56 protein-coding genes and 1 tRNA gene (2 of these 57 cut by a window edge) are annotated in these 56,256 nt (G+C 55.6%); 24 read left to right on the forward strand and 33 right to left on the reverse strand.

Going from position 1 to position 56,256, the window contains the following annotated elements:
* Positions 1 to 768, forward strand: partial view of an NADP(H)-dependent aldo-keto reductase gene (locus DBR02_RS05460; protein ID WP_063451938.1) — the 3' portion only. Its footprint begins 273 nt before the window's first position; only the last 768 of its 1,041 coding nucleotides appear in the window; the start codon falls outside the window, past its left edge; it ends in the stop codon at positions 766 to 768.
* Between the two features lie 105 nt (positions 769 to 873).
* Here the strand turns inward: DBR02_RS05460 and lplT are convergent, their stop codons facing one another.
* Complete coding sequence (lplT, locus tag DBR02_RS05465) at positions 874 to 2,067, reverse strand: lysophospholipid transporter LplT (protein ID WP_107533655.1); 1,194 nt, start codon at positions 2,065 to 2,067, stop codon at positions 874 to 876.
* Positions 2,060 to 4,219: a bifunctional acyl-ACP--phospholipid O-acyltransferase/long-chain-fatty-acid--ACP ligase gene (gene aas / locus DBR02_RS05470; protein WP_107533656.1), complete on the reverse strand. Its 2,160-nt coding sequence runs from the start codon at positions 4,217 to 4,219 to the stop codon at positions 2,060 to 2,062. Before aas ends, lplT begins: the two co-directional genes overlap by 8 nt.
* Positions 4,220 to 4,836: 617 nt before the next feature.
* On the opposite strand from aas, the gene galR reads away from it, so the two are divergent.
* A complete protein-coding gene (gene galR / locus DBR02_RS05475) occupies positions 4,837 to 5,859 on the forward strand; it encodes an HTH-type transcriptional regulator GalR (protein WP_063869266.1) in 1,023 nt (340 codons plus the stop codon).
* Here galR and DBR02_RS05480 read toward each other — a convergent pair.
* The 4 genes from DBR02_RS05480 to DBR02_RS05495 all read right to left on the reverse strand — a co-directional run bounded on the left by DBR02_RS05480 (position 5,814) and on the right by DBR02_RS05495 (position 9,899).
* Entirely contained in the window at positions 5,814 to 6,290 is a 477-nt protein-coding gene (locus DBR02_RS05480; RefSeq protein ID WP_107533657.1) for a GNAT family N-acetyltransferase, read from the reverse strand. The two genes, galR and DBR02_RS05480, sit on opposite strands and share 46 nt — an antisense overlap.
* Positions 6,287 to 7,060, reverse strand: coding sequence for a GntR family transcriptional regulator (locus DBR02_RS05485; protein ID WP_063451943.1), 774 nt, complete (start codon positions 7,058 to 7,060; stop codon positions 6,287 to 6,289). Before DBR02_RS05485 ends, DBR02_RS05480 begins: the two co-directional genes overlap by 4 nt.
* Before the next feature lie 78 nt (positions 7,061 to 7,138).
* A complete protein-coding gene (locus DBR02_RS05490; protein ID WP_107533658.1) occupies positions 7,139 to 8,566 on the reverse strand; it encodes a glycoside hydrolase family 1 protein in 1,428 nt (475 codons plus the stop codon).
* A gap of 7 nt (positions 8,567 to 8,573) precedes the next feature.
* Positions 8,574 to 9,899, reverse strand: coding sequence for a PTS sugar transporter subunit IIC (locus DBR02_RS05495; RefSeq protein ID WP_107533659.1), 1,326 nt, complete (start codon positions 9,897 to 9,899; stop codon positions 8,574 to 8,576).
* A gap of 299 nt (positions 9,900 to 10,198) precedes the next feature.
* On the opposite strand from DBR02_RS05495, the gene DBR02_RS05500 reads away from it, so the two are divergent.
* Positions 10,199 to 11,236 carry a LacI family DNA-binding transcriptional regulator gene (locus DBR02_RS05500; RefSeq protein WP_107533660.1) on the forward strand — a complete coding sequence of 346 codons (1,038 nt, stop codon included), beginning with the start codon at positions 10,199 to 10,201 and terminating at the stop codon, positions 11,234 to 11,236.
* Here the strand turns inward: DBR02_RS05500 and lysA are convergent.
* Positions 11,206 to 12,468 carry a diaminopimelate decarboxylase gene (gene lysA, locus DBR02_RS05505; protein ID WP_063451946.1) on the reverse strand — a complete coding sequence of 421 codons (1,263 nt, stop codon included), beginning with the start codon at positions 12,466 to 12,468 and terminating at the stop codon, positions 11,206 to 11,208. The genes DBR02_RS05500 and lysA overlap by 31 nt on opposite strands.
* Before the next feature lie 120 nt (positions 12,469 to 12,588).
* Between lysA and DBR02_RS05510 the strand changes: the two genes are divergently transcribed.
* Entirely contained in the window at positions 12,589 to 13,515 is a 927-nt protein-coding gene (locus DBR02_RS05510) for a LysR family transcriptional regulator (RefSeq protein ID WP_107533661.1), read from the forward strand.
* On the opposite strand, the gene DBR02_RS05515 is transcribed toward DBR02_RS05510, so the two are convergent.
* On the reverse strand, positions 13,510 to 14,202 hold the full coding sequence (locus tag DBR02_RS05515) for an aspartate/glutamate racemase (RefSeq protein WP_107533662.1): 693 nt from the start codon (positions 14,200 to 14,202) through the stop codon (positions 13,510 to 13,512). The genes DBR02_RS05510 and DBR02_RS05515 overlap by 6 nt on opposite strands.
* A 135-nt stretch (positions 14,203 to 14,337) precedes the next feature.
* Between DBR02_RS05515 and DBR02_RS05520 the strand changes: the two genes are divergently transcribed.
* Entirely contained in the window at positions 14,338 to 14,661 is a 324-nt protein-coding gene (locus DBR02_RS05520; RefSeq protein WP_063451949.1) for a cupin domain-containing protein, read from the forward strand.
* A 33-nt stretch (positions 14,662 to 14,694) separates the two neighbouring features.
* On the opposite strand, the gene wzz(fepE) is transcribed toward DBR02_RS05520, so the two are convergent.
* The gene (wzz(fepE), locus tag DBR02_RS05525; RefSeq protein ID WP_063869247.1) at positions 14,695 to 15,831 is read right to left on the reverse strand and encodes an LPS O-antigen length regulator Wzz(fepE); all 1,137 of its coding nucleotides are present in this window, start codon (positions 15,829 to 15,831) and stop codon (positions 14,695 to 14,697) included.
* Positions 15,832 to 16,375: 544 nt separating this feature from the next.
* Here wzz(fepE) and DBR02_RS05535 point away from each other — a divergent pair.
* Genes DBR02_RS05535 through DBR02_RS05550 form a run of 4 tightly spaced genes read left to right on the forward strand, consistent with a single transcriptional unit; the run spans position 16,376 to position 20,601 of the window.
* Entirely contained in the window at positions 16,376 to 17,266 is an 891-nt protein-coding gene (locus DBR02_RS05535) for a carbohydrate ABC transporter permease (protein ID WP_063451951.1), read from the forward strand.
* Positions 17,259 to 18,161: a carbohydrate ABC transporter permease gene (locus DBR02_RS05540; RefSeq protein ID WP_063869246.1), complete on the forward strand. Its 903-nt coding sequence runs from the start codon at positions 17,259 to 17,261 to the stop codon at positions 18,159 to 18,161. The genes DBR02_RS05535 and DBR02_RS05540 overlap by 8 nt, the downstream gene beginning before the upstream one ends.
* Positions 18,162 to 18,173: 12 nt before the next feature.
* Complete coding sequence (locus DBR02_RS05545; RefSeq protein WP_107533664.1) at positions 18,174 to 19,301, forward strand: ABC transporter ATP-binding protein; 1,128 nt, start codon at positions 18,174 to 18,176, stop codon at positions 19,299 to 19,301.
* A 13-nt stretch (positions 19,302 to 19,314) separates the two neighbouring features.
* On the forward strand, positions 19,315 to 20,601 hold the full coding sequence (locus DBR02_RS05550) for an ABC transporter substrate-binding protein (protein WP_063869240.1): 1,287 nt from the start codon (positions 19,315 to 19,317) through the stop codon (positions 20,599 to 20,601).
* Positions 20,602 to 20,684: 83 nt separating this feature from the next.
* Here the strand turns inward: DBR02_RS05550 and araE are convergent, their stop codons facing one another.
* From araE to kduI, 3 genes are all read right to left on the reverse strand, one after another.
* Positions 20,685 to 22,100 carry an arabinose-proton symporter AraE gene (gene araE, locus DBR02_RS05555; protein ID WP_063869238.1) on the reverse strand — a complete coding sequence of 472 codons (1,416 nt, stop codon included), beginning with the start codon at positions 22,098 to 22,100 and terminating at the stop codon, positions 20,685 to 20,687.
* Positions 22,101 to 22,412: 312 nt separating this feature from the next.
* On the reverse strand, positions 22,413 to 23,174 hold the full coding sequence (gene kduD, locus DBR02_RS05560; RefSeq protein ID WP_063451956.1) for a 2-dehydro-3-deoxy-D-gluconate 5-dehydrogenase KduD: 762 nt from the start codon (positions 23,172 to 23,174) through the stop codon (positions 22,413 to 22,415).
* 63 nt (positions 23,175 to 23,237) lie between these two features.
* Complete coding sequence (gene kduI, locus DBR02_RS05565; protein ID WP_063451957.1) at positions 23,238 to 24,074, reverse strand: 5-dehydro-4-deoxy-D-glucuronate isomerase; 837 nt, start codon at positions 24,072 to 24,074, stop codon at positions 23,238 to 23,240.
* A 300-nt stretch (positions 24,075 to 24,374) separates the two neighbouring features.
* On the opposite strand from kduI, the gene DBR02_RS05570 reads away from it, so the two are divergent.
* Entirely contained in the window at positions 24,375 to 25,550 is a 1,176-nt protein-coding gene (locus DBR02_RS05570; RefSeq protein ID WP_107533665.1) for an oligogalacturonate lyase family protein, read from the forward strand.
* A gap of 137 nt (positions 25,551 to 25,687) precedes the next feature.
* Here the strand turns inward: DBR02_RS05570 and DBR02_RS05575 are convergent, their stop codons facing one another.
* The 3 genes from DBR02_RS05575 to DBR02_RS05585 all read right to left on the reverse strand — a co-directional run bounded on the left by DBR02_RS05575 (position 25,688) and on the right by DBR02_RS05585 (position 28,826).
* A complete protein-coding gene (locus DBR02_RS05575) occupies positions 25,688 to 26,371 on the reverse strand; it encodes an oligogalacturonate-specific porin KdgM family protein (protein WP_107533666.1) in 684 nt (227 codons plus the stop codon).
* Between the two features lie 317 nt (positions 26,372 to 26,688).
* Positions 26,689 to 27,867 (reverse strand): acetyl-CoA C-acetyltransferase, encoded by a 1,179-nt coding sequence (locus DBR02_RS05580; protein WP_063869230.1) that lies wholly within the window; start codon positions 27,865 to 27,867, stop codon positions 26,689 to 26,691.
* Positions 27,868 to 27,959: 92 nt separating this feature from the next.
* Complete coding sequence (locus tag DBR02_RS05585) at positions 27,960 to 28,826, reverse strand: LysR family transcriptional regulator (protein WP_063869227.1); 867 nt, start codon at positions 28,824 to 28,826, stop codon at positions 27,960 to 27,962.
* A gap of 101 nt (positions 28,827 to 28,927) precedes the next feature.
* Here DBR02_RS05585 and DBR02_RS05590 point away from each other — a divergent pair, with 101 nt between their 5' ends.
* The gene (locus DBR02_RS05590; protein WP_107533667.1) at positions 28,928 to 29,392 is read left to right on the forward strand and encodes a multidrug/biocide efflux PACE transporter; all 465 of its coding nucleotides are present in this window, start codon (positions 28,928 to 28,930) and stop codon (positions 29,390 to 29,392) included.
* 116 nt (positions 29,393 to 29,508) lie between these two features.
* Positions 29,509 to 30,738 (forward strand): amino acid permease, encoded by a 1,230-nt coding sequence (locus DBR02_RS05595; protein WP_107533668.1) that lies wholly within the window; start codon positions 29,509 to 29,511, stop codon positions 30,736 to 30,738.
* A 33-nt stretch (positions 30,739 to 30,771) separates the two neighbouring features.
* On the opposite strand, the gene DBR02_RS05600 is transcribed toward DBR02_RS05595, so the two are convergent.
* Both DBR02_RS05600 and yjdI read right to left on the reverse strand, forming a co-directional pair.
* Positions 30,772 to 31,044 carry a GNAT family N-acetyltransferase gene (locus DBR02_RS05600; RefSeq protein ID WP_063451963.1) on the reverse strand — a complete coding sequence of 91 codons (273 nt, stop codon included), beginning with the start codon at positions 31,042 to 31,044 and terminating at the stop codon, positions 30,772 to 30,774.
* Between the two features lie 10 nt (positions 31,045 to 31,054).
* Positions 31,055 to 31,285, reverse strand: coding sequence for a 4Fe-4S mono-cluster protein YjdI (yjdI, locus tag DBR02_RS05605; RefSeq protein ID WP_003862849.1), 231 nt, complete (start codon positions 31,283 to 31,285; stop codon positions 31,055 to 31,057).
* A gap of 453 nt (positions 31,286 to 31,738) precedes the next feature.
* Between yjdI and DBR02_RS05610 the strand changes: the two genes are divergently transcribed.
* The 7 genes from DBR02_RS05610 to DBR02_RS05640 all read left to right on the forward strand — a co-directional run bounded on the left by DBR02_RS05610 (position 31,739) and on the right by DBR02_RS05640 (position 38,093).
* Complete coding sequence (locus DBR02_RS05610; RefSeq protein ID WP_022651794.1) at positions 31,739 to 31,927, forward strand: general stress protein; 189 nt, start codon at positions 31,739 to 31,741, stop codon at positions 31,925 to 31,927.
* Between the two features lie 90 nt (positions 31,928 to 32,017).
* Positions 32,018 to 32,515, forward strand: a complete 498-nt coding sequence (locus DBR02_RS05615; protein ID WP_063451964.1) for a YciE/YciF ferroxidase family protein — start codon at positions 32,018 to 32,020, stop codon at positions 32,513 to 32,515.
* A 63-nt stretch (positions 32,516 to 32,578) separates the two neighbouring features.
* Positions 32,579 to 33,085 (forward strand): ferritin-like domain-containing protein, encoded by a 507-nt coding sequence (locus tag DBR02_RS05620; RefSeq protein WP_107533669.1) that lies wholly within the window; start codon positions 32,579 to 32,581, stop codon positions 33,083 to 33,085.
* A gap of 17 nt (positions 33,086 to 33,102) precedes the next feature.
* A complete protein-coding gene (locus tag DBR02_RS05625) occupies positions 33,103 to 33,975 on the forward strand; it encodes a manganese catalase family protein (protein ID WP_063869221.1) in 873 nt (290 codons plus the stop codon).
* Between the two features lie 70 nt (positions 33,976 to 34,045).
* The gene (locus tag DBR02_RS05630; RefSeq protein WP_003862857.1) at positions 34,046 to 35,449 is read left to right on the forward strand and encodes a cytochrome ubiquinol oxidase subunit I; all 1,404 of its coding nucleotides are present in this window, start codon (positions 34,046 to 34,048) and stop codon (positions 35,447 to 35,449) included.
* Positions 35,449 to 36,459, forward strand: coding sequence for a cytochrome d ubiquinol oxidase subunit II (gene cydB, locus DBR02_RS05635; RefSeq protein ID WP_063451967.1), 1,011 nt, complete (start codon positions 35,449 to 35,451; stop codon positions 36,457 to 36,459). Before DBR02_RS05630 ends, cydB begins: the two co-directional genes overlap by 1 nt.
* Positions 36,460 to 36,467: 8 nt before the next feature.
* Positions 36,468 to 38,093, forward strand: coding sequence for an alpha-amylase family protein (locus DBR02_RS05640; protein ID WP_107533670.1), 1,626 nt, complete (start codon positions 36,468 to 36,470; stop codon positions 38,091 to 38,093).
* On the opposite strand, the gene DBR02_RS05645 is transcribed toward DBR02_RS05640, so the two are convergent.
* The 4 genes from DBR02_RS05645 to DBR02_RS05660 are packed head-to-tail and all read right to left on the reverse strand — an operon-like array spanning position 38,094 to position 40,590.
* A complete protein-coding gene (locus tag DBR02_RS05645; RefSeq protein ID WP_107533671.1) occupies positions 38,094 to 39,080 on the reverse strand; it encodes an SDR family oxidoreductase in 987 nt (328 codons plus the stop codon). It lies immediately after the preceding gene.
* Positions 39,081 to 39,096: 16 nt separating this feature from the next.
* Positions 39,097 to 39,615: a 2-oxo-tetronate isomerase gene (locus DBR02_RS05650; RefSeq protein WP_107533672.1), complete on the reverse strand. Its 519-nt coding sequence runs from the start codon at positions 39,613 to 39,615 to the stop codon at positions 39,097 to 39,099.
* 15 nt (positions 39,616 to 39,630) lie between these two features.
* Positions 39,631 to 40,077 carry a DUF421 domain-containing protein gene (locus DBR02_RS05655; RefSeq protein ID WP_107533673.1) on the reverse strand — a complete coding sequence of 149 codons (447 nt, stop codon included), beginning with the start codon at positions 40,075 to 40,077 and terminating at the stop codon, positions 39,631 to 39,633.
* 9 nt (positions 40,078 to 40,086) lie between these two features.
* On the reverse strand, positions 40,087 to 40,590 hold the full coding sequence (locus DBR02_RS05660) for a hypothetical protein (RefSeq protein WP_063869214.1): 504 nt from the start codon (positions 40,588 to 40,590) through the stop codon (positions 40,087 to 40,089).
* 139 nt (positions 40,591 to 40,729) lie between these two features.
* On the opposite strand from DBR02_RS05660, the gene DBR02_RS05665 reads away from it, so the two are divergent.
* Together DBR02_RS05665 and DBR02_RS05670 are read left to right on the forward strand one after the other, a co-directional pair.
* Positions 40,730 to 41,119, forward strand: coding sequence for a YdeI family stress tolerance OB fold protein (locus DBR02_RS05665; protein WP_063869470.1), 390 nt, complete (start codon positions 40,730 to 40,732; stop codon positions 41,117 to 41,119).
* Between the two features lie 61 nt (positions 41,120 to 41,180).
* Positions 41,181 to 42,065 (forward strand): SDR family oxidoreductase, encoded by an 885-nt coding sequence (locus DBR02_RS05670; RefSeq protein WP_107533674.1) that lies wholly within the window; start codon positions 41,181 to 41,183, stop codon positions 42,063 to 42,065.
* Between the two features lie 78 nt (positions 42,066 to 42,143).
* On the opposite strand, the gene DBR02_RS05675 is transcribed toward DBR02_RS05670, so the two are convergent.
* Positions 42,144 to 44,126: an alkyl/aryl-sulfatase gene (locus DBR02_RS05675; protein ID WP_107533675.1), complete on the reverse strand. Its 1,983-nt coding sequence runs from the start codon at positions 44,124 to 44,126 to the stop codon at positions 42,144 to 42,146.
* Between the two features lie 170 nt (positions 44,127 to 44,296).
* On the opposite strand from DBR02_RS05675, the gene DBR02_RS05680 reads away from it, so the two are divergent.
* Positions 44,297 to 44,695, forward strand: coding sequence for a hypothetical protein (locus DBR02_RS05680; RefSeq protein WP_063867929.1), 399 nt, complete (start codon positions 44,297 to 44,299; stop codon positions 44,693 to 44,695).
* A 58-nt stretch (positions 44,696 to 44,753) separates the two neighbouring features.
* Here DBR02_RS05680 and DBR02_RS05685 read toward each other — a convergent pair whose 3' ends face one another.
* From DBR02_RS05685 to actS, 5 genes are all read right to left on the reverse strand, one after another.
* Complete coding sequence (locus DBR02_RS05685) at positions 44,754 to 45,365, reverse strand: outer membrane beta-barrel protein (protein WP_107533676.1); 612 nt, start codon at positions 45,363 to 45,365, stop codon at positions 44,754 to 44,756.
* 99 nt (positions 45,366 to 45,464) lie between these two features.
* Entirely contained in the window at positions 45,465 to 46,094 is a 630-nt protein-coding gene (locus tag DBR02_RS05690; protein WP_107533677.1) for a winged helix-turn-helix transcriptional regulator, read from the reverse strand.
* 63 nt (positions 46,095 to 46,157) lie between these two features.
* On the reverse strand, positions 46,158 to 47,333 hold the full coding sequence (locus DBR02_RS05695; RefSeq protein ID WP_107533678.1) for an OmpP1/FadL family transporter: 1,176 nt from the start codon (positions 47,331 to 47,333) through the stop codon (positions 46,158 to 46,160).
* Between the two features lie 551 nt (positions 47,334 to 47,884).
* Positions 47,885 to 47,958: transfer RNA gene (locus DBR02_RS05700), tRNA-Gly, on the reverse strand.
* Between the two features lie 80 nt (positions 47,959 to 48,038).
* Positions 48,039 to 48,779: an amidase activator ActS gene (gene actS / locus DBR02_RS05705; RefSeq protein WP_038416673.1), complete on the reverse strand. Its 741-nt coding sequence runs from the start codon at positions 48,777 to 48,779 to the stop codon at positions 48,039 to 48,041.
* 163 nt (positions 48,780 to 48,942) lie between these two features.
* Between actS and idi the strand changes: the two genes are divergently transcribed.
* The gene (gene idi / locus DBR02_RS05715; protein WP_107533680.1) at positions 48,943 to 49,485 is read left to right on the forward strand and encodes an isopentenyl-diphosphate Delta-isomerase; all 543 of its coding nucleotides are present in this window, start codon (positions 48,943 to 48,945) and stop codon (positions 49,483 to 49,485) included.
* Positions 49,486 to 49,533: 48 nt separating this feature from the next.
* Here the strand turns inward: idi and lysS are convergent, their stop codons facing one another.
* The 5 genes from lysS to xerD all read right to left on the reverse strand — a co-directional run bounded on the left by lysS (position 49,534) and on the right by xerD (position 55,627).
* A complete protein-coding gene (gene lysS, locus DBR02_RS05720; protein WP_006811868.1) occupies positions 49,534 to 51,051 on the reverse strand; it encodes a lysine--tRNA ligase in 1,518 nt (505 codons plus the stop codon).
* Positions 51,052 to 51,060: 9 nt separating this feature from the next.
* Positions 51,061 to 52,159 (reverse strand): peptide chain release factor 2 gene (gene prfB, locus DBR02_RS05725; RefSeq protein ID WP_102750013.1). Its coding sequence is split into 2 segments (ribosomal slippage): positions 51,061 to 52,083 and positions 52,085 to 52,159, totalling 1,098 coding nucleotides; the frame shifts between segments, so codons are not numbered across the junction.
* A gap of 90 nt (positions 52,160 to 52,249) precedes the next feature.
* A complete protein-coding gene (gene recJ / locus DBR02_RS05730; protein WP_063867895.1) occupies positions 52,250 to 53,983 on the reverse strand; it encodes a single-stranded-DNA-specific exonuclease RecJ in 1,734 nt (577 codons plus the stop codon).
* A gap of 5 nt (positions 53,984 to 53,988) precedes the next feature.
* The gene (dsbC, locus tag DBR02_RS05735) at positions 53,989 to 54,702 is read right to left on the reverse strand and encodes a bifunctional protein-disulfide isomerase/oxidoreductase DsbC (RefSeq protein WP_063451984.1); all 714 of its coding nucleotides are present in this window, start codon (positions 54,700 to 54,702) and stop codon (positions 53,989 to 53,991) included.
* Positions 54,703 to 54,730: 28 nt separating this feature from the next.
* Positions 54,731 to 55,627 (reverse strand): site-specific tyrosine recombinase XerD, encoded by an 897-nt coding sequence (gene xerD, locus DBR02_RS05740; RefSeq protein ID WP_063451985.1) that lies wholly within the window; start codon positions 55,625 to 55,627, stop codon positions 54,731 to 54,733.
* A 101-nt stretch (positions 55,628 to 55,728) separates the two neighbouring features.
* Here xerD and fldB point away from each other — a divergent pair, with 101 nt between their 5' ends.
* Entirely contained in the window at positions 55,729 to 56,250 is a 522-nt protein-coding gene (gene fldB / locus DBR02_RS05745; protein ID WP_107533681.1) for a flavodoxin FldB, read from the forward strand.
* A 1-nt stretch (position 56,251) separates the two neighbouring features.
* On the opposite strand, the gene DBR02_RS05750 is transcribed toward fldB, so the two are convergent.
* Positions 56,252 to 56,256: the 3' end of a protein YgfX gene (locus DBR02_RS05750; RefSeq protein WP_063451987.1), read on the reverse strand. The gene runs 406 nt beyond the window's last position; the window shows 5 of its 411 coding nt (coding positions 407–411); the start codon falls outside the window, past its right edge — the gene reads right to left on this strand; the stop codon is at positions 56,252 to 56,254.

The raw sequence follows: 56,256 nt of genomic DNA on the forward strand, positions 1-56,256 counted from the left end.
TCCCGTAATAACGATGCCGGGATCCGCCCTAACCAGATCCTCGATCGCAAGAATATCCGTGCCGCGCTGGATGCCAGCCTCAAGCGCCTGCAAACCGACTATCTCGATCTTTATCAGGTGCACTGGCCGCAGCGTCCGACAAACTGCTTCGGCAAGCTCGGCTACACCTGGAACGAGAGTGCTCCGGCCGTTACCCTGCTGGAAACGCTGGAAGCGCTTACGGAATGTCAGCGCGCGGGTAAGATCCGCTACATCGGCGTTTCCAACGAGACGGCGTTTGGCGTGATGCGCTATCTGCATCTGGCCGATAAACACGATCTGCCGCGCATCGTGACCATTCAGAACCCGTACAGCCTGCTGAATCGCAGTTATGAAGTGGGTCTGGCGGAAGTGACGCAGTACGAAGAGGTGGAGCTGCTCGCCTACTCTTGCCTGGGCTTCGGTACCCTGACGGGCAAATACCTGAACGGCGCGAAACCGGCTGGCGCGCGTAACACGCTTTTCAGCCGCTTCACCCGCTATAGCGGTGAGCAGACGCAAAAAGCCGTTGCGGCGTATGTGGATATCGCGAAGCGTCACGGGCTCGATCCGGCGCAGATGGCGCTGGCCTTCGTGCGTCGACAGCCGTTCGTCGCCAGTACCCTGCTGGGCGCGACGACAATGGCGCAGCTGAAAACCAATATTGAGAGTTTCCACCTGACCCTCAGCGAAGAGGTGTTAGCGGAGATTGAAGCGGTGCATCAGGTTTATACTTACCCGGCACCTTAAGTTGACGTTTTGCCCGGTGGCGGCGTTGCCTTACCGGGCCTACAAAATCCGCCAACATCACGAAACGTAGGCCGGGTCAGGCGGAGCCGCCACCCGGCAAAGATATCACCGCCGACGCTGCCAGACCCACAGCCCGGTAATCGCCAGCGCAAACAGTGCACCAAACCCCACTCCGATTGCCACGACCGGCGCGCCCACTTTTACCGCCAGCGAGTAGATCCCCAGCATCAGCAACATCGCCATGTTTTCGCCAAGGTTTTGCACCGCAATGGCGTTGCCAGCCCCGACGGTCTGCTTGCCGCGCTCCTGCAAAAGCGCGTTGAGCGGCACCACAAAGAAACCGCCTAACACGCCAATCAGTAACAGCAGGGCATAGGCAGGCAATATGGCATGTTGCAGGGAGAAGAACAGAACGCCGACGCCGATCAGGATCCCCGCAGGCATGCAGCGCGCAACGGTTTCAAGCGTTACCAGTTTGGCCGCCGCCCCGGCCCCGACAACAATCCCGACGGCAACCATGGCATTCAGGTAGGTCGGCGTGGCGTTATCTGTTATCCCCAGCGCCACCGGTACCCACAGCACCAGCAGGAAACGCAGCGTGACGCCGGCACCCCAGAACAGGCTGGTCCCCATCAGCGAGAAGCGCGTTTCACCGTTGCGCCACAGCACGCGGCAGGCATTAAAGAAGCTGCCGGTCATTGGCCCAAAGCGCCAGGATTGTCCCGGACGCGCCACTGCCAGTTTGGGGATAAACAGGTTGGCGATCACCGCGCCGCCGTACATCAGGGCACAGATGCCAAGCGCGGCGAGCACGTGCCAGTCTGCCAGTACGCCGCCCGCCACCGAACCCAGCAGAATCGCCGCAATGGTGGAGGACTCCATCAGGCCGTTGGCCTTCACCAGCTTATCACCGGTGGTAAGTTCACCGAGTATGCCGTACTTCGCCGGAGAGTAAGCGGCCGCGCCAATGCCCACCAGCGTGTAGCCGACAAACGGGTTGATACCAAAGCAGATGCTTGCCGCGCCCAGAAGCTTAAGGCTGTTGGCAAACATCATGACCCGACCTTTCGGGAAGCTGTCCGCCACCTGTCCGACAAACGGCGCAAATACAATGTAAGCACCCACAAACACCATCTGTAGGATCGGCTGGCTCCAGTCGGGATAAAACTCAGCTTTCAGCAATGCCAGCGTGGCAAACAGCAACGCGTTATCGCCGAACGCGGAAAGAAACTGAGCGGCGATAACCGCCATCATGCCTTTCGACCAGATTGAAGTGTTAGTGTGTACTGACTTACGCATTTTGCTGTTCCGCCTCTTCAACCATGCCCTTCAGGGTCACGAAATCGGGTTTACCGCTGCCCAGCACCGGTAACTGTTTGAGATAACGAATATCGCGGGGCACTGCCAGCTCGGGAATACCGTGTTCGCGCGCATACCTGAGCAGCGCGTCACGCTTCAGTTCAGCGTCAGTGGTAAAGAGCACCAGCGCCTCGCCTTTACTGGCATCACTTTTCACCACGGTCGCATGCATTTTCTCCGCAGAGACCGCGGTCGCCAGCGTCTCCACCATTTCAAGAGAGACCATTTCACCGGCGATTTTGGCGAAGCGTTTTGCCCGTCCCTGGATCTGCACGAAGCCCTGATCGTCGAAGCGCACGATGTCGCCCGTGTCGTACCAGCCCGTTTCAACCTCGCCATTGACGTTTTCGGCCGTCGGCGCTTCGAGCACGCCCGGATTTTCCACGCGCAGATAGCCGTTCATGACGTTCGGCCCTTTAAGCTGAAGGCGTCCGCCGTCTTCAATGCCCGGCACCGCCAGCAGCCGCGCATCCAGCCCCGGCAGAATACGGCCAACCGTTCCCGGTTTTGCCGCCATCGGTACGTTGATGGATACCACCGGCGCGCACTCCGTCACGCCATAGCCTTCCAGAATGCGCAGGCCAAATTTGTCCTGCCAGATCTGGCGCGTGCTGTCCTGGAGTTTTTCCGCCCCCGCCACCACGTAGCGCACGCGGAAGAAATCATACGGGTTGGCGAAACGCGCGTAGTTACCGAGGAAAGTGGACGTGCCGAACAGCACGGTGCAGTTACGGTCATAAACCAGTTCCGGCACAATGCGGTAGTGCAGCGGGCTTGGGTAGAGGAACACTTCGGCCCCGGTCAGCAGCGGCGTGAAGAGCCCCACGGTCAGGCCAAAGGAGTGGAACAGCGGCAGCGCCGACATAAAGCGATCGTTGGCGGTAAAGTCGGCGATAGTTTTGATCTGTTCGACGTTTGCCAGGATGCTTTTGTGGCTGTGAACCACGCCTTTCGGGTTGCCTTCAGAGCCGGAGGTAAAGAGGATGATGGCATCGTCTTCCGGCTGCTGCCTGACCTGCGCCAGGTGCGGCATCAGCAGATGGGCAAAAATCCACAGCTTATCGGCCGTCGTGACGTCTGCTTTCAGATCTTCCAGGAACACCCAGCGCACCTGGGTCAGCTGTTCCGGCAGGTGCCACAGCTTGCCTTTATCCAGGAACTGGCGGGAGGTAAAGACGGTGTTGATTTGTGCCGCGGTAATCGCGCTGGAGAGCCCCTTCACGCCCGCCGTGTAGTTCATCATTGCCGGAATGCGGCCCCGGGAGACGGCACCAAAGATCACCGCCGCGCTGATACCCGCGTTCGGCAGCATCAGGCCAATCTTTTCGCCCCGTTTGCTGTACTTCTCGAGGATGCGCCCGACAAACAGCGTTTTGGTCAACAGCTTACGGTAGGTATCCGGCGTAAAGTTGATGTCTTCAATGCAGTTTTTCTTCGCGCCGTAACGATACTGCGCCGACAGCAACGATTCATACAGTGTTTCGCGCGGGCGAACGGCCATGCGCGCTTCCATCATAATCTGGTGCAGCATCTCCCCGGCGATTTTACGGCGGTCACGCGCCCGCGGCGCCTCGGGCATCGGCAGAGACGTTGGCGGTAAAATGTGCAGCGTGATTTTCGGGAACAAGCGCTGCTTCACCAGCCCTTTCAGGCGGCTGAAAAAGGTCAGTTCAGCCCCCTCAATGCGCAACGGCACGACGGTGGCGCGTGACTTCGCCGCGACAAAACCGGCCCCGTCATAAATTTTCATCAGGGAGCCCGTCACGGAAATACGCCCCTCCGGGAAGATGACGACCGGGCGTCCCTGCTCAACCAGACGCACCAGATGTTTAATCATCATCGGTTTGGTTGGGTCGAGCGGCACAAAATCAATCAGCGGCCTGAGCCAGCGCATGTACCATTTTTCACTGATGGAGCTGTACACCGCGAAGACGGGACGGACGGGCAAAAACAGCGCCAGCAATACGCCATCAAGAAAGGAGACGTGATTCGGAGTGATGAGAACACGCTCGCCATAGAGCGCCTGCGTATCGCCCGTTACGCGGATGCGAAACAGGACGCGGAACAGTGTGCGGAAGAACCCAAAAAGCATTTCAACTCCCTTTGCCAGCCAGTGTGAAAGGTATAAATGGTGGCAGATTACACGAGAAGTAGTGAGGGAGCGATAGCAAATACAGAGGCGAAAAAAAACCTGCGCATCCGCGCAGGTTGGTGCAAGAGAAGAGTACGAAAACGTACTAAGAATTCTCACCAATCAATACCTCTGGGATCTTGATTGTGGTCTCTGGCGGTACGCTTCGCCAGTGAGAAAACGCAAGGGAATGAGCCGAAGTGCAACCAGGTGTGAATATTCTCTGTTGCTGTTACAGGTTGAACTTACAGGCAAAAAAAAACCTGCGTAAAACGCAGGTTGGTGTAAATCGTGTTAATCAACCGAAGCTGATTCCACCTATCAATACCTCTGGGATCTCGACTCTAGCAATTCACGGCGCATCGTTGCTAACGGACAATCGCAACAGCCTGAGGCAAAGTGTAACTAAAGGTTCAGATTGACATTATTCAGACATGACTGGCCGTGTAACGATTACACCGCGAGGGATGTTCTGCATCACGTTTGCAGAGGACGCCCACCCGGTCCCCTTGAATGCGCGCCGCTTTTCCGCAACACTAGTTAGTGTGTAAACGCTTACCCCTATAAGAAGGTATTGAATGGCGACAATTAAGGATGTGGCTCGTCTGGCGGGTGTTTCCGTCGCGACCGTCTCCCGCGTGATCAACAACTCCCCTAAAGCCAGTGATGCATCGCGCCAGGCCGTGCAGGACGCCATGGAAAACCTGAATTATCACCCTAACGCCAACGCGCGTGCCCTTGCCCAGCAGTCAACAGAAACCATTGGGCTGGTGGTCGGGGATGTGTCCGATCCGTTTTTCGGCGCGATGGTCAAAGCCGTAGAACAGGTCTCTTATCACACCGGTAATTTTCTGCTGATTGGTAATGGCTACCACAATGAACAAAAAGAGCGCCAGGCCATTGAGCAACTGATTCGCCATCGCTGTGCGGCGCTGGTGGTACACGCCAAAATGATCCCCGATGCCGAGCTGATTCACCTGATGAAACAAATGCCGGGGATGGTGATGATCAACCGTATTATTCCCGGTTTTGAAACCCGCTGCGTGGCGCTTGACGACCGTTACGGCGCATGGCTGGCAACCCGTCATCTGATCCAGCAGGGCCATACCCGTATCGGTTATCTGTGCTCCAACCACCCGATTTCCGATGCGGAAGATCGCCTTCAGGGTTATTACGACGCGCTGCGCGAAGCCGGTCTGCCCTGCAACGATCGCCTTGTGGCCTACGGTGAACCCGATGAGAGCGGCGGCGAGCAGGCGATGACCGAGCTGCTGGGACGCGGGCGAAATTTCACCGCTGTGGCCAGCTATAACGATTCCATGGCCGCAGGCGCAATGGGCGTGTTAAACGATAACGGGATTGACGTGCCGGCAGAAATTTCGCTGATTGGCTTTGATGATGTGCTGGTGTCGCGCTACGTGCGCCCTCGCCTGACCACCGTGCGTTACCCGATTGTAACCATGGCCACGCAGGCGGCAGAACTGGCGTTAGCGCTGGCCGAGCATCGCCCGCCGCCGGAAATTACTCACCTGTTCAGCCCAACTTTAGTGCGCCGTCACTCGGTGGTTTCGCCCGCTGAAGCCGCGAGCGAACAGCGATAGAGATGGACGGTTTTATCCGGGTATTCCAGCGCATCGCCGATGTAGTGCCAGCCGTAACGTTCGTAGAAGTCGCGGCAGGCAGACCAGAGATGCAGCTCGTGATACCCGGCGCGTCGCGCATAGCCCTTCACATGCTCCTGAAGTTTTCCCGCCAGCCCTTTTCCCCGGGCCATTTCATCGACATACAGCGCAGCCAGCCATGGATGAAGATCCTGCCGGGAAATTAAATCGCAGCGCCACAGCCCAACGGTGCCCAGCAGCCGATCGTTCTCAACGGCAATAAAGGTGAGCGGTAACGCGCCCGGCGTCAGGCTGTGCTCGACGATGCTCTGGAAAAAGGCGCGCGGCACTCCTTCACCAAACGCTGCCCAGATCCAGTCGATTACCTGCTCTGTAAACTGCGCCGCAGCGTAAAGCGGCAGGATCTTCACACCAGCTTCCCCTGGAAAAGCGGAACCGATTCGAAGAGATAGCCGTCAAAATCTGGCGCGTCTTCGTCTGACAGCTCAAGCAGGCTCTTTTTAACGTTCTCAAGATGCTGGAACATGGCCTGCCAGGCCCCCATCACGTCGCGGCGGCGGAGCGCAGCGAGAATGGTTTGCCTGTCGCCGAGCCACTTCAGGCGCCAGGCGCGGCTGGCGATATGACCGTTGAACTGCTGCCACAGCGGGCTGCTGTCCATGTGATGCCAGACGCTCTCAACTGTCGCCAGCAGCATCTGGTTTTGGGTGGCCCCCGCCAGCACCAGGTGGAACATTTTATTGTTGTCCTGGCTGCGATCGTCGATGGCAATCGCCCGCTGCTCCTGCTCGATGATGCGGCGCAGGTTGTCGATGTCCGCGCGGGTTGCCATTTTTGCGGCAAAGGCAGCAATGTTGCTTTCAAGCAGCTGACGCGCCTGGAGTATTTCAAACGGGCCAACGTCACTGTTCAGAAAGCGCTCTTCCTCGTTTTCATGCTCCTCCGGAATGCGCATCACGTAAACGCCAGACCCCTGGCGAATATCCACCGTTCCCTGAAGCTCAAGCATCAGCAGCGCCTCGCGCACGATGGTGCGGCTCACGCCATATGTCTCGGCGATGTTGCGCTCCGGCGGCAGGCGCGATCCCACGGGATAATGCCCCTGGATAATTTGCGCACGTAAATCCTCGCCAATTTCTTGGTACTGTTTTTTTTCCGGCAGGATGACAGCCTTATCCACGTTTTCACCTGTGTTTTTCAGTTAATGCGCGGGCCGGACGTCCTTCCGGCCAGTTTGTGCACTATTTTACCAGAAGGCTTACTTCCATTCATCGTCAACGCTCAGCGTGAGCATGCGCGTCTCGCGCAGCTGGCGGAACCAGGAGGCCGATGCCTTTGCCCGCCGGGCGCGATGGTTCTCAAGGTCGATTTCAATGAGCCCGTAGCGGTTTTTAAACGCGTTCATCGGCGAGACGTTGTCGGTGAAGGCCCACAGCATATAGCCGTGGCAGTTCGCGCCTTCCTCGCGCGCCAGCAGCGTGTAGTAGAGATGTTCGCTGATAAACGCGATGCGGTAGCCGTCATCAATAATGCCGTCGCGGTTGCGAAACTGCGCTTCGTTCTCCACCCCCATCCCGCTCTCCGCCACGAACCAGTCGATATTGCGGTAGTCCTGTTTGATCCGCATCGCCATGTCGTAGATGATGTGCGGATAAATTTCCCAGCCGCGGGAGGGGTTCATTCTGCGCCCGGGCAGTTCGAACGGCTCGTAGTAGTACGCCGGGTGGAACGGCGTCTCCGGGTGCCAGGCGCGGGACGGGGCTTTTACCCGGTGCGGGTAATAGAGGTTGATCCCCAGCTCGTCAACGGTGTTGTCGGCAATCAGCGCCAGCTCGTCAGCCGTGTAGTCCCACTGCACCTGGTGCTGCGACAGCAGGGTAAAGAGCGCCTGCGGATAGCGCCCGTGCACCAGCGGATCGAGAAAAACGCGGTTATAGAACAGATCGTACATCTCCGCCGCCCGCACGTCATGCGGCGCGCGCGAGCGCGGGTAGGTCACCTCCGGGTTGAGAATACAGCCCACCGTGCCGTCATAACCCTTCTCACGGAACAGCTTCACCACTTTTGCCGTCGCCAGAATCTTATGGTGGTTCCACTGCATCCAGGTACTGGTGTTCTGCTCATAGGGCCAGCGCAACGCGTCGAGGTAGACGCGCGTCTGGACCACAATCGGCTCGTTGAAGGTAAACCAGCGGGTAACGTTGCCGTGAAAGCGCTCAAACACCTTTTCCGCGTAGCGCACAAACAGCTCGACGACGTGCTTCGACGCCCAGCCGCCGTAGGTCTCCAGCAGCACGCCCGGCAGCTCGTAGTGTTCCAGGCAAATCATTGGCTCAATGCCCTGACGGTGCATTTCATCAAACAGCGCGTCGTAGTACGCGGCGTACTCCTCGTCTACCGTCGCATTTTCATAGTCGGTTAAAAAGCGTGACCAGTTGATGGAGGTACGATAGTGCGTCAGGCCCGCCTGCTTCATCAGCGCCACGTCTTCGCGGAAGCGATTGATAAAATCGGTGGCCACCGCCGGGCCATAGCCGTTGTGCCAGACGTGACGATCGTTCTTGTACCAGAGATCGACCCACGAATCCTGCCCCGGCTTTTTGCCGCTCCAGCCCTCGGTCTGCCAGGCCGATGCCGCCGCGCCCAGAATAAAGTCCTGCGGTATGGCTATCTGTTTTGTGCTCATCATATCCTCATGCGTTATCGGTGGCTTGTTGCAGCGCGGCCTGCTCTGCGCGGCGCGAGGCAATTTTCACAAACGGCAGATAGATAATCACCGCGGTCACGATGCAGATAAACTGGGTGATCACCGCCCCCATGGAGCCTGCGGTGGACAGCCAGGCGTTGATCAACGGCGGCGTGGTCCAGGGCACCATCACCACGGCTTTACCGGCAAACCCGGTCACGGTGGCAAAGTAGCCAATGGAGCCCGTCACCAGCGGCGTGATGATGAACGGGATAGCAAGGATCGGGTTGAGCATGATTGGCATACCGAAGATCACCGGCTCGTTGATGTTAAAAATGCCTGGCCCGATGGACAGCTTGGCGATCTCCTTCATCTCTTTACGTTTGGTGGCAATCATCACCGCGATCAGCAGGCCGATGGTCAGGCCGGAACCGCCGATGCTCATATAGACATCCCAGAACGGCATGGTGATGATGTTCGGTACCTCTTTGCCCTGCTCGAACGCGCTCATGTTGACGGTGATCGCCCCCAGCAACAGCGGCTCGCGGATCGGCTTGATCATCTGGTTGCCGTGGATCCCAATCACCCAGAACAGCTGGGCGACAAACATCAGCAGCAGGATCCCCGGCAGGCTTTGCACCACCCGCTCCAGCGGCTGTTGCACCACCTGGTAAACCGCGTCGTAGAGATACATACCGGTAACCTGATGGAACACGAAGCCAAAGGTCGCAATGGCGGTGGTGGTGATAATGGCCGGGATCAGCGCGGAGAACGACGCGGCGACGTTTGGTGGCACCGTGTCCGGCATCCTGATTTTCAGTCCCTTTCGGTTTTCCAGCCAGCAGTAGATCTCCACCGACAGGATGGCGATAAACATGCCGAGGAACAGGCTGCGGGTATCGGAGAACTGGCGCAGCAGCACGTCTTTCACCACGTGCATCTCGCCGTCCACCAGCATTTCCACCGTCGTCGGCGTCACGCAAATAAAGCAGATCACCGCCAGCAGGCCGGGGAACAGGGACTTTATGCCGTTAATACGCCCCAGCTCAATGCCGATTAAAAACACCGCGCCGATGTTAAGGAAGTTCAGCGTGGCATAGTTAAGCGCGCTGGTGATCGGCTTTAACGCCGCGAGAAACGCCAGCGACTGAAAGCTCGCCAGGCCGTTTTTCGGATCCAGCACCATATTGGAGATCAGTACCGAGAACGCCCCCACAATGATGACCGGCATTAAGGTAATAAACGCAGACTTGATCGCCTGGATATAGCGATAGCTGTTGAAGGTGGTGGCAAAACTGCCCAGAGCGTCGATCAGTTTTTCCTGAAATGCCATAGGGTAATACCTCAGTAAAAGGGCTTTTATTGAATAAGGTGTACAGCCGGATACTATTGGTATGCCAAAAATAGCGTCAGCAGCCGCTTTGTTCTGTGATTAAGCTCTCAACGACGCCAGAGGTATTCCAGATAGCGATTTATCACCATTTTGGTATACCAATGGCAGGTATTTATTCCGCGGGTGAAGATCGTTACCGAAAAGCGTGATCGTTATGGGGTTTTGCCCTCCCCACGTCGCTTATGCGCCGGATGGTCTGTGTTAAACTGCAAACCATTACGTGGAAACAGGAATTTCGAATGGCAACAATGCTGGATGTCTCACTGCGTGCGGGCGTGTCGAAGGCCACCGTTTCGCGCGTGCTGAACGGCACAGGTCAGGTTAAAGAGAGCACGCGTCAGCAGGTATTTCGCGCGATGGAGGAGCTGGGCTATCGTCCGAACTTTCTCGCGCGTTCGCTGGCTAACCAGACCAGCAACAGCATTGGTCTGGTCGTCTCGACCTTCGACGGTTTTTACTTTGGGCGTTTGCTACAGCAGGCGTCGCGGCAGACCGAAACGCACGGTAAACAATTGATTGTCACCGACGGCCACGATGCCCCCGAACAGGAAGAACAGGCGGTGCAGATGCTCGCCGACCGCAAATGCGACGCCATCGTGCTGTACACGCGTTACATGAGCGAAAAGACGATCCTGAAGCTGATTAACAGCGTGCAGACGCCGCTGGTGATCATTAACCGTGAAGTGAGCCAGGCGGCGGATCGCTGCGTTTTCTTTGAACAGCAGGACGCGGCCTTCAAAGCGGTGGATTACCTGATAAGCCAGGGCCATCGGGAGATCGCCTGTATCACCGTCCCGATCCACACGCCAACGGGTAAAGCGCGGCTGATGGGCTACCGTAAGGCGCTGGAGAAGCACGGTATTCGTCTCGACGAGCGGCGGATTAAATATGGCGATGCGGGTATGACGCGGGGTTACGAGCTGTGCAAAGAGCTGATTGCGGAAAAGACGCCGTTCAGCGCCCTGTTTGCCTGTAACGATGATATGGCCCTGGGCGCCTCCAAAGCATTACACCAGGCCGGGCTGAAGATCCCGCAGGATATTTCGCTGTTTGGTTTTGACGATGCCCCCAGCGCAAAGTGGCTGGAGCCTGCCCTGTCGTCGGTGTATCTGCCGATCGATAACATGATCGTCACGGCGATCGACCAGGCGATCCGGCTGGCAAAAAACCAGCCGGTTGAGGCGATCCCGCCGTTCACCGGCACGCTGGTCTTACGCGATTCGGTGACAACGGGACCCTGGTTTAATCAGACCAGCTCTAACGCCAGCAGCTCCTGAATGGTCTGGCGACGGCGAATCAGCCGCGCCACGCCGTTATCGAACAGCACTTCCGGCAGCAGCGGGCGGCTGTTGTAGTTTGAAGACATCGACGCCCCGTACGCACCGGTATCATGCAGCACCAGATAATCTCCCGGTTTTACCTCTGGCAGCGAACGGGTTTCGACTTTCCCGCCTTCCTGCTGAGTAAAGACGTCGCCGGATTCGCACAGCGGGCCGGCAACCACGGTGTCGATGCGCGGCGCGTTGACCAGATCGCGGCCATCGGCAGCCAGCGCCGTGATGTGGTGATAGCTACCGTACATGGACGGACGCATCAGGTCGTTAAAGCCAGCATCAATCAGCACAAAATGACGGCTTCCCATCTCCTTCACGCTACGCACCTGCGCCACCAGCACGCCGGCTTCGGCGACCAGGAAACGACCCGGCTCAATCTCCAGCTTCACCGCGTGGCCCAGATGGGCGGCGATGCTGTCGCGGGCGGCGCTCCACAGCCCGTAGTAATGATCCGTGTCGATCGCCTCTTCCCCTTCACGATAGGGAATGGACAACCCGCCGCCGGCGGAGATCGCCTCCAGATCCTGACCAAAATCGATCACCTGACGCACCATGGCGCCACAGACCTGCTCAAGGTGACCGTAATCCACGCCGGACCCAATGTGCATGTGAATACCCACCAGCTTAAGATCGTAGCGTTGTAACACCTCCAGCGCCGCAGGCATATCGGCATACCAGATCCCGTGCTTGCTGTTTTCGCCCCCGGTGTTCGTTTTCTGGCTGTGACCGTGACCAAAGCCCGGGTTGATGCGCAGCCAGACGCGATGGCCAGGAGAGACCTGCCCAAGCTGCTCCAGCATATCCACCGAACCGGCATTGACCGGGATTTGCAGCTCGTGCACGCGCGCCAGCGTGGCGTCGTCAATCAGGTCGGCGGTAAAGACGATCGCGTCGCTATCGGCTTTGGGATCAAACCCCGCCGCCAGCGCACGTTCGATTTCACCCAGCGATACGGAGTCAACCTTTACGCCCTGCTCGCGCATCAGGCGCAGGATGTGAATATTGGAGCAGGCCTTCTGCGCGAAACGCACCACGTCAAACTGATGCAGCGCGGCGATCTTCTCGCGGACAATCTGCGCATCGTAGACCCACACCGGACAGCCGAATTCGGCAGGCAGGCGCAGCAGGTTATCGGCGTTCAAATCGGTTTCGGTCTGGTTGAGCGGGCGTGGCATGGTCGTCTCCGGAAATCTGTTTTTTATTATTACGCCATAGCCTGAAGAGAATAAAAAATATCGTTTTATGGTGAGTCTATGCAAAAATGATATGGATAACGCTCAGACACCAGGTGCCCTATGCCCGCCGTTAACCTACGCCATATCGAGATTTTTCATGCGGTGATGACCACCGGCAATCTCACTGAAGCCGCGCAGATGCTGCACACCTCGCAGCCCACGGTCAGCCGCGAGCTGGCGCGCTTTGAGAAGGTGCTGGGGCTGAAGCTGTTTGAACGCGCGCGCGGCAGGCTGCATCCGACGGTGCAGGGGTTACGTCTGTTTGAGGAGGTTCAGCGCTCCTGGTACGGCCTGGACAGGATCGTGAGCGCGGCGGAGAGCCTGAGGGAGTTTCGCCAGGGCGAGCTGTCTATCGTCTGCCTGCCGGTCTTTTCCCAGTCATTTCTGCCGGTGCTGTTACAGCCGTTTCTGGCCCGCTATCCGGAGGTCAGCCTGACCATCGTGCCGCAGGAGTCGCCGCTGCTGGAGGAGTGGCTTTCGGCCCAGCGCCACGATTTGGGTCTGACCGAAACCCTCGTGACGCCCGCAGGCACGGAGCGCACGGAGCTGCTCTCGCTGGATGAGGTCTGCGTGTTGCCCGTCGGCCATCCGCTTAGCCACAAAGCGGTGCTGACGCCAGCGGATTTCCACGGCGAAAACTATATCAGCCTGTCGCAGACCGACAGCTACCGGCAGCTTCTGGACGGCCTGTTTGCCGAACATCAGGTGAAGCGGCGGCTGGTGGTGGAAACGCACAGCGCGGCATCGATTTGCGCGATGGTGCGCGCGGGCGTCGGTATTTCGGTGGTGAACCCGCTCACGGCGATGGATTACGCCAGCAGCGGAGTGGTCCTGCGCCGGTTTAGCGTTTCCGTTCCCTTTACCGTGAGCCTGATCCGCCCCCTGCACCGCCCCGCCTCAGCGCTGGTGGATGCCTTCAGTAAACACCTGATTGCGCACGCGCGTCAGGTGGCGCTTCGCTTACCTGACCTGCAAAAACCCTTATGACAGCATAAACTCCACCGCATCGGCGGCGTGAAGCGCGGCGGTATCAAATACTGGTATCGGGCTTTGGTCCGCCGGCACCAGCAGGCCAATTTCGGTACAGCCGAAAATTACCCCTTCCGCCCCCTGCTGGGCCAGTTTCTCAATTACGCTGACGTACCAGGCGCGAGAAGATTCGCTGAAGGTACCGAGGCAGAGCTCATCAAAAATAATCTGATTAATGCGTGCCCGGTCAGCCTCCTCCGGGATCAGGCTTTCAATCCCGAACTGACTGCTCAGCCGCCCGCGGTAAAAGTCCTGCTCCATGGTGTATCGCGTCCCCAGCAGCGCCACGCGTGTCATGCCGGAAGAACGTATGGCTCGCCCGGTGGCGTCCGCGATATGTAAAAACGGCAGCGAGCAGCGGTCTTCAATATGCGACGCCACCTTATGCATGGTATTGGTGCACAGCAGAATACCCTGCGCCCCCGCACGCTCCAGCCCAAGCGCGGCGTCCGCCAGCATCTGCCCGGCTTTATCCCACTCCCCGCTCGACTGGCAGGTTTCGATTTCATGAAAATCCACGCTGTGCAGCAGCAGGCTGGCCGAATGCAGACCGCCCAGACGCTGTTTGACGCCTTCATTAATCAGGCGGTAGTACGGGATCGTTGATTCCCAGCTCATGCCCCCTAACAGACCGATCGTTTTCATCTTTCCTCCTGTGCGTTTCACCCAGTGAAGCAAACTTGTGATCGCCTTTCCAGTTATTTGGCTAATCGTTTCCTTTTATGCGTGGGTGAGATAAGTTAAATGAAACATTGTTTCATTACATAACAGGGCGAAAATATGTTTATTTTCCATAAAGAGACCACGCTTGACGATCTGGGTAATGGCGTGACGCGTCGTATTCTGGCGCACGACGGCAGGATGATGGCGGTGGAAGTGAATTTTGAGCAAGGGGCGATTGGCCCGATGCATAACCACCCGCATGAGCAGCTCACCTACGTTCTTTCGGGCGAATTTGAATTTACGATTGGGGAAGAGAAACATGTGGTGACGGCGGGCGACACTCTCTATAAAGCGCCGCACGTGATGCACGGCTGCGTCTGCCTGAAACCCGGTACGTTGCTGGATACGTTTACGCCGGTACGCGAAGATTTCCTGAAATAAAAAAAGGCGCTCATTTGAGCGCCTTTTTTGATGTTACTCCGTCACCGGCTCAGGAAGCTGTTCCGGCAGCGGGTTGCGGGAGCTCATCGCCTCGCGCAGCAGCACGCTGCCACAGGCAAACAGTCCGCCCAGAACACACGCCAGCAGCACGATCAGGGCTTTGCCCGGACCATCTTTTTTCACCGGCATAGAAGGAGAAAGCTGGTATTTGAATGGCTCCAGGCTCACATCTTCGAACGAGAGTTTTTGCAGCTGTGCCAGATAGTATTCACGGTTCTGGAAATCGGCGTTCAGCTCAGAAACGTCCTTCAGATTTTTTTCAATCTGCAACTTCTGCGCAATCCCGTCCGCGCCGAGCGCAACGGAGTAATCCGGATCGTCTTTCACTGCCTGTCCATTGCTATAGACCGGCTTTTTGATCCCTGCCGCGTTCGCCACTTCCAGCGAGTAGTTGAGGCGTTGCAGGTTGGTATTGTGGATATTGGTCAGACGAACCCGATCCAGCTCCAGCTGCTGTTGAACCGTTTTGGTTCTCAGGATCAGCTGATCGCGGATGTTTTGCATGGTCTCCTGCTCGACGATGCGGGAGATGTACTGAATATACCCGTTAAGCACCTTCTGCGCGTCCTCTGCCGTTGGGGCCGTGAAGCTTAACGTCCAGGAAAGGTACGGTGCTTTATCGGCATTCTTTTCCTGGGTGTTATCAATGGCCTTCATCTTTTCGGCAATATTGACCACCGCGCGGTGCAGCTCCAGCGGGTCAACCTCGGCGCCATCGAGCTGAGCCATCACGTAAGGCGAGCTCTTCATGTACTCTTCAAGCAGGGACTGGGACTGAAACTTTTTGATAAACAGATTAAACACATCCGCACGGGTGACTTTCACATCCACATCAAGCACCTGTAGCGCCACCATCATCTGGCGCAGCGAGCTCCACTGCGTCTGTTCCGCTGGCGTAATGACCGCTTTACTGGTCCACTTTTGCGGTATCAGGAAGGCGATTGCCAGGCCGACCAGTGCAAATGCGAACACAATGGTGACGATGCGTTTTTTTGCTGCCAGCAGGACGTCCAGCAGACCCAGAAGATCTATTTCTTTAGCGCTGACCGCCGGGGGAGCATATTGAGGAAAGTTGAGATCCGTATGTTGTTTGAAATCCATCGCTGACATAACTGTTCTTCTTTTAGGGATGCAGTGAAATTCTGCCTGACTGGTTCCGGTGTAACAAATCATACAAGAATGTAAGAATTATCTGAATGCCGAATTGATACATCTGTAGACCTGCTATCAGATCTGGTAGTTAGCCACGCTGCGTGACTATTGTTATTCCCGCTCCCGATTTTGCCTCTTATCCCCTCGTCAGTGCCCGCGGCGATCGTCCGTGAAAAGTCAAAAATGCCACCTCCCTCACTATATTGAAACAGCGTTTCGACGCCGATCACATTTCCACCATTAAGCGCATGACGCAGAAATAAATCGCAATAATATAAAATAAAACGATGTTTTAGTATCCAAGAACGCCGGTTCATCTCTTTTAAAACCCAAAGCGTTCCCGGCAATAACGAAAAAGAAAAAACGTTAAAAAACAATCGACTGTTTTGCCACCACCAGACATTGCACCCTGAATTTCCTCTCTCATGCCGCGCAGTGCGGGCCTGGGAAAATGTAACAAAGCAGATTCCGTATTAAACCATTGATTGCCAGGTAGGTATGTATGAATGAAAACAAGCTGCTGGGGCTCGCATGGATATCACCCTACATCATCGGGTTGATACTCTTTACGGCATTCCCCTTCGTCTCGTCGTTTTTCCTCAGCTTTACGGATTACGATTTGATGAGCCCGCCGGTGTTTAACGGCATCGAAAACTATCGCTATATGTTTACCGAAGACACGCTCTTCTGGAAATCCATGGGCGTGACCTTTGCCTACGTATTTCTGACCATCCCGTTGAAGCTCGCCTTTGCATTAGGGATTGCCTTTGTCCTGAACTTTAAATTACGCGGCATCGGATTTTTCCGGACGGCCTACTATATTCCGTCGATCCTCGGCAGTTCCGTCGCCATTGCCGTCTTGTGGCGCGCCTTATTTGCGATCGATGGCCTGCTGAACAGCTTTATCGGCGTACTGGGTTTTGACCCGGTGAACTGGCTGGGAGAACCGTCGCTGGCGCTGATGTCCGTTACCCTGCTGCGCGTCTGGCAGTTCGGTTCCGCGATGGTCATCTTCCTGGCCGCGCTGCAAAACGTACCGCAGTCCCAGTATGAAGCGGCGATGATCGACGGCGCGTCTAAATGGCAAATGTTCATGAAAGTGACCGTGCCGCTGATTACGCCGGTGATCTTCTTCAACTTCATCATGCAGACCACGCAGGCGTTCCAGGAATTTACCGGGCCGTACGTGATCACCGGCGGCGGGCCGACCTACTCCACCTACCTGTTCTCGCTCTACATCTACGACACCGCGTTCAAGTACTTCGATATGGGCTACGGGGCGGCGCTGGCGTGGGTGCTATTCCTGGTGGTGGCCGTCTTCGCCGGCATCGCCTTTAAGTCATCGAAATACTGGGTGTTCTACTCCGCCGATAAAGGGGGCAAAAATGGCTGATATTCAACAACTTTCCACGGCAAGAAGCGTTGCGGAGCGCGAAGTGGCCCGCACGCTGCGCAGAGAGAAAATCAACGCCACCGTTCGCTACGCGATCCTGCTGTTTGTCGGCCTGCTGATGCTTTACCCGCTGGTATGGATGTTTTCGGCGTCGTTCAAACCGAACCACGAGATCTTCACCACCCTGAGCCTGTGGCCCGCCCACGCCACCTGGGATGGCTTCGTCAACGGATGGAAAACCGGCACCGAGTACACCTTCGGCCATTACATGCTGAACACCTTTAAGTACGTCATTCCGAAGGTGATCCTGACCATTATCTCCTCCACCATCGTGGCGTACGGCTTTGCCCGCTTCGAAATCCCGTGGAAGAAGTTCTGGTTCGCCACGCTCATCACCACCATGCTACTGCCCAGCACCGTGCTGCTGATCCCGCAGTACCTGATGTTCCGTGAGATGGGCATGCTGAACAGCTACATGCCGCTGTATCTGCCGCTGGCCTTCGCCACGCAGGGGTTCTTTGTTTTCATGCTGATCCAGTTCCTGCGCGGCGTCCCGCGTGACATGGAAGAGGCGGCGCAAATCGACGGCTGTAACTCCATTCAGGTGTTGTGGTACGTGGTGGTGCCGATCCTGAAGCCGGCCATTATCTCCGTCGCCCTGTTCCAGTTTATGTGGTCCATGAACGACTTTATCGGGCCGCTGATTTACGTCTACAGCGTGGATAAATACCCCATCGCACTGGCGCTGAAAATGTCCATCGACGTCACCGAAGGCGCGCCGTGGAACGAAATTCTGGCAATGGCGAGCATCTCCATTCTGCCATCCATCATTGTCTTCTTCCTGGCACAGCGCTACTTCGTACAGGGCGTCACCAGCAGCGGAATTAAAGGTTAAGAGGGAAATACCATGGCTGAAGTCATTTTTAACAAGCTGGAAAAGGTCTACTCCAACGGTTTTAAAGCGGTACACGCTATCGATCTGAAAATCGCCGAAGGGGAATTCATGGTGATCGTCGGGCCATCCGGCTGCGCCAAATCCACTACCCTGCGCATGCTGGCGGGGCTGGAAACCATCAGCGGCGGCGAGGTGCGCATCGGCGACCGGATCGTGAACAACCTCGCGCCGAAGGAGCGCGGTATTGCAATGGTGTTCCAGAACTACGCCCTCTATCCGCACATGACGGTGCGCGAGAATCTGGCCTTTGGCCTCAAGCTGAGCAAGCTGCCGAAAGATCAGATTGAGTCTCAGGTGAATGAAGCCGCCAAAATTCTTGAGCTGGAAGAGCTGCTCGACCGTCTGCCGCGCCAGCTTTCCGGCGGCCAGGCGCAGCGCGTAGCGGTAGGCCGTGCGATTGTGAAAAAGCCGGACGTGTTCCTGTTCGATGAGCCGCTTTCAAACCTCGACGCCAAGCTGCGCGCCTCAATGCGCATTCGTATTTCCGACCTGCACAAGCAGCTGAAGAAGTCCGGAAAACCGGCCACCACCGTTTACGTGACCCACGACCAGACCGAAGCGATGACCATGGGCGACCGCATCTGCGTGATGAAGCTCGGTCACATCATGCAGGTGGATACGCCGGACAACCTCTACCACAAGCCGAAGAACATGTTCGTGGCGGGCTTTATCGGCGCGCCGGAGATGAATATTCGCAGGAGCGTGCTGATCGAAAAAGCGGGCCAGCTGCACATCGCCATCGGCAATGAAACCATGCCGCTGAACGCGGAGAAGCATGAGAAAGTCGCCGCTTATGCAGGTCAGGAGATTTTTTACGGCGTGCGCCCGGAGTTTGTCTCGCTTTCAGATGCGCCATTCCCGAACGGCGGCTGTAGCGGGGAGATGGTGCGCGTTGAGAATATGGGCCACGAATTCTTTGTGTACCTGAAAGTCGCGGACTACGAACTGACCGCCAGGATCCCGTCCGATGAAGCCAAGCCAATGATTGATAAGGGGCTTCATCGTAAGGTGTATTTCACGTTTGATATGAACAAATGTCATATTTTTGACGCAAAAACCGAACAGAACCTCTCTCTCTGATGGAGTGATAAAAATGAAAAAAGTGCTTTTAAGCGCAGCAATCTCCGCGACCCTGGGCCTGACCGCTTTGCCATCGATGGCGCAGAATGTGGATTTACGGATGTCCTGGTGGGGCGGCAATGGCCGTCACCAGGTTACCCTGAAAGCGCTGGAAGAGTTCCATAAACAGAACCCGGACATCAACGTGAAGGCGGAATACACCGGCTGGGACGGTCACCTCTCCCGACTGACCACCCAGATTGCGGGCGGCACCGAGCCGGACGTAATGCAGACGAACTGGAACTGGCTGCCGATCTTCTCCAAAACCGGTGACGGCTTCTACGATCTGAACAAGATGAAGGACGTGATCGACTTAACCCAGTTCGATCCTAAAGAGCTGCAAACCACCACCGTGGACGGCAAGCTGAACGGCATTCCAATTTCGGTGACGGCGCGCGTGTTCTACTTCAATGACGAGACCTGGAAAAAAGCGGGTATTGCCTACCCGAAAACCTGGGACGAGCTGATGGCGGCCGGTAAAACCTTCGAAAGCAAGCTCGGCAAGCAGTATTATCCGGTCATCCTGGAGCACCAGGATACGCTGGCGCTGCTGAACTCGTACATGATCCAGAAGTACAACGTTCCTGCGGTGGATGAGAAAACCAAAAAGTTCAGCTACACGAAAGAACAGTGGGTGGAGTTCTTCCAGACCTACAAAAAGCTGATCGACAGCCACGTCATGCCGGACACCAAATACTATGCCTCGTTCGGTAAGAGCAACATGTATGAGATGAAGCCGTGGATCCAGGGTGAATGGGGCGGCACCTACATGTGGAACTCCACTATTAACAAATATTCCGACAACCTGAAGCCGCCTGCAAAACTGGAGCTGGGCAGCTATCCGATGCTGCCGGGCGCCACCGACGCGGGCCTGTTCTTCAAGCCAGCCCAGATGCTGTCGATCGGTAAATCGACCAAAAACCCGGAAGCAGCGGCGAAGCTGATTAACTTCCTGCTCAACAGCAAAGAGGGGGTCGATACGCTGGGCCTGGAGCGCGGCGTGCCGCTGAGCAAAGTAGCGGTACAGTATCTGACCGAAGACGGCACCATAAAAGAGGACGACCCTTCCGTGGCGGGCCTGCGTCTGGCGCAGTCGCTGCCGGCGAAGCTCACCGTCTCGCCATACTTTGACGATCCGCAGATTGTGGCGCAGTTCGGTACCTCTTTGCAGTATATCGACTACGGCCAGAAAACCGTGGAAGAGACGGCCGCCGATTTCCAGCGTCAGGCGGAGCGTATTTTGAGACGTGCGATGCGGTAAACACAACGCCGGGTGGCGCTTCGCTTACCGGGCCTACGATACCGTGTAGGCCGGGTAAGCGAAGCGCCACCCGGCAATTTACATTACACGCCGATATTACGTAATTTCTCCCCTTTCATCAGCTTGCGTTCAATATGTTCCAGGGTCACGCCTTTGGTTTCCGGGATCAGCCAGAAGGTCACCCCGATAAACGCCACGTTTAGTACCGTATAAAGCCAGAAGGTACCTGCCGCGCCAATTGCATCCAGCAGCGTCAGGAAGGTCGCGCCAATGATCATGTTCGACACCCAGTTAGTGGTGGTGGAACAGGTGATCCCAAAGTCGCGGCATTTCAGCGGCTGAATTTCCGAGCACAGGATCCACACCACCGGCGCGGCGCTCATTGCGTAACCCGCGATGCACATCATGGTCATGCCCACGGAGAGCCAGGAGAGGCCGCTTGACGCCGTGCCGTTATCGAACTGCATCAGGCAGTAGCCGAGGATCAGGGTGCCGAGCGCCATCACGCTAAAGCCAATTTTCAGCGCCGGTTTGCGTCCGGCTTTATCGACGGTGAACACCGCGATAAAGGTCGCGAACATAAAGGTCAGCCCTACCACCAGCGTGGCGATCATCTGCTGTTCGGTCGTGGTAAAACCGGCCATTTTGAAGATACGCGGGGCGTAATACATGATGATGTTCATCCCCGTAAACTGCTGCATCGCCTGCAACAGCATGCCGAGGAACACCGCGCGGCGCACGTTGCGGTTAGCCTTAAAGAGGGACCAGCCGCCCTGCTTCAGCTTCAGGCTTTCGCGGATTTCGTTTAGCTCTTCACGGGCTTTTTCAGACGTGTCGCGCAGCATGCGCAGCACCTCTTCCGCCTCCACGTGGCGTCCTTTTTGCGCCAGCCAGCGCGGGCTGTTCGGCAGGAAAATGACTAACACAATCAGCAGCAACGCGGGCAGCGCCAGCACGCCAAGCATTGCCCGCCAGTTACCGCTGTAGCTGAAGTACGTATCCGACAGAAACGCCAGCACGATACCGAGCGTTACCATCAGCTGGTACATGCTGATCATCTTCCCGCGCACGTTTTCGCTCGCCATTTCCGAGAGATAAAGCGGCGCGGTGTAGGAGGCGATACCCACCGCGACGCCCAGCAGCACGCGGGACAGCAGCAGCACTTCAACGTTGGTGGCGAACGCCGAACCAATGGAGCCGGCAACGAACAGGATCGCCCCAACCATCAGGCTGTATTTGCGCCCGAGACGGAATGACAGCCAGCCGTTAAAGAGCGCGCCGATGGCCGCGCCCAGCATCATGCTGCTCACCACCCACTCTTGCAGGCGATTACTTAACGTAAAGTGATCGGTAATAAAGGGCAGCGCGCCGGCGATAACGCCGATATCCAGGCCAAACAATAAACCGGCGACGGCTGCCGCAACAGAAACAAACTGGTTCATGCGTCGGGTATCGCGCAACGCAGCGGGCATAAGGGTAGAGTCATTTATAGATGTCATAGTTTCCTGCCTCAACAGCGAAATTCGTTAAGTGAAATTACGAGATACCGAAAGAAAGTGTCAGGTCGGAACTGGTGAAGATATGGATTTTTTCGCTACGACATACCGATCTGTGATGGACATTACAATTTCAAATCAGGGCGATTTATCCTTATTTTTTATTAATTAGTTAATATCTAAGCAATAAATGTGTGATACCCGTCATCCATTCCTTTTCAGTATGGATTTTTCATCTTTAAGGATATGGATAAAGGCAATTTTGGCGCAAAAAAAACCTCTGCCCGAGGGAAGAGGTTCTTTATTCAGGATGAATTAACGTGCCAGCCAGCCGCCGTCGACGGCAACGGTGTAGCCGTTAATGTAATCCGATGCCGGGGACGCAAGGAATACAACCGGCCCCATCAGATCGCTCGGCAGACCCCAGCGACCCGCTGGAATACGCTCCAGGATTGCCGCGCTGCGCTCTTCATCCGCACGCAGCTGCTGGGTATTGTTGGTGGCCATGTAGCCCGGCGCAATCGCGTTGACGTTGATGTTGTGCTGCGCCCACTCGTTTGCCAGCAGACGGGTCACGCCCATCACCGCGCTCTTCGATGCGGTGTAAGACGGCACGCGGATGCCGCCCTGGAAGGAGAGCATCGACGCGATATTGATGATTTTGCCGCCTTTACCCTGCGCGATGAAGTGCTTCGCCGCCGCCTGGGACATAAAGAACACGCTCTTGATGTTCAGGTTCATGACGTCGTCCCAGTCCGTTTCGCTGAAGTTAATCGCGTCTTCACGACGGATCAGGCCCGCGTTGTTAACCAGAATATCGATATGACCAAACTCCGCCACCGCGCGATCCAGCAGCTCAGGGATCCCGTCGATTTTGCGCAGGTCAGCGGTCAGGCTCAGGAAACGACGGCCCAGCGCGGTGACGCGCTCGATGGTTTCCGTTGGCTCAACGATGTTAATCCCGACGATATCACAGCCCGCTTCCGCCAGGCCTAACGCCATACCCTGCCCCAGCCCGGTATCACAACCGGAAACGACAGCCACTTTACCTTGCAGAGAAAATGCATCCAGAATCATGTTTGTTCCTTAATCGTTCAGCGCCTGTCACCAACAGGCAGATTTATGCTTAACTGCCTGCGGCTAGCGCAGATCCTTAACAGCGACGTGGTCCATATCATCGAAGACCTGGTTTTCACCGACCATACCCCAGATGAAGGTATAAGCTTTCGTCCCCACGCCAGAGTGGATAGACCAGCTCGGCGAAATGACCGCCTGCTCGTTATGCATAACGATATGGCGCGTCTCCTGCGGCTGTCCCATCATGTGGAACACGCAGGCATCTTCATCCATGTTGAAATAGAAGTAGACTTCCATGCGGCGCTCGTGGGTATGGCACGGCATGGTGTTCCAGAGGTTGCCCGGCGCAAGCTCGGTCAGCCCCATGCTCAACTGGCAGGTTTCCAGCACGTCCGGAACGAAGTATTTGTTGATGGTGCGACGGTTGCTGGTGAGGTTATCGCCAAGGGTCACCGGGGAAACGTCCGCAGGCGTCACTTTTTTGGTTGGGTAGTGGGTGTGTGCCGGGGCGCAGTTGTAGTAGAACTTCGCCGGTTTGCTGGCGTCGACGCTGGCAAAGACCACTTCTTTTGCGCCTTTACCGACGTACAGCGCGTCGCGGTGGCCGATCTCGTAGCACTGACCATCGACGGTAATGGTGCCCGGCCCGCCGATGTTAATCACGCCCAGCTCGCGGCGTTCAAGGAAGTAGCTCACGCCCAGCTGTTTACCCACTTCACCGCCCACGGAGACGGTGTTCGCCACCGGCATAATCCCGCCCACAATAATGCGGTCAATATGGCTGTAGACCATGGTGTACTTATCGGCTTCGAACACCTGCTCAACTAAAAACTCACCGCGCAGCCCCTGGGTATCCAGCGTTTTTGCGTGCGCGCTGTGGATGCTTTGTCTTACTTCCACATCAACCTCCAGAATGGATCGTGCCCGAAGGCAAAGATAATTAACGAAACAACGTTCCGTTTTCGTGATGAGCACATATTATCCCCTGCCACAGTGGTTTTCAATTGCATTTAAAACATCGTTTCATTTTTTCTGCATGTTTATGCCGAAAATGGTGTTTCGATCACGATAAATCTATCAGGACGGTCTTCTTATCCATGAAACTGATAAATTGCGCTGTCAGTCACACACAATGAAACATTGTTTTGATAATTTAACACCCAGTTTTCAACCCACAATACGCGTTCAAAGGAGTGCATTATGGCTAAAGGTATGCGGGTCAAGCTGAACTACGAGGTCAGCCGCGATCCGGATACAGGCGTGGAAGTCACCCGCCTGACCCCACCGGAAGTAACCTGTCATCGCAACTACTTTTACCAGAAGTGCTTCTTTAACGATGGCAGCCATCTGCTGTTCGCCGGGGAGTTCGACGGTCACTGGAACTATTACCTGCTGGACCTGAAAAACGCCGAAGCGGTGCAGTTAACTGAAGGTGCGGGGGATAACACCTTTGGCGGCTTCCTCTCCCCGGACGATAAATCCTTCTACTATGTGAAGAACGATCGCACCCTGCTGGAGGTGGATTTACAGACGCTGGCGGAGCGTGAAGTGTACCGCGTCCCGGAAGAGTGGGTCGGCTACGGTACCTGGGTTGCGAACAGCGACTGCACCAGGCTGGTGGGCATTGAAATTGCAAAACGAGACTGGACCCCGCTCAACGACTGGAAAATTTTTCACGACTTTTTCCACAAAGGGCCGCACTGCCGCCTGCTGCGCGTTGATCTGAAAACGGGTGAAAGCACCACCATTCATGACGAGAAGATCTGGCTGGGGCATCCTATTTATCGTCCGTTCGATGACAATACCGTGGCCTTCTGCCATGAAGGGCCGCACGACCTGGTTGACGCCCGCATGTGGCTGGTCAACGAAGACGGCAGCAACGTGCGGAAAGTGAAAACGCACGCGGAAGGTGAAAGCTGTACGCATGAATTTTGGGTGCCGGACGGCTCCGCGCTGATCTACGTCTCTTATCTGAAGGGCCAGCAGGGCCGCACCATCTCCCGCTTCAACCCGGACACCGGCATTAATGAAGCGGTAATGAATATGCCCGCCTGCTCGCACCTGATGAGCAATTTTGACGGCACCCTGCTCGTCGGCGACGGTTCCGGCACGCCTGTCGATGTGAAAGACACCAGCGGCTACACCATTGATAACGATCCTTATCTGTATGCCTTTGACGTGGCGAAGAAAGCGTTTTTCCGCATCGCCCGTCACGACACCTCCTGGGCTACGGTGGCGAACAGCCGCCAGGTAACCCACCCGCATCCGTCCTTTACGCCGGACGAAAAAGCGGTGCTGTACAGTTCCGATAAAGACGGCAAACCGGCCCTCTATATCGCGAAACTCCCCGAGCAACCTGAAATGTTGCATGCCTGACTTGAGTAAGTGTTTCTGTAACTGGCCTTGCCCTCCGATTCGGAGGGCTTTTTTTTGCGAAGAAGGTGGATTATCAGAGTTGTAGGCCGGGTAAGCGTAAGCGCCACCCGGCGGTTTTTAGCGAGGAAGGTGGATTATCAGAAGGAATACGCCACGCCTGCACGGAAGCGGGTCTGTCGTTCGTCGGTCTCTTTAACCCCCACGTTACCCACCTCAACATACGGCGCCCAGTTTTTATCCCATTTATAGGCCAGCTTGGCGTTATATTCGTTGGAATAATCTTTATTGTTATTTCGGGCCATCCCTTCAGCGCTTTTCGCGTAAACATAATTCAGCTCGGTACGCCAGTCACCTAATACCCAACCGACCCACGCATCACCACGGTTAACTTTATCATCGTCCTTATTTGAGCTTGACGGGTAGCGGGTATATTCGTAACGGTAACGCGCGGCGACGTAGAAGCCATTATCGAAGCTATATTGCACATGCAGATTCGGTTTATAAATGGTGCGGCTGTCTGTACTTTCAATCGTAAACGCAGGGGTCAGGGCGATATTGTCCGTCGCTTTCCAGCGCCAGCTAATCTGATCTTCATGACCGTTCCCTACCACGTCGGCAAAAGGCTGATCCGCCTTGTCACCGCCGGATTTCCACTTCGCTTCAACGGAAAAACCGAAGCCATTATCAAAGCGATGCGAGACGGCAACACGGTCGGCATTCGAGCCGCTGTCGATATATTCGTGACGCAGATCGACGGTCACAGCGTGGGCCGCAAACGTGCTGGAAATAAAAGAGGCAAGGACCAGAGATTTTTTAAACATGAATAAATCCTCAATTAAAATATTGTTTCGTTTTTATGAAACTTGAGTTTATTTTTTATGCACCGTTATTTTAGTGACAAAGATCGAAATTATTTGTTTCATTTTTTTTGGCAAAGATCGACGTGAACCCCATCAACAAAAAAGGCGTATTACGCGTAAATTCCAGGAGTGAGATCACACAAAGCACTTCGCAATGCGAATAATTAACCGCGCAATGAATATTACGGGCTTAAGAAAGAACGCAAATGTGTTAAAAAAGGATTCAGCGGAATAAAAAAACCTCCCGTAGGGAGGCTTGCTGTGTGCAGAGAGGGAAATTACCGTTCGATAGCCAGCGCCACCCCTTGCCCTCCGCCAATGCAGAGGGTTGCAATTCCTTTTCGGGCGTTACGCTTTTTCATTTCGTGGACTAAAGACACCAGAATACGGCAGCCAGAAGCGCCAATGGGATGACCCAGTGCGATCGCCCCGCCGTTAACGTTGACCCGCAGCGGATCCCATTCCAGCATTTTCCCGACCGAGATTGCCTGTGCAGCAAAGGCTTCGTTGACTTCAATCAGATCCACGTCGCTCAGCTGCCAGCCCGCCCGCTCCAGACAGCGGCGCGTGGCATAGACCGGCGCAATCCCCATTAACGCCGGATCAACGCCCACGCTGGCAAACGCCTTGATGCGCGCCAGCACCGGCAGATCCAGCTCCTGGGCTTTGCTTTCACTCATCATCATTACCGCCGCCGCACCGTCGTTGATGGAAGAGGCGTTGCCTGCCGTCACAGAACCCAGCGTTTCGAAGGCGGGATCGAGTTTTGCCAGCCCTTCCGCGCTGGCATCGGTGCGCGGCTGCTCGTCGGTATCAACGATGAGCGCTTCGCCGTTCTGGCGCAGGGTGCTGACCGGGACAATTTCATCGCGAAAGCGGCCGGAATCGATCGCCGCGCGCGCTTTTTGCTGCGAGCTGAGGGCATACGCGTCCTGAAGCTCGCGGCTGATACCGTATTCCCGCGCCAGGTTCTCCGCCGTCACGCCCATGTGGTAATCGTTAAAGGCGTCCCACAGCCCGTCGTGAACCAGACTGTCGAGCAGCTGGCTGTTTCCGAGCTGCGCGCCGGTCCGGCTGTCGGTCAGCACGTGCGGAGCGCGGCTCATGTTCTCCTGCCCGCCGGCAATGACCACGTCCGCTTCACCGCACTGGATGGCCTGCGTCGCAAGATGGAGCGCCTTCAGACCTGAACCACAGACGTCGTTGATGGTGATCGCCGAAACGGTGTTAGGCAGGCCGCCCTTCAGCGCCGCCTGACGCGCAGGGTTTTGTCCCGCGCCCGCGGTCAGCACCTGGCCCAGGATCACCTCATCAATTTCATGTGCGGCAATCCCGCTGCGTTCCACCAGCGCTTTTACCACCACGCTGCCAAGATCAACCGCAGAGTGACGCGCAAGCGCTCCCTGAAAACAGCCGATAGCCGTACGTAACGCACCCACTATAACGACATCTTTCATCACGACCTCTGTGCAAAATGACATGACGATAGTAGAGGATTGTTATCAACAATTGACGCAAATGTTTAAAATTAGTGAGTTTAGTCACAGGATTAGCGTGCGTCCTGCAAGTACTGGCGCAGCCAGCTTCCGGCGACGCCGGGCGGGGTTCGTTTGTTCCATAACAGATCGATAGCAATCGACCTCGGCCAGCCCGGCACGTTCAGTTGAACCAGCGATTTCGATGCGGCAAACTCATCCACCAGCGCGCAGGGCAACGCGCACCAGCCAAAGCCCTGTACCGCCATGCTCAACAGTAACAGGTAATTCGGCGCGGACCAGACCGGCCCACGCGCAAGGGTGGCTTCCCGTTCGAGATAGGTACTCAGCCGCAGCTCGCGCCAGCCGTGCAGCTCGTCCGCCTGCGTCTCATGCTGCGCAGCCAGAGGATGTCCGGCAGAGACGTAGATGGCCATCCGCGTTTGCACGGGCAGACGGGTCGCGCCAATATCGGTCGGGTAGCTGTCGCGCGCTTCCGTCAGGCCAATTTGCGCCCTCTCCTTTTGCAGCAGGTCAATCACGTCTTCCTCTTCCCCAATCAGACACTCGAATTCCGTGTGCGGAAAACGCCGGTCGAACTGGCTCATCATCTCTTCCAGCACGGCCGGGTTGAGCGTATCGGAGAGAACAAAGGTAAAACGCGCCTCCGTTTGCGCCGTTAAGGATACGGCCAGCTCGTCGAGGCGCGCGCTGGCGGCGAGGATCGACTGGACATAGCCCAGCACCTGTTCACCCTGGGCGGTTAACACCGGGTGACGCGCCGAACGGTCGAACAGCTCAAACCCCAGGTCAGCTTCAAGGTTGGCGATGGAGGTGCTGATGGTGGACTGGCTTTTGCGCAGCCGTCGGGCCGCAGCGGAAAACGAACCAGCGGCGACGGTTTCAACAAACGCGGTCAAAGCTTCAGGAGAATAGCGCATGATGTATCTACTTTATCGATGGATACCATCTTTTATATATCACCTTAAGCGATAAGAATAGGCGTCATTCACGCCCCTGCTGGCGAATTCATGAGGTAACTATGCAACATCAGGATGCACTCCAACGTAAATTGCCGGAGCGGATCTTCCACGCCGTCTGTTTTGAAGGTATTGCTACGGCGATCCTCGCCCCGACGGCCGCGTGGCTCATGCAGCGCTCGGTGCTGGAAATGGGTGGGCTCACCATTATTCTGGCGACCACGGCAATGCTCTGGAACATTATCTACAACTTTGGCTTCGACCGTTTCTGGCCCGTACAGCGGGTGAAGCGCACGGCGAAAGTGCGCGCCCTGCATGCGCTGGGTTTTGAATGCGGCTTTATCGTGATTGGTGTGACCATCGTTGCCGCCGTGCTCGGAGTGACGCTGCTTCAGGCATTCACGCTGGAAATTGGTTTCTTCATGTTCTTCCTGCCGTACACCATGCTCTACAACTGGGCGTACGACACTCTGCGGGAGAAAATCATCAAGCGCCGCCAGCAGCGACGCGCGCTGGCAAGCGATTGATCCTCGGGTCGGAGGCGTTCTCCGGCCCTTCACCTGCGAAGCAACGGCGACCTCAACGCATAATTATGGTAAATTGCACTCCTTTTTGTTCGTTTTATAGTTGATACGTTGCTCTAATGTCGAAAATTTGGTCAAAAGAAGAGACTCTCTGGAGTTTCGCCCTCTACGGCACTGCCGTGGGCGCAGGAACCCTGTTCTTGCCCATTCAGCTCGGCTCTGCTGGCGCGATTGTCCTGCTGATCACCGCCCTTGTGGCGTATCCCTTAACCTACTGGCCGCACAAGGCGCTGGCGCAGTTCATCCTGTCATCGAAAACGAAAGGCAGCGAAGGGATCACCGGTGCCGTAACCCATTATTACGGTAAAAAGATCGGCAACCTGATCACCACGCTCTATTTTGTGGCCTTCTTTGTGGTGGTGCTGATTTACGCGGTGGCGATAACCAACTCGCTCACTGAGCAGCTGGCGAAACGGATGACGGTGGATACCGGCGTGCGGATGCTGGTGAGTTTTGGCGTGGTGCTGATCCTGAACCTCATTTTCCTGATGGGGCGGCACATTACCATTAAGGTAATGGGATTCCTGGTCTTCCCGCTGATTGCCTATTTCCTGTTTGTCTCGCTGTACCTGACGGGCAGCTGGCAGCCGTCGCTGCTGACCAGCCAGATGGCCGTCGATCGGCACACGCTGCATCAGGTGTGGATTTCCATACCGGTGATGGTTTTCGCCTTTAGCCATACCCCGATTATCTCGACGTTTGCCGTAGACCGTCGCGAGAAATACGGTGAAGAGGCCATGGGTAAATGCAAAAAAATCATGAAAGTGGCGTACCTGATCATCTGCCTTAGCGTGCTGTTCTTTGTCTTCAGCTGCCTGCTTTCGATTCCACCGTCCTATATCGTGGCGGCAAAAGAGGAAGGGGTGACAATCCTGTCCGCGCTGTCGATGATGCCTTCGTCCCCGGCATGGCTGGGCATTTCCGGCATTATCGTGGCGATTATTGCGATGTCGAAATCGTTCCTCGGCACCTATTTTGGCGTGATTGAAGGGGCAACGGAGATTGTGAGGTCGTCGCTGAATCAGGTGGGGGTTAAGAAAAGCCGCGCCTTTAACCGCGCTATTTCCATTCTTGGCGTGTCGTTGATTACCTTTGCGGTCTGCTGCATCAATCCGAACGCGATCTCGATGATTTACGCCATCAGCGGTCCGCTTATCGCCATGATCCTGTTCATCATGCCGACGCTGTCGACGTACCTGATCCCGTCGCTAAAACCGTACCGCTCCATCGGCAACCTGCTGACGCTGATTGTTGGCGTGCTGTGCGTGTCGGTGATGTTTGTCGGTTGAATACGCTGCCCGGCGCAATGCCGGGCATCGGTTTTACGCCCGAATATCGTCATACTCCCGCGTGTTATCAAATTCATGCTTCGCAAACGGGCACAGCGGGATAATTTTACGGCTCTCGCCGCGCATCTTCTCCACCACTTTTGCCACCAGCTGCTTACCCACACCCTGCCCTTTCAGGCTCGGATCCACATCGGTGTGCTCGATAATACTCAAATGCTCGCCGGTCGGGACAAAGACGATCTCCGCCACCTGATTGCCTTCGGCGTCGTTGACGTAAAACTTGTTATGGCCTTCAAGAATATCCATGGTTCCTCGCTTATTTTTGGCGGTACTTCAGCGCACCGCTCGGGCAGGTATCAATTACGCGTACGACAGTTTCTGCATCCACTTCATCCGGTGCGATCCACGGTTTACGCTTCAGGTCGAACAGCGCCGCGCTGCCGCGCACGCAGTTGCCCGAGTGTTTGCAGATCCCGGTGTTGAAGTAGACATCGATTTTCTCACCGGTGTAGGCCCGGTATCCCGCATCCAGTAGCTCCTGATCCATGACATTGCCTCTGTAATTATTGTGGTGACAAATGCAGCATACCCTCACCCGTTCCGGCTGACCACGTCAAAAACGACGATCGGACACGTTGTTTTCGACTCGTTATTTCGCTCCTCACTTAAGACTATTCCGAATAAAAAGACGCTGGTCAGCAAGATATATTATTGCGCTACGTCAATTCTTGTAATAATTCTCGCCGCGTTCACATTAAGATAATTAGCTAAGCGGATTCCTAACGACACAAGTTATTTCCCTCTAAGCAATGGATTTACTTCCGATTTTCAAAAGCCATAACGAAGCGGTATTTTCCCCGACCCTCTGGAAATAGTGCAAAACAACCCAGACAGGAAATTTGACTCTTCTCACATAACGACTAATGTTAATTCCTGAACGACAACTGATACGAATTACTTATCGTATCTCCTGACATAAACGCAACATGAGGGTTGATATATGGCAGAGCAACATCGTGGTGGTTCCGGTAATTTCGCTGAAGACCGTGAGAAAGCATCAGAAGCTGGACGTAAAGGCGGCCAGCACAGCGGCGGTAATTTCAAAAACGATCCGCAACGCGCATCTGAAGCGGGTAAGAAAGGGGGACAGAACAGTCACGGCGGAGGCCGTAAATCTGACAACTCCTGATCTTATTTAAAGCTCTTATAAATATACCGAGAGCATGCTGCGGGCCCGTCGGCTCGCAGTACCTTCCCTTTATTTCACTGGAGCGAATATATGAATATGAAAAGTGTTGAAGATGTATTTATACACCTGTTATCCGACACCTACAGCGCTGAGAAGCAGCTGACCCGCGCGCTAAGCAAATTAGCCCGCGCCGCATCCAGCGAGAAGCTGAGCGCCGCGTTCACGGCTCACCTCGAAGAGACGCAGGGACAGATCGAACGTATCGATCAGATTATTGAGCAGGAATCTGGCCTCAAGCTCAAGCGCATGAAATGCGTTGCGATGGAAGGCTTAATTGAAGAAGCCAACGAAGTGATTGAGAGCACAGAGAAAAATGAAGTTCGTGATGCCGCCTTAATTGCCGCTGCGCAGAAAGTCGAGCACTACGAAATTGCCAGCTACGGCACCCTGGCCACCCTGGCAGAACAATTAGGCTATAAAAAAGCCGTTAAACTTCTTGCCGAAACGCTGGAAGAAGAAAAAGAAACCGATCTCAAATTAACCGATCTGGCTGTCGGCAATATTAATCAAAAAGCCCAGAAAGGATAAATACTAATTTGATGAGCATCAGCACCAAAAATTAACCAGAATATAAACTACCAGGAGTTAATTATGAATCATGTAGAACACTACCATGATTGGCTACGCGATGCCCATGCGATGGAAAAGCAAGCCGAATCAATGCTGGAATCAATGGCCAGCCGTATTGATAATTATCCCGACTTACGTGCACGAATTGAACAACACGTTAATGAGACTAAACATCAAATTACCGTGCTGGAAGAAATTCTCGACCGCAACGATATTTCCCGTTCGGTCATCAAAGACTCTATGAGCAAAATGGCGGCACTCGGCCAGTCCATTGGCGGCATGTTCCCTTCCGATGAAATTGTTAAAGGCTCTATCAGCGGCTACGTTTTTGAGCAGTTTGAAATTGCCTGCTACACCTCCCTGCTGGCTGCGGCCAGGAAAGCGGGCGATACCGCCTCCATTCCTGCCATTGAGTCCATTCTGGAAGAAGAGCGCCAGATGGCGGACTGGCTGATTCAACATATCCCTCAGACGACGGAACAGTTCCTGCTGCGTTCCGACGCGGACGGCGTTGAAGCGAAAAAATAACGGAAGAGGGAGAACCTATGTTTCGACACGTAAAACAGCTGCAATACACGGTCCGCGTAGCCGAACCGAATCCGGGCCTGGCCAACCTGCTGCTTGAGCAGTTTGGCGGGCCACAGGGCGAACTTGCCGCGGCATGTCGTTACTTTACGCAGGGACTGAGCGACGACGATCCTGGTCGTAAAGATATGCTGATGGATATCGCGACCGAGGAGTTAAGCCACCTGGAAATTATCGGCACCCTGGTGGGTATGCTGAATAAGGGTGCGAAAGGTGAGCTGGCGGAAGGCGTTGAAAATGAAGCGGAGCTGTACCGGTCCATGACCGAGAACGGCAACGACAGTCATATCACCTCCCTGCTCTACGGTGGCGGCACGCCGCTGACCAACTCCGCGGGCGTGCCCTGGACGGCAGCCTATGTAGATACCATTGGCGAACCCACAGCCGACCTGCGCTCTAACATAGCGGCAGAGGCGCGCGCCAAGATTATCTACGAGCGGTTGATTAACGTAACGGACGATCCGGGTGTTAAAGATGCGCTGGCGTTTCTAATGACGCGTGAGGCAGCGCACCAGCTCTCGTTTGAGAAGGCACTCCAGTCGATCCGTAACAATTTCCCACCGGGTAAACTGCCGCCAATCGAAGAGTACACCAACAAGTACTACAATATGTCTGAGGGGGGAGAAGTTCGCGGCAGCTGGAACAGCGATAAGCACTTCGACTACGTGGAATCTCCTCAGCCAGCGGTCGATGGTGGTGACGGTGGCGCAAGCGTGACGCTCACAACAGAGCAGGCCACGCTGGTCAAAGCGATGTGCGCGCGCACGAAATCCGATCCTGATGCCGATCCGCTTACCGGCGCCGAGCTTGGTGCGGGTAAGAAAAAACCGTAACCGGTTTTGCCAGGCCGCCTGAGGCTGCCTGGCAATACCATGTGCGCTATCAGTTCCAGAGGTACGGAGCATGTTCGAGCTCGATGCGTTTCATCTGGCCAGGATCCAGTTCGCCTTTACCGTCTCTTTTCATATTCTCTTCCCTGCGATCACCATCGGGCTTGCGAGCTATCTGGTGGTACTCGAAGGCATGTGGCTTCGCACAAAAAACGATGTCTGGCGCTCGCTATACCATTTCTGGCTAAAGATTTTCGCCGTCAACTTTGGCATGGGCGTGGTTTCCGGGCTGGTGATGGCTTACCAGTTTGGCACTAACTGGAGCGGCTTTTCCCAGTTCGCGGGCAGCATAACCGGCCCCCTTCTCACCTATGAAGTTTTAACTGCCTTCTTCCTGGAAGCCGGTTTCCTGGGCGTGATGCTGTTCGGCTGGAACAAGGTTGGCCCCGGCCTGCACTTCTTTGCCACCTGCATGGTGGCGCTGGGCACGCTGATGTCCACCTTCTGGATCCTCGCCTCCAACAGCTGGATGCACACCCCGCAGGGCTTCAGTATCCAGAACGGACAGGTTATTCCCGAAGACTGGCTGGCCATCATCTTTAACCCCTCTTTCCCTTACCGCCTGATCCATATGTCCATTGCCGCCTTCCTGTGCAGCGCCTTGTTTGTGGGCGCGTCCGGGGCGTGGCATCTCCTGCGCGGTAACGATACGCCCGCGATCCGCAAGATGTTCTCCATGGCCATGTGGATGGCGCTGCTGGTCGCGCCCATTCAGGCTGTAGTCGGAGATATGCACGGGCTGAATACGCTTGAGCATCAGCCGGCCAAAATCGCCGCGATTGAAGGCCACTGGGAAAATCCGCCGGGCGAGGCCACCCCGCTGCTGCTGTTTGGCGTACCGGATATGGAAGAGGAGCGCACCAAATACGGGCTTGAAATTCCGGCCCTCGGCAGCCTGATCCTGACGCACAGCCTGGATAAACAGGTGCCTGCGCTGAAAGATTTCCCGAAAGAGGACCGTCCGAACTCGCTCATCGTCTTCTGGTCCTTCCGCATTATGGTCGGCATGGGCCTGCTGATGATTACGCTTGGCGTGCTGAGCGTCTGGCTGCGCTATCGCCGTCGGCTTTACCACTCCCGGCCATTCCACTGGTTTGCCCTCTGCATGGGGCCAGCCGGACTGCTCGCGCTGCTCGCCGGATGGGTCACCACCGAGGTGGGCCGTCAGCCGTGGGTCGTCTACGGCTATCTGCGCACGATAGATGCGGTGTCTCTGCACAGCACGTTGCAGATGAGCATCAGCCTGCTGGCCTTTATCGTGGTTTACTGTTCGGTGTTTGGCGTGGGCTATGTGTATCTCGCCCGGTTAATTAAGAAAGGGCCACAGCCTGTCGGCACGCTGACGTCTAACACGTCGGGCACCCCTGCCCGTCCGCTGTCCGCCGCCGAGTCCGTTCCGGAAGAGGAGAAAATCTGATGGGCGTCGATATCCCGGTCATCTGGTTTGCCATTATTGTCTTCGCCACGCTGATGTACATCATCATGGACGGCTTCGATCTCGGTATCGGCATGCTGTTCAGCTTTGTGGGAGATGCCAAAGAGCGCGACGTGATGGTGAACAGCGTCGCCCCGGTCTGGGACGGAAATGAAACCTGGCTGGTTCTCGGCGGCGCGGGGCTGTTCGGCGCGTTCCCGCTGGCATACGCGGTGATTATCGATGCCCTGACCATCCCGCTGACGGCCATGCTGATCGGGCTGATTTTCCGCGGCGTCGCGTTTGAGTTTCGCTTCAAGGCAACCCCTTCCCACCGCAAGTTCTGGGACTACTCCTTTGCTGGCGGCTCCCTGCTCGCTACCTTCAGTCAGGGAATCGTGGTCGGCGCGATGATCAACGGCTTTGACGTCGAAGGGCGACGCTTTGTCGGTTCCTCGCTGGACTGGTTCACGCCGTTTAACCTGTTCTGCGGGCTGGGCTTAATTGTCGCCTATACCCTGCTGGCCACTACGTGGCTAATCATGAAAAGCGAAGGGGCGCTGCAAAACCGAATGCGCGAGCTGACCCGTCACGTGCTGCTGGCGCTGATCGCCGTCATTGCGGTGGTGAGCATCTGGACGCCACTCGGCTGGCAGTTTGTCGCCGAGCGTTGGTTCACTCTGCCCAACTTCTTCTGGTTCCTGCCGGTCCCTGTACTGGTGGCGGTATTCAGCCTGTGGATCTGGCGGCTGACGCGCAATCCCGACAGCCACGCCCGCCCGTTCCTGCTGACGCTGGGCTTAATCTTTCTCGGCTTTAGCGGGCTGGGCATCAGCCTGTGGCCACACATTATTCCGCCGCACATTACCCTGTGGGAAGCCTCCGCGCCGCCTGCCAGCCAGCTGTTTATGCTGATCGGCACGCTGCTCATCGTTCCGGTGATCCTGGTTTACACCGCCTGGAGCTACTACGTCTTCCGGGGCAAAGTGTCTGATACCGAAGGTTATCACTAAGGATTGCTATGGCAGGCTGGCATACACGCGCCATTATTTACCAGATTGATACCGCCCTGTTTTACGATCTTAACGGCGATGGCTGCGGCGACATCGCCGGGATCGCCGCGAAGCTGCGCTACATTCGCCGGATGGGCGCGACGGTTATCTGGATCACCCCGTTTTACCTCACGCCTTTTCTCGATGAAGGCTATGACGTGAGCGACCATTTGCAGGTCGATCCCCGCTTCGGCAAGCTCAACGATATTATCGCCTTCATTGAGCAGGCGCGGGAGCTGGGGATGAAGGTCATTATTGAACTGCTGATCCAGCATACCTCGGATGCGCATCCCTGGTTTCAGCAGGCCCGCCGCAACCCGCAGTCACCCTACCGGGACTATTACCTCTGGTCCGACACGGACGAGGACGATACGCCCCCAATGTTCCCTGGCGTGGAAAAGAGCGTCTGGACATGGGACGACGAGGCGGGGCAATACTACCGGCATATGTTCTATCGCCACGAGCCGGATCTTAATCTGGCTTCCCCTGCGGTGCTGAAGGAAGTTGAGAACATCATCATCTTCTGGCTAAAGCTCGGGGTGTCGGGCTTTCGTCTGGATGCGGCGTCGCACCTGACAAAACAGGCCGGGCGTGGGGATGAAAAACGCGGGCTGTGGATCCTGGAACACCTGCGGCGTCTTATCGAGCAGCGTAACCCGGACGCGATCCTGCTCGGCGAAGTCGACGTGGAGGTCGAAGCCTACAAAGCGTATTTTGGGCAGAACGATCGGCTGAATCTGGTGCTGAATTTCTGGCTCAATAAGTACTTCTACGTCAGCCTTGCGGAGAAAAGCGCGCGACCGCTGCGCAACGCGGTAAAGAAGATGATTGTGCCGCCAGACTCCTGCTGTTTCGCCAACTGGCTGCGCAATCATGATGAGCTGGACCTGGAAGGGATAGGGAAAAAAGCGAAGCAGACCGTCGTTGATGCCTTTGCCCCGGATGAGGAGATGAGCGTGTATCAGCGTGGGATCCGCCGCCGTCTGGCGCCGATGCTTAATGGCGATCGAAAGCGGCTGGCCTTTTGCCATGCGGTCTTATTTTCGCTGCCGGGCGTACCGGTCATGCGCTACGGGGATGAGATTGGCATGGGGGATGATTTGGATCTGGAGGAGCGTTACGCCGTTCGCACTCCGATGCAGTGGGCCGGATCGCAAGGCGGCGGCTTCTCAGATGCCGACCCGGATACCTTTATCGCCCCGATAATCGACCACGGTCCGTACCGCTACCAGAAAATCAACGTGGCGGACTCCCTGTTGCACCGCAGCTCGCTTCTGCACCGCATTATCGACATCGCCAATACGCGCTCCGAGTTTCCTGAAATCGGCGTCGCGCCGTTTCGCCTCATCACTATCGACAGCGATGCGGTGCTGGGGATCTATTACGAAACCGATACGCGCAGCATCCTGACCTTCGTTAACTTCAGCGCTAAGCCCGTTAATTTTACCGCCAGAGGGATCCGACACGCTACCTGGACCGCCTGCCTGGCGGACAAACGCTACGACGACGCGCTGATTTGCGGTAAAACCGTTGAGCTTAACCTCAGCGGCTACGGCTACCGCTGGTTCTGGACCGATCGTACCGCGTTGCGCTGATTAGCGTCTCCGGGAGAGCAGCAGACGAGCCACGATCGCGCCCGTGACGGCAAGCGATCCGAGCAGCACTTTCCCCGGCATGCCGGAGGTGACGCTGGTGGCGCGCTCTTTTGCTTCGTCGGTGAAGTGCCCGTGGATTTTATGCAGATCGTTAACCGGCTGATCTAGATAGTCCTGGCGATCGTCCACATTCAGCGTATCGGTCATCTGTCCTTCCCAGGCTTTTTTGACCATCAGCCGGTCCAGAAAACCGGGGAAAAGGAATTGCCCGACAATTGACTGGATCGTGCTGCTGCCCACCCACAGCTCCCGCACCGGTTTTTGCGCTACCTTGAAAATCGCGCTGGCAGCCACTTCCGGCTGAAACACGGGGGGAACCGGTCGCATAGCCCAGGCAAATTTATTCCTCGCCCACTCGAACTGCGGCGTGTTGAGGCCCGGCATCTGTACCATGGCGATCTGCACCCGGCTGTTTTCATGCATCAGCTCGGTGCGCACGGCGTCGGTAAACCCGCGGATCGCGGCCTTCGCCCCACAGTAGGCTGACTGCAAGGGAATGGAGCGGTAGGCCAGCGCGGAGCCAACCTGAATAATCGTCCCCCGGTCACGAGGCGTCATTAACTCCAGCGCGGCGCGGGTGCCGTTAACATAGCCCAGATAGGTCACCTCGGTGACGCGGCGAAATTCCTCAGGGGACATGGTGCGAAACGGCGCCAGCATCCCGCCCATGGCGTTATTCACCCACACGTCAATGGCCCCTAGCCGGTACTCAATCTCGTTGGCAGCCTCGGTCACCGCCTTGCTGTCCGCCACGTCGGCCTGAACGGCACACGCGTTGATCCCGAAACGGCGTAACTCCTCTTCCGTGGAGCGCAGGCTCTGCTCATCGCGGGCAATAATGCCCACGTCGTAGCCCGCTTTAGCAAAGTGCAGCGCCGTGGCTTTCCCCACGCCCGCCGTACCGCCGGTAATTACGATGACAGCCATAGCCTTTCCCCTTGTTTCAGACGTTATCCCAGCCGGAAAGTATTTCGATCAGTTCAGACAGCGAATAACGCACCGCTTTTTCCACCACATCCTGACATTCCCCGGAGAACAGCACGGTGCGGGTTTCCGTCTGCCCGCAAATATTCCAGCCGAAGCAGACCGTACCGGCTGCGGTGCCATCGTCTCCGCCTTCCGGCCCCGCATAGCCGCTGATGGCAACGCCGATATCCGCCTCGGCAATATCGCGAATTTTCGCAGCCATCTCGGTCACCGTCTGCTCGCTGACGGCGGTGAACCGTTCAATCGTGTCGTGGCTAACGCCCAGGATCCGCTCCTTCGCTTCGTCGCTGAATACCACCATGCCCACGTCATAAAACTCTGCGGTGTTTTCTTCTGCACAGAGCGCCACCGCCAGATTACCGCCGGTACAGGACTCCGCCGTGGTCATACGCAGCCCTCTGTCTGTGAGCGTTGTGGCGAGCTTTTTCGTCAGTTCGCTGATGGTCGTGTTGTTATCGTGAATAAGGTTGCTCATGGATGTGCCCCTTAATTAATTTTCTTCAGGAATAATCGAAATATGGCCGTTACGCTCAAGGATTGCGTACTTAATATCTTTTAAATCCGTTACGCCGTGATTCTGGCGTGCTGAAACCAATATATCATCGCAAGATACATCGACTTTTTTCAGTTTATCCGCAATGGGAACACCATTCTCTACCAATATCACCGGCGTGCCATCAAGAACATTCTCAACGGAGGAGGAATATTTTTTCATCAGGCCAAAAATAATATCCACTACCACCAGCGTTGTTATTGTAATCATCGCCCCGGTAACGGAAAAATCTTCGCCCAGTAGCGCCTGCTGTGTCGCCTCACTGATAATTAAGAGCAAAATAAGGTCAAAGCTGGTCATTTGCAGCAGGGCGCGCCGCCCGGCGACTTTAAACACGATAACCAAGAACAGGTATATTGCCAGGGCACGAAAAACCATGTCCATATTCGACTCCTAGGGGTAAATAAACTGCCAGAAGCGGATCTCTGGCTCGTTGTTTACGCGGATACTGTTTGTCCATTTCCCTGCTTTTGTCGGCGTGATGAACAGCAAGACGGTGAACTTATCGCTCTGTTTTAAGTTATCGTAGACAAGAAACAGGGTATTCCCACGGCTGTACATGCTGTCCGGCTGCGGCCAGACGCTGCCTGGCTCATACACGTCGCTGCTTTCGCTGGTCAGGCTGAGGGTGTATTTGCCCTCAGCTTTTACCGGGAAGGTGAGCGCCATCCGCGATTCGGTTTGGCGGCGGCCGAAGCGCTCATAGCTCAGATTCAGAGATTTTGCTTCGTTTGTTTTCTCCACGTCGCTGAGCGCACCGCTGGAAAACAGGCCGGCGATCGCGGCCACGATAATAGCTAACAGGACAATAAAACCAACCTGACGAAATGCATACTCAAACGTCAGTAAACGATTACTCTCTTTTATCCCGGGCACTTTTTCATTTTCAGGTTCCATGGCTTTCGTCACCGTTTCGCTTAATTGCCGAAATTTATGATTTTTCTACGCAAATGCTTTTAAGACTTATCACATTTGCCACATAAAGGAATAGCAACAATACTTAATAAGTCAAGACATGCAAAATGAAGGATATCAGATGAAATTATCAGCCATTACAGCTTTGTTAATATTAATTATCCCTTCTGCATGGGCAGATAATAACGGCGGGTTACAAAAGGGTGAAGCGCCCCCGCCACCGCATGCGCTGGACAGCGGTTATCGTGGTACTGATGATGCGCGCATTATGACGATAACTCAGGCGAAAGAGATGCATGACGGCGCCTCTATTTCACTGCGCGGCAACCTTATTGACGGGAAGGACGATAAATACGTATTCCAGGATAAAACCGGGAAAATAGATGTTGTTATTCCGAAAGCCGTATTTGATGACAGAACCGTGGAGCCTGACAACATGATCAGTATTAGCGGCTCGCTCGATAAAAAATCATCACCACCCGTCGTGCGGGTCAGCCACCTGCAAAAATAATTCAGCGAAGCGTTAACGCTGTACCTATCCATCAAATCTCACCCCTAACAAGGAGTTAGCTATGAGTGATAATGAACAACGTACGAACGCTTACCCAACGCCCCCTTTCCCGGAACAGCCCCAGACGCCACCGGGCCTGGCCTCTGAAATGGACCCTGTTCCCGATCACGGTGAGACAAGCTACAAAGGGCATGGCCGGCTTACCGGTAAAAAAGCGCTTATCACCGGGGGTGACTCCGGCATCGGGCGCGCGGTAGCCATTGCCTATGCCCGCGAAGGGGCAGACGTGGCGATCAACTACCTGCCGGAAGAGGAAGAAGACGCAGCCGAGGTGATTGCCCTGATTAAAGCCGAAGGGCGCAACGCCGTCGCGCTTCCGGGCGATGTACGGGACGAAAGCTTCTGTCAGAACCTCGTGGAGCAGGCCGTCAGCAAGCTGGGCGGGCTGGATATCCTGGTGAATAACGCTGGCCGCCAGCAGTACCGCGAGTCGCTCGAAGAGCTGACCACGGAAGATTTTGACGCGACCTTTAAAACCAACGTTTACGCGCCTTTCTGGATCACTAAGGCGGCGCTACGCCACCTGAAGGCCCCCGCGTCCATTATCAACACCTCATCCGTACAGGCGGTAAAACCGAGCGCCGTACTGCTTGACTATGCGCAGACCAAAGCCTGTCTCGCGGTGTTCACCAAAGCGCTGGCGAAGCAGCTGGGGCCGAAAGGGATACGCGTTAACGCGGTAGCACCCGGACCTTACTGGACCGTGCTCCAGCCCAGCGGCGGTCAGCCGCAGGAAAAAGTGAAACACTTTGGTGAGAGCACCCCGCTGGGGCGTCCGGGTCAGCCCGTCGAAATCGCGCCGCTGTACGTCACGCTTGCCTCGGATGAGTGTTCATACACATCCGGCCAGGTATGGTGTTCAGACGGCGGGGATGGCGTCATTTAACGATCAAGGCGAAGCCGCCACGCGGCAAATTATTGCATGCGAATGCTAAAAGGCTGCGAAAGCAGCCTTTTTTTACGTTCAAGGGGTAACGAGAGTAAACCAGAAACGGAAGCTTTCCATGCAGCGCAGCATGTCATCCACCTTTGCGGCATTGCCGACGATCGTCACCTCACCTGCCTGTTGCGCCTTTTTCAGCGTGGTTTCTTTAAGAATGATTTTGTTCAGCGTTTCCCGGCTGAGCGTTATGGTCGCATCCGGATCTTCTGCCTGAGCGTTGGCGCTATGGTTTAGCACGCCATTTTCCAGCTCCAGCTTATACCTGCCGCCCTCACGGCCTAAATCAACGTTAAAAATGCCGCTGATATTCGCTGCCCTGACGCCGTTAAGGTGAACGCCGAAATAATCGAAAATCATCTCCGTCGACATGGCGCGGACCGCATCCGGGCTGGCGGTTTTGGGCGTCGGCATTTTCTTCACGCCGTGGCGCAGCTCCTGCGCGCCGGTGAGGTAGGCGTTACGCCACGGCCCTGACTCGGCCTGGTATCCCAGCTGTTCAAGCGCGTCGGCTTCCAGTTCGCGCGCCGCTTTATTATTGGGATCGGCGAAGACGACTTTACTGACCACCTGTGCCACCCATCGGTAATTCCCCCTGGCGTAATCAATACGGGCTTTTTCAAGGATCGCGCTGGCTCCCCCCATGTAATCGACATACTTTTTCGCCGCCTCGACCGGCGGCAGTTCATCGAGCGTCGCCGGATTGCCGTCGAACCAGCCAAGATAGTAGACATAGGTGGCTTTGACATTGTTGCTTACCGAGCCGTAGTAGCCGCGGCCTGCCCAGGATTTTGCCAGCCCGTAAGGCAGGGCGAAATTAGCGGCTATTTCATCCCGCGTCAGCCCTTTATTCGCCAGCCTTAGCGTCTGGTCGTTAATATAGCGGTAGATATCACGCTGGCTCTTCATCAGCTTCACCACTTTTTTGTTACCCCACGTGGGCCAGTGGTGCTGCGCGATGATGATTTCCGCTTTATCACCCCAACGATCGATGGCGTTATTGATGTACTTTGACCATGCCAGCGGATCGTGTATTTTCGCCCCGCGCAGCGAGTAAGTATTGTGCAACGTGTGGGTGACGTTCTCTGCGGCTTCAATCAGCTTTTTCTCTTCTATATACCAGAGCATTTCCGCAGGCGCTTCCGAGCCCGGGGCCAGCATAAAGTCATAGGTGAGACCGTCGATAACCTCTTTCTGCCCGTCTTCGACAATAGTGCGAGTGGGCGCGATGAGCGTCACCGTGCCTGCTGAGGTGGTGGTCCCCAGACCCGCCCCCACCTGCCCCTTCACGCCGGGCTTCAGCAGGTTTCCGTGGATATAGCTGGCACGCCGGCTCATGGCATTCCCGGCCATGATATTTTCCGATACCGCCTCTTCCATAAAACCGGCTGGGGCATAGATTTTCACCTTGCCGGACGTCACCTCGGCTTCATCCACTACGCCACGCACACCGCCATAGTGATCGACGTGGCTATGGGTATAAATAACGGCAACAACCGGACGTTTGCCGCGATTATTGGCGTAAAGATCCATGCCCGCTTTGGCAGTTTCAGCAGACACCAGCGGATCGATAACCGTGATCCCCTCTTTACCCTCTACGATCGTCATATTCGACAGATCGAGGTTGCGGATCTGGTAGACGCCTTCTGTGACCTCAAACAGACCACCGATATTATTCAGCTGCGCCTGACGCCACAGGCTCGGGTTGACGGTATCAGGTGCTTTTTGCCCTTCTTTGATAAAAGCAGATTGCCGGGGATTCCAGATAACGGCGCCTTTTTCATCTTTAATCACCGCAGGCGGCAGCGGGGCGATAAAGCCTTTATGCGCATTGCGGAAATCGGTTTTATTAAAGAAGGGCAACTGACCATAAAGTGCATCATTCATTTCCTTCGTACGGGCAGTAGCCTCCTTTACGTCCTTCTGTGCCAGGACAGGCAATGAGATCAACGAGGCCAGGAGCAGACCAGCAACGGCCATCGCACTAACGAGAGTTTTAAATTTCATACTTCCTCGAGGAGACATATTCACGCTGGCGGTACAGGGGGGAAAGGAGGCTATCACCGGAGTTTTCTTTTACCTAAGGAAATAACGTTTATAAATAAACAAGGTTAACCTTTCGTCGCTGTGGCCTTCAGGGATAATGCTGAGTCCCATTATTTTTCCGGAGTGATTCGATGAAGAGCCTGCCGTTCTTTTTCGCTGTCTTAAGCCTGAGCACATTAACAGCATGTCGTTCTTCCCCACCCGATAACGTTGAAAAGATTAATCATCTGCAAATTCCGCTGGTATTGCCGGGAGAGAAACCGCCGCAGGCACAGATTTCTCATATCGCGTCTCTTTATCAGGAAAATAAACAGCAGATTGATAACTTAACGCGCAGCGTAAAATCGCAGTATCTTCAGGGCACAACCGCAAAAGAAATTTTTGTTTCTGACAGTGCGGTTCAACGCGTCTATGCCTCGTTGACCAAACTGGAACAATTAGATATGGTTAATCAGCAGTACCTGAAAGATAAAAACTTAACGGGCCTGCAAAATATTCACCTCATTCTTGAACCGTTATTATCCAGCTGAATGCAAAAAAACCGGCTACACGGTAGCCGGGTTTTTATTATGAGTAATGTCACGGGCATCAGTCGTACTGACCGAAGCGATAGCTAAGCCCTGCGGTGACGGAACTCAGGTCGCTGCTCACACCGATCTGGTTAACATTTCCCACGTTGCTTACCCACTGGTACTCCAGACGACCCGCCCAGTTTTTGTTGAAGGCGTATTCAGTACCTACGGCTGCAAGCGGGCGCACGCCGGTTTCAAAGCGATTGTGACCACTTACATCGGATTCAGCGCGATAGCCCATCGCACCGGCACGGCCATAAATATCCCAGTCATTGGTCAGGGCGTAACTCGCCTTCAGAGACATTTGCAGGCCCTGAGTCTTCATTTGCGCCCCTGCGCTATGTTGACCCTTGATCTGCATATTTCCTAAATAGTCATAACCGCCTTCTACCGCAAGCCATGGGGTAATCTGATACCCCGTATAAACACCTCCGCCGACATTATCATGGTCAAAATCGAAGTGGTCGGAATTATTGTTATCAAATGCTTTTGAACCCGTACTGGTATCAAAATAGTGAGACCAGCCGAATTTTGCTCCGCCGTACCAGGTGCCCGCATCCGCGGCGGCTAACGCTGAAGTGGCGGTAAACGCATTTACCATAATCAATGCGATAACTGTCTTTTTCATAAATATACCGTTTACGTGATAAAATAAAATTTAGAAAGCAAACGATATAGAAAATGAACAGCCTCGTTAATTCTATTTCTGTTTAATTTTAAACTTTCGCTAGAATGATTCAGGTAAATGCCTGACTTCCAGCAGATATCCACCGCGCCTGAAGGAGATATATTCTCCCTGCTTAAGGGCGGATAATACATTGAGTATACTGCTGCGAGAGAGCAGCGTTCGATCCTGAATATATTCCAGAATCGTGGTTCGTAAACGCGTCTCTTCAGGTAATAAAATCATTTCCTGAAGGTGGTTACGAATAACCGAATAGGTACGCTGCTGTAGTACCTGCGCATCACGGAATATCAAATAGGCCGTGTGGTATGAGAGCAGCGCCGCAACATCCTCCCAGACGCCCTCGGCACGAAACAACGCTGCCGCCTTGTCCGCATCGAGACGTAAAATGGTCGACGTCCTCTCGGCCCGCAGAAAATGCCCCTGGGTAGGCTGGATCATCTCTGCGATACCAAACAAATGCGGCTCGTAAACGGTTACTACCACCAGTCCATCCGAGGCCCGCAGCAGGGACAACTCCCCTTCCAGAAAGAGATACATCTGCTGCTTCCCTTTCCGTAACCACGTGAGTCGCTTGCGCGGGACAACCTGCACTTTCTCCGCTATCGGCTCAAGGATAGCGGTCAGTCGTTCGATGGATTTTTCGGGTCGAACAGGCGGTAAAATATGCATGGTACAACCTTCTGACAGTGAATATCTGCGAGTATAGACCATATATTTTAAGCGGTTAGCCGATCAAAACTGATAGCTGTAGTTGACGCTGGCAAACCAGAGATAAGGATGGCCGTAACTTCCGGCAAACGCCGTCGGCGATTTCACATGCGAGGACTGCATATGAAGATACGAAACGGCAATACCCATATTGCTGGACGGGGTGATCTGATACTGGGCTCCCGTGCCAAATCGCCACTCATCGCCGGTAGGTAAGGTTAAAGCCACATCACTCTGGCTTTCATACGGCGAGCTGTCGAACGCCACGCCGGCATTCAGTCGCCACTGAGGCGTTGGACGATACTGTACGCCCACCGCGCCATGCCACGTGTCCTTGAGACGGCTGACGTTGTGCAGCTGCTGGTCCCCGACAACAATTTGCGGCGCGCCGAACCGGCTCCAGTCCTGCCAGCCGAGATCGCCCATAACCGACCACCGCGGATTTATATCATGCACCAGGCTGAGCATGATTTGCTGCGGCGCGCTGATTTGCGCCGACACCGGCAGGTCGTAGGTGCCGTTCTGTAGACGCGCTTTGCCGTCAATATTGAAGCTGTAGTCCGTTTCGCTGTTCCACGTAATACCGGCTCGCGTCTGGTCAGTCAGCTGCATCAGCAGCCCAAGCCGATAGCTCATGGCCAGGTCTTCATCGCGTTGCCGGTAGTCATCATCGTTAACGTTGCGGGTCAGCGAGAAGTAACCATAGTTAACGTTGGCAGACGCACCAATCGAGAGACGGTCGTTAAGCTTATAGGCCAGCGAGGGGCTGAGCGTCATGGCCACCATGGTGCTCTTTTTGATCAGCCTGTCGCCCGCCCAGCTGCCGTAGTCGATCCCCAGGCCGTAATTACCATAAAGCCCGATCCCCGCATAAAGATCGTCAGTCACCTTCTGGCTATAAAAGGCGCTGGCATTTGGGATGGTTTTCATCACGTCGCCGGGGCTTTGATCGTTATCGTTATCCAGCTGGTTATCGATGGAGCCGTCCATCACCTGTAACCCACCGGTGACCATATGATCCGGTAACCGCGTCATGCCGGCAGGGTTGGTCATAATTGTCGAGGCATCCTGCGCACGAGCGGCCTGCCCTGCGCCGGCAAGCGCGGTATCTTCGGTGCCTGCTTCATAAAAATAGAGGGCGCTGGCATGGGCACTGGAGGCGGCTAATACGCCAGCGCACAGGAGGAGTCGTGTATTCATCTGCGATCCGGGAAATAAAAAATTTGCCGACAGATATAACAGGGGCGCCTGATGACGTAAAAAGGAAGAGGGTTTAATTTTAAATTATGCGCGCGCGTATTTATATTTATGACACTCCAGCGACAGCCGGAACAAAGGCACCGCGATTCTGCCTGCACCTGGAGAAGAATGTCTTACCATGCCGTTTGTACTCGTTCGGCTTAAGACAAGCGTTACTCACTACTGGGATCGCTCTTATCCTCTCGCATGGATTCGATAAACTCCCGTTGCTCCGGTGTGAGTTCAAGCTCATCCAGCAGGCGATCTAACTCTTCTTGAGGCGATTCCTTTTGATTCTTTCTCTTCCCGCTAGCCATACTCACCCTTGAGTTATTAGGATTAATCTCAGGGTATCCAGGGTACAGGAAATGTGCAACTCACCGCGTTACGCCGACAACCGATCATAACAATGAACGAAAGGGGAAGCAGGTACGCCAGTACAGGATAGTCAGCGCTAGTAAGCAACCTACTGAAATAGAGAGTTTTTCGAACGATTTTACTTGAGGAAATTCTGGAGCGGGCGAAGGGAATCGAACCCTCGTATAGAGCTTGGGAAGCTCTCGTTCTACCATTGAACTACGCCCGCTTTGAGGTGCGTAAGGCATTATAGACCTTACGCTTCTGCATACAAGCCTCTTCACAGCTAACTGGCGATAATCTAATCACTTAGCACTTCGGTTTGCTGCCCTGCGCCGGAAGATAACGCTGCGGATCGATGGCCGTGGCCTTATAGCGGATCTGGAAGTGCAGCTTCACCGTATCCGTCCCGGTACTGCCCATGGTCGCGATCTTCTGCCCCGCCTTTACGTTCTGACCGTTGTTGACCAGCATCGTGTCGTTATGCGCATAGGCCGTAATGTAGTCCTCACCATGCTTAATCATGATCAAGTTGCCATAACCGCGCAGCTGATTACCGACATACACCACCTTCCCGGCTCCCGACGCGTAAACCGGCGTGCCGCGCGCAGCTGCGATATCAATGCCTTTATTGCCCCCTTCCGAGAGCGAGTACGGCGCCACCACTTTTCCGCTGGCAGGCCAGATCCAGCAGCGCTGACCGACCGGCGGCCAGGAGGATTTTGGTACCTGGTAGGATGGTGTGACTTTGGCCGTTTTGCGCGTTGAGGATTTTTTCCCTGAGGAGGAACCGCCGTTAACCTTGAGCTTCTGCCCTATCTCAATGGTATACGGTGGAGAGATGTTATTCAGGCGCGCCAGCTCCTTCACGCTGGTCCCCGTGGCGCGTGAGATGCGGTAGAGTGTGTCTCCGCGCTTAACGGTATAGACGGCACCGGAATAACTGCCCATATCCGACGATTTACTCCCCGAGCATCCGGCTACAAGTAGCGTCAGCGTCAGGCAGAAAACGGCAATGATCGGGTTTCTCGTCAGGCTTCCTGCAAACAAAACAGCTCCTCGGTCAGCGTGAATGGCGCACTATGATAGCAGCCCAAACTGATGCCGGTCATGCCCTTTTCCGCTCTGTGGGCCAAACCGTTCGCATAAGAATGCAGTATAATAATTCTGCTGATGGTGCTGAACCATTTGGCATTTTGGCACTGGAGCATCAATGAGTATTCAAGAACACGTTATTTTGGTAAATGACCAGGGAAAGGTGATTGGCACTCAGGAGAAGTACGCCGCGCACACGACACACACCCCGCTACACCTGGCTTTCTCTTCGTGGCTGTTTAACGCTAACGGAGAATGTCTGATTACCCGGCGCGCCTTAAGTAAAAAAGCCTGGCCTGGCGTGTGGACGAACTCCGTTTGCGGTCATCCACAGACCGATGAAGCGACGGAGCAGGCGATTATCCGCCGCTGCCGCTTTGAAATCGGCGCCGAAATCACCGACATCACTCCCGTTGCCCCGGCGTTCCGCTATCGCGAAGCCGACCCGTCCGGGATCGTTGAAAATGAGATTTGCCCGGTCTACGCGGCCCGCGTCACGAATACCCTCGCAATCAATAGCGACGAAGTGATGGAGTACCGGTGGGTGGAGCTGGACGCGCTATTTCGCGCGCTGGACGCCACGCCGTGGGCGTTCAGCCCGTGGATGGTGCTGGAAGCGACGGCCGCGCGCGAAGAACTCAGCGCCTTCGCCGCGCAATAAAAAAGCCCCGGCGAAATACGCGCGGGGCTTTTTTTACATCTTAACGGCTTATTTCACCGGACGCATCGCCGGGAACAGGATCACGTCGCGGATGGTGTGGCTGTTGGTGAACAGCATAACCATACGGTCGATACCAATACCCAGGCCAGCCGTCGGCGGCAGGCCGTGTTCCAGCGCGGTTACGTAGTCTTCGTCGAAGAACATCGCTTCGTCGTCGCCTGCTGCTTTCGCATTAACCTGATCCTGGAAGCGCTGCGCCTGATCTTCTGCATCGTTCAGCTCGCTGAAACCGTTGCCGATTTCGCGGCCACCGATGAAGAATTCGAAGCGGTCAGTGATTTCCGGGTTCTCGTCATTACGACGCGCCAGCGGAGACACTTCCGCCGGGTATTCGGTGATGAAGGTCGGCTGAATCAGGTGCGCTTCTGCCACTTCTTCGAAGATCTCGGTCACGATACGGCCCAGACCCCAGCTCTTCTCCACCTTGATACCGATGCTTTCGGCGATCGCTTTCGCAGAGTCAAAGTTATCCAGATCCGCCATCTCGGTTTCCGGACGGTATTTCTTGATCGCTTCGCGCATGGTCAGTTTTTCGAATGGCTTGCCGAAGTCGAACACTTCTTCACCGTAAGGCACTTCGGTGGTGCCCAGAATATCCTGCGCCAGGGTGCGGAACAGGGATTCGGTCAGCTCGATCAGATCTTTGTAATCCGCATACGCCATGTAGAGTTCCATCATGGTGAACTCTGGGTTATGGCGCACGGAGATGCCTTCGTTACGGAAGTTACGGTTGATCTCAAACACGCGGTCGAAACCACCTACCACCAGACGCTTCAGGTACAGTTCCGGCGCGATACGCAGGTACATGTCGAGATCCAGGGCGTTGTGATGGGTGATGAACGGACGGGCAGATGCGCCGCCAGGGATCACCTGCATCATCGGGGTTTCCACTTCCATAAAGTCGCGGTTAACCATGAACTGGCGAATACCGGCCATGATCTGGGAGCGAATTTTGAAGGTCTTACGGGATTCATCGTTAGAGATGAGGTCCAGGTAGCGCTGACGATAGCGCGCTTCCTGATCCTGCAAACCGTGGAACTTGTCCGGCAGCGGGCGCAGGGCTTTGGTCAGCAGACGCAGCTCGGTGCAGTGGATAGACAGTTCACCGGTCTTGGTTTTGAACAGTTTACCTTTTGCGCCCAGGATATCGCCCAGGTCCCACTTCTTGAACTGCTCGTTGTAGATGCCTTCCGGCAGGTCGTCACGGGAGACGTACAGCTGAATGCGGCCGCCAACGTCCTGTAAGGTCACGAAGGACGCCTTACCCATGATACGACGGGTCATCATACGGCCAGCCACGGACACTTCAACGTTCAGCGCTTCAAGCTCTTCGTTCTCTTTACCGTCGAAGTCAGCGTGCAGTTGGTCTGAGGTGTGGTCACGACGAAAATCGTTCGGGAACGGCACGCCCTGCTCGCGCAGCGCTGCCAGCTTCTCGCGGCGGGTTTTCAGTTCGTTGTTAAGATCGACTACCGCGTCAGCGCCCTGTGCTTGTTGTTCAGACATGTTGGTTCCTCATAACCCTGCTTTCAAACTTGCTTCGATAAATTGGTCCAGGCTGCCGTCCAGCACCGCCTGCGTGTTACGGGTTTCAACCCCGGTACGCAGGTCTTTGATGCGGGAGTCATCAAGGACGTAAGAACGGATCTGGCTGCCCCAGCCGATGTCGGACTTGTTGTCTTCCATCGCCTGCTTCTCAGCATTTTTCTTCTGCATCTCCAGCTCATAAAGCTTCGCTTTCATCTGCTTCATGGCCTGGTCTTTGTTCTTATGCTGGGAACGGTCGTTCTGGCACTGTGTGACCAGCCCGGTTGGAATGTGGGTAATACGCACCGCCGATTCCGTACGGTTAACGTGCTGACCACCCGCGCCGGATGCGCGGTACACGTCAATACGCAGGTCCGCCGGGTTGATGTCGATATCGATATCTTCATCCACTTCCGGATAGACAAACGCGGAGCTGAAGGAGGTGTGGCGACGGCCACCGGAGTCAAACGGACTCTTACGCACCAGGCGGTGAACGCCGGTTTCAGTACGCAGCCAGCCATAGGCGTAGTCACCGATGATCTTAATGGTGACGGACTTAATGCCAGCAACTTCACCTTCAGACTCTTCGATAATCTCGGTTTTGAAACCGCGCGCTTCCGCCCAGCGCAGATACATACGCATCAGCATGCTGGCCCAGTCCTGCGCTTCGGTACCGCCAGAACCTGCCTGAATATCGAGATAGCAGTCCGCGCTGTCGTATTCGCCGGAGAACATACGACGGAATTCCAGCTGCGCCAGCTTCTCTTCCAGCACGTCGAGTTCTGCCACGGCTTCGTTAAAGGTTTCTTCGTCGTCGGCTTCGACGGCCAGCTCCAGCAGCCCAGAAACATCTTCCAGACCCTGCGACATCTGATCCAGCGTATCTACGATAGCTTCGAGGGAGGAACGCTCTTTACCCAGCGCCTGAGCGCGTTCAGGTTCGTTCCAGACGTCCGGCTGTTCCAGCTCGGCGTTTACTTCTTCGAGACGCTCTTTCTTGGCATCGTAGTCAAAGATACCCCCTAAGAACGTCAGAGCGCTCCGTGAGGTCCTGAATGCGGTTTTTTACCGGATTAATTTCAAACATGGTCTGTTTTCTTTTATGAGCTTGTCAAAATGCGGTGATAAGAGCGGGATTGTACCGAATCCACGCCCTTTTTTATAGAGATTACTGACGCTAAATTGGCCAGATATTGTCGATGATGATCTGAAGGGAGCGGTTACCGCGAAACTCGTTAATATCCAGCTTATAGGCCAGCTCAACCTCGCGCACGCCGTTGTCCGGCCAGATGGAGGTATCAACGTTAAACGCAATGCCGTCCAGCAGCGGCCCGCCGCCGACCGGTTCCACCATCACTTTGAGGTGGCGTTCGCCGACAATACGCTGTTGCAGCAAACGAAAACGCCCGTCGAAAAGCGGCTCCGGGAACATCTGCCCCCACGGGCCCGCATCGCGCAGCATCTGCGCCACGTCCATGGTCATTTCAGCCGGGGAAAGCTCACCGTCAGAAACCACTTCCCCCTGCAACAGCGACGGGTCGATCCAGTCGGTGACCAGTTCGCCAAACAGACGCTGGAATTCGTCGAACTTCGCCTCTTCGAGCGACAGGCCCGCGGCCATTGCGTGGCCGCCGAACTTAATCATCAGGTTCGGATGAAGCGTGTCGAGGCGCTCCAGCGCGTCGCGCATGTGCAGCCCCTGAATCGAGCGTCCGGAGCCTTTCAGCGTGCCGTCCCCGGCAGGCGCAAACGCGATGACCGGACGGTGGAAGCGCTCCTTGATGCGTGAGGCCAGAATGCCCACCACACCCTGGTGCCATTCGGGGTGGTACATCGCCAGCCCGCCCGGCAGGGTATCGCCGCTGCGCTCCAGCTTTTCGCACAGGGTCAGCGCTTCGGCCTGCATCCCCTGCTCAATCTCTTTACGGGTCTGGTTGAGCGCGTCCAGCTCGTTGGCCAGCACGCGCGCTTCGCCGATGTTGTCGCACAGCAGCAGCGCGACGCCAACGGACATATCGTCCAGCCGCCCCGCCGCGTTCAGGCGCGGGCCGAGGGCAAAGCCCAAATCGCTGGCCGCGAGCTTAAGCGGATCGCGGTTGGCAATTTCCAGCAGCGCCTTGATCCCCGGACGGCATTTACCTGCGCGAATACGGCTTAAGCCCTGCCAGGTGAGAATCCGGTTATTGGTATCGAGCGGCACCACGTCCGCCACGGTTCCCAGCGCCACCAGATCGAGATATTCCGCCAGGTTCGGCACGGCTATCCCGCGCGACTCAAACCAGCCCTTATCGCGCAGCAACGTGCGCAGCGCCAGCATAAGATAAAACGCCACCCCTACCCCGGCCAGCGATTTCGACGGGAAATCACAGTCGCGCAGGTTGGGGTTAATGATGGCTTCGGCGGCCGGCAGGGTTTCTCCTGGCAGGTGGTGATCGGTGACCAGTACCGGGATCCCCAGCGCATGGGCATGATCGACCCCCGCATGAGAGGAGATCCCGTTATCCACGGTCATGATCATCTGTGCGCCACGGGCGTGGGCCTGATCGACCACTTCCGGGCTGAGGCCGTAGCCATCTTCAAACCGGTTCGGCACCAGGTAAGTCACGTTATCGCAGCCCAGGGCCCGCAGGCTGAGCACGCTCAGCGCGGTGCTGGTTGCGCCGTCGGCATCGAAATCGCCCACCACGACAATCCGCGTCCCTTCACGGAACGCGTCGTAGAGCATGTCGGTCGCTTTTTCGATGCCGCTCAGCGCCTGCCAGGGCAGCATGCCTTTGACGCTGCGCTCAAGATCGCTTGCCGTTCGCACACCGCGGCTGGCATACAGCCGCTTTAGCAGCGGAGGAAGGTCGGCGGGTAAATCGGCCGTATCAACCGCTTCACGGCGGCGCAGTTTTATCGGGGCTTTCACGCGAATTACTTACCGCCCGTCTGTTTCTGATGCGCGTCGAGGAACGCTTTCATCTCTTTTGGACCCTGATAGCCCGGCACCACGTAACCGTTGCTCAGGACAATAGCTGGCGTCCCGCTCACGCCAAACTGGACGCCCAGCGCGTAGTGGTTAGCGATGTCAATATCGCAGGACGCAGGCTTCACGCCTTTGCCGTTCATCGCGTCATCAAAGGCCTTATTGCGGTCTTTCGCACACCAGATCGCCTTCATATCCTGCTCGGGCTGGCTCTGCACGCCGGCGCGTGGGAAGGCCAGGTAGCGCACGGTAATACCCAGTGCGTTGTAGTCTTTCATCTCTTCATGCAGCTTGTGGCAGTAGCCACAGGTGATGTCGGTGAAGACGGTAATGACGTGTTTTTCCTGCGCCGCTTTGTAGACGATCATCTCTTTTTCGAGCGCGTTCAGGTTTTTCATCAGCAGCTGGTTAGTGACGTTCACCGGCTGTGCGCCACTCACGTCGTACATTGGCCCCTGAATAATGTGCTTACCGTCTTCGGTCACGTACAGCACGCCGCTGTTGGTCAGCACCGTTTTCATGCCAGCCACCGGCGATGGCTGGATCTCGCTGCTGGCGACGCCGAGTTTCGTCAGAGACTGTTTAATGGCGGCATCGTCCGCATGGGCAAATCCGGAAACTGAAGCTGCCAGCAGGGTGAACAGCGCTAAAGACTTTTTCATATATGATCCTGTAACAATTCGTCGGCACTCACGCGCGAGGGTGGTGCTGTTGGTGTAGCTGCCGCAGGCGTTCCGTCGCGACATGGGTGTAAATCTGCGTCGTTGAAAGATCGCTATGTCCAAGCAACATCTGCACCACGCGTAAATCAGCGCCGTGGTTTAACAGATGCGTCGCGAAGGCGTGACGCAAAACGTGCGGCGACAGCTTTTCACTGTCAATACCCGCCAGTGTGGCGTAATGTTTAATGCGATGCCAGAACGTTTGTCGCGTCATCTGCTGCGCGCGCTGGCTCGGGAATAATACATCAATGGAAACGCCGTTCAGCAGCCACGGACGCCCGTGTTCCAGATACGTCTCCAGCCAGTAGACCGCCTCTTCACCCAGCGGCACCAGCCGTTCTTTGTTCCCTTTACCGATGACGCGCACCACGCCCTGACGCAGGCTGACATCGCTCATCGTCAGGCCAACCAGTTCGGAAACGCGCAGGCCCGTGGCATACAATAGTTCAAGCATGGCTTTATCGCGTAACTCCAGCGGAAGGTCAACTGCGGGCGACTGTAATAATCTCTCAACTTGTGCTTCGCTGAGATCTTTTGGCAGCCGCTGAGGCAGTTTAGGCGATGCCAGCAGTGCGCTGGGATCGTCCGCGCGGATCTTCTCGCGGTAAAGGTGCTGGAACAGTCGGCGCATGGCGCTCAGCAGACGCGCGGAGCTGGTGGCTTTGTACCCCCCTTCCATCCGCTCGGCCAGTAACCCTTGCAGGTCATCGCTTTGCGCGCTTTCAAGCGTCAGCCCCCGGTGCGCCAGCCACTCCACCAGCAGGGTAAGATCCCGGCGGTAGGCGCTGAGCGTATTTTCAGCGAGGTTTTTTTCCAGCCACAGCGCGTCGAGAAACTGTTCGATGAGTGCGAGATCCTTTTCCACATCAGCCCCTTTGGTTCTGCAATCCGGCCATTATGCCTGATTGCCATCGGTTTCTGGTACACTACGCGCAAAGTCATAGCAAGAATTGAGATTGTTACGCGATGAATATTGGTCTGTTCTATGGTTCCAGCACCTGCTACACCGAAATGGCGGCGGAGAAAATTCGCGACATCATTGGCCCGGAACTGGTGACGTTGCATAACCTGAAAGATGACTCGGTCGCCTTGATGGAGCAGTACGATGTGCTGATCCTGGGCATCCCAACCTGGGACTTTGGTGAGATTCAGGAAGACTGGGAAGCCATCTGGGATCGGCTCGATACGGTCAATTTCGAGGGCAAAATCATTGCGATGTACGGCATGGGCGACCAGCTGGGCTACGGGGAGTGGTTCCTCGACGCGCTCGGCATGCTGCATGACAAACTGGCGCCTAAGGGCGCGACGTTTATCGGCTACTGGCCTACGGAAGGCTATGAGTTCACCAGCCCAAAACCCATCATTGCCGACGGCCAGCTGTTTGTCGGGCTCGCGCTGGATGAAACCAACCAGTACGATCTCAGCGACGAGCGCCTCCAGACCTGGTGCGAGCAAATTCTGGGTGAGATGGCCGAGCAGTTTAGCTGATTTACT

The sequence above is a fragment of the Enterobacter cloacae complex sp. genome, assembly GCF_900322725.1.
GTDB classification, from domain to species: Bacteria; Pseudomonadota; Gammaproteobacteria; order Enterobacterales; family Enterobacteriaceae; genus Enterobacter; species Enterobacter quasihormaechei.

Excerpts from the sequence above, each read along its gene's own strand:
- DBR02_RS05520 (WP_063451949.1), top strand. The coding sequence starts at position 14,338 with ATGTTTATTTTCCATAAAGAGACCACGCTTGACGATCTGGGTAATGGC.
- DBR02_RS05575 (WP_107533666.1), bottom strand. The coding sequence starts at position 26,371 with ATGTTTAAAAAATCTCTGGTCCTTGCCTCTTTTATTTCCAGCACGTTT.
- DBR02_RS05695 (WP_107533678.1), bottom strand. The coding sequence starts at position 47,333 with ATGAATACACGACTCCTCCTGTGCGCTGGCGTATTAGCCGCCTCCAGT.
- aas (WP_107533656.1), bottom strand. The coding sequence starts at position 4,219 with ATGCTTTTTGGGTTCTTCCGCACACTGTTCCGCGTCCTGTTTCGCATC.
- DBR02_RS05655 (WP_107533673.1), bottom strand. The coding sequence starts at position 40,077 with ATGGACATGGTTTTTCGTGCCCTGGCAATATACCTGTTCTTGGTTATC.
- DBR02_RS05540 (WP_063869246.1), top strand. The coding sequence starts at position 17,259 with ATGGCTGATATTCAACAACTTTCCACGGCAAGAAGCGTTGCGGAGCGC.
- DBR02_RS05490 (WP_107533658.1), bottom strand. The coding sequence starts at position 8,566 with ATGAGCACAAAACAGATAGCCATACCGCAGGACTTTATTCTGGGCGCG.
- DBR02_RS05625 (WP_063869221.1), top strand. The coding sequence starts at position 33,103 with ATGTTTCGACACGTAAAACAGCTGCAATACACGGTCCGCGTAGCCGAA.
- DBR02_RS05660 (WP_063869214.1), bottom strand. The coding sequence starts at position 40,590 with ATGGAACCTGAAAATGAAAAAGTGCCCGGGATAAAAGAGAGTAATCGT.
- DBR02_RS05600 (WP_063451963.1), bottom strand. The coding sequence starts at position 31,044 with ATGGATATTCTTGAAGGCCATAACAAGTTTTACGTCAACGACGCCGAA.
- DBR02_RS05650 (WP_107533672.1), bottom strand. The coding sequence starts at position 39,615 with ATGAGCAACCTTATTCACGATAACAACACGACCATCAGCGAACTGACG.
- DBR02_RS05670 (WP_107533674.1), top strand. The coding sequence starts at position 41,181 with ATGAGTGATAATGAACAACGTACGAACGCTTACCCAACGCCCCCTTTC.
- dsbC (WP_063451984.1), bottom strand. The coding sequence starts at position 54,702 with ATGAAAAAGTCTTTAGCGCTGTTCACCCTGCTGGCAGCTTCAGTTTCC.
- lysS (WP_006811868.1), bottom strand. The coding sequence starts at position 51,051 with ATGTCTGAACAACAAGCACAGGGCGCTGACGCGGTAGTCGATCTTAAC.
- DBR02_RS05595 (WP_107533668.1), top strand. The coding sequence starts at position 29,509 with ATGTCGAAAATTTGGTCAAAAGAAGAGACTCTCTGGAGTTTCGCCCTC.
- yjdI (WP_003862849.1), bottom strand. The coding sequence starts at position 31,285 with ATGGATCAGGAGCTACTGGATGCGGGATACCGGGCCTACACCGGTGAG.
- idi (WP_107533680.1), top strand. The coding sequence starts at position 48,943 with ATGAGTATTCAAGAACACGTTATTTTGGTAAATGACCAGGGAAAGGTG.
- DBR02_RS05570 (WP_107533665.1), top strand. The coding sequence starts at position 24,375 with ATGGCTAAAGGTATGCGGGTCAAGCTGAACTACGAGGTCAGCCGCGAT.
- DBR02_RS05685 (WP_107533676.1), bottom strand. The coding sequence starts at position 45,365 with ATGAAAAAGACAGTTATCGCATTGATTATGGTAAATGCGTTTACCGCC.
- lplT (WP_107533655.1), bottom strand. The coding sequence starts at position 2,067 with ATGCGTAAGTCAGTACACACTAACACTTCAATCTGGTCGAAAGGCATG.
- DBR02_RS05680 (WP_063867929.1), top strand. The coding sequence starts at position 44,297 with ATGAAGAGCCTGCCGTTCTTTTTCGCTGTCTTAAGCCTGAGCACATTA.
- DBR02_RS05630 (WP_003862857.1), top strand. The coding sequence starts at position 34,046 with ATGTTCGAGCTCGATGCGTTTCATCTGGCCAGGATCCAGTTCGCCTTT.
- DBR02_RS05510 (WP_107533661.1), top strand. The coding sequence starts at position 12,589 with ATGCCCGCCGTTAACCTACGCCATATCGAGATTTTTCATGCGGTGATG.
- DBR02_RS05620 (WP_107533669.1), top strand. The coding sequence starts at position 32,579 with ATGAATCATGTAGAACACTACCATGATTGGCTACGCGATGCCCATGCG.
- fldB (WP_107533681.1), top strand. The coding sequence starts at position 55,729 with ATGAATATTGGTCTGTTCTATGGTTCCAGCACCTGCTACACCGAAATG.
- DBR02_RS05610 (WP_022651794.1), top strand. The coding sequence starts at position 31,739 with ATGGCAGAGCAACATCGTGGTGGTTCCGGTAATTTCGCTGAAGACCGT.
- galR (WP_063869266.1), top strand. The coding sequence starts at position 4,837 with ATGGCGACAATTAAGGATGTGGCTCGTCTGGCGGGTGTTTCCGTCGCG.
- DBR02_RS05675 (WP_107533675.1), bottom strand. The coding sequence starts at position 44,126 with ATGAAATTTAAAACTCTCGTTAGTGCGATGGCCGTTGCTGGTCTGCTC.
- DBR02_RS05640 (WP_107533670.1), top strand. The coding sequence starts at position 36,468 with ATGGCAGGCTGGCATACACGCGCCATTATTTACCAGATTGATACCGCC.
- DBR02_RS05580 (WP_063869230.1), bottom strand. The coding sequence starts at position 27,867 with ATGAAAGATGTCGTTATAGTGGGTGCGTTACGTACGGCTATCGGCTGT.
- araE (WP_063869238.1), bottom strand. The coding sequence starts at position 22,100 with ATGACATCTATAAATGACTCTACCCTTATGCCCGCTGCGTTGCGCGAT.
- DBR02_RS05550 (WP_063869240.1), top strand. The coding sequence starts at position 19,315 with ATGAAAAAAGTGCTTTTAAGCGCAGCAATCTCCGCGACCCTGGGCCTG.
- DBR02_RS05615 (WP_063451964.1), top strand. The coding sequence starts at position 32,018 with ATGAATATGAAAAGTGTTGAAGATGTATTTATACACCTGTTATCCGAC.
- DBR02_RS05535 (WP_063451951.1), top strand. The coding sequence starts at position 16,376 with ATGAATGAAAACAAGCTGCTGGGGCTCGCATGGATATCACCCTACATC.
- DBR02_RS05515 (WP_107533662.1), bottom strand. The coding sequence starts at position 14,202 with ATGAAAACGATCGGTCTGTTAGGGGGCATGAGCTGGGAATCAACGATC.
- DBR02_RS05590 (WP_107533667.1), top strand. The coding sequence starts at position 28,928 with ATGCAACATCAGGATGCACTCCAACGTAAATTGCCGGAGCGGATCTTC.
- lysA (WP_063451946.1), bottom strand. The coding sequence starts at position 12,468 with ATGCCACGCCCGCTCAACCAGACCGAAACCGATTTGAACGCCGATAAC.
- DBR02_RS05665 (WP_063869470.1), top strand. The coding sequence starts at position 40,730 with ATGAAATTATCAGCCATTACAGCTTTGTTAATATTAATTATCCCTTCT.
- cydB (WP_063451967.1), top strand. The coding sequence starts at position 35,449 with ATGGGCGTCGATATCCCGGTCATCTGGTTTGCCATTATTGTCTTCGCC.
- DBR02_RS05585 (WP_063869227.1), bottom strand. The coding sequence starts at position 28,826 with ATGCGCTATTCTCCTGAAGCTTTGACCGCGTTTGTTGAAACCGTCGCC.
- DBR02_RS05495 (WP_107533659.1), bottom strand. The coding sequence starts at position 9,899 with ATGGCATTTCAGGAAAAACTGATCGACGCTCTGGGCAGTTTTGCCACC.
- DBR02_RS05500 (WP_107533660.1), top strand. The coding sequence starts at position 10,199 with ATGGCAACAATGCTGGATGTCTCACTGCGTGCGGGCGTGTCGAAGGCC.
- DBR02_RS05690 (WP_107533677.1), bottom strand. The coding sequence starts at position 46,094 with ATGCATATTTTACCGCCTGTTCGACCCGAAAAATCCATCGAACGACTG.
- kduD (WP_063451956.1), bottom strand. The coding sequence starts at position 23,174 with ATGATTCTGGATGCATTTTCTCTGCAAGGTAAAGTGGCTGTCGTTTCC.
- DBR02_RS05645 (WP_107533671.1), bottom strand. The coding sequence starts at position 39,080 with ATGGCTGTCATCGTAATTACCGGCGGTACGGCGGGCGTGGGGAAAGCC.
- DBR02_RS05545 (WP_107533664.1), top strand. The coding sequence starts at position 18,174 with ATGGCTGAAGTCATTTTTAACAAGCTGGAAAAGGTCTACTCCAACGGT.